57 protein-coding genes and 4 pseudogenes (1 of these 61 running past the window's edge) are annotated in these 56,597 nt (G+C 51.8%); 18 read left to right on the forward strand and 43 right to left on the reverse strand.

Going from position 1 to position 56,597, the window contains the following annotated elements; all coding sequences use genetic code 11:
* Positions 1–298 precede the first annotated feature (298 nt).
* Positions 299–904 carry a LuxR C-terminal-related transcriptional regulator gene (locus tag V2S86_RS24455; protein WP_330764507.1) on the reverse strand — a complete coding sequence of 202 codons (606 nt, stop codon included), beginning with the start codon at positions 902–904 and terminating at the stop codon, positions 299–301.
* Between the two features lie 244 nt (positions 905–1,148).
* Here V2S86_RS24455 and V2S86_RS24460 point away from each other — a divergent pair, with 244 nt between their 5' ends.
* From V2S86_RS24460 to V2S86_RS24490, 7 genes are all read left to right on the forward strand, one after another.
* Entirely contained in the window at positions 1,149–1,775 is a 627-nt protein-coding gene (locus V2S86_RS24460; RefSeq protein WP_330764508.1) for a response regulator, read from the forward strand.
* A gap of 8 nt (positions 1,776–1,783) precedes the next feature.
* Positions 1,784–5,395 (forward strand): response regulator, encoded by a 3,612-nt coding sequence (locus V2S86_RS24465; protein ID WP_330764509.1) that lies wholly within the window; start codon positions 1,784–1,786, stop codon positions 5,393–5,395.
* A 441-nt stretch (positions 5,396–5,836) separates the two neighbouring features.
* Positions 5,837–6,310, forward strand: coding sequence for a GlcG/HbpS family heme-binding protein (locus tag V2S86_RS24470; protein WP_330764510.1), 474 nt, complete (start codon positions 5,837–5,839; stop codon positions 6,308–6,310).
* An 88-nt stretch (positions 6,311–6,398) separates the two neighbouring features.
* Entirely contained in the window at positions 6,399–7,088 is a 690-nt protein-coding gene (locus tag V2S86_RS24475; RefSeq protein WP_330764511.1) for an outer membrane protein, read from the forward strand.
* A 370-nt stretch (positions 7,089–7,458) separates the two neighbouring features.
* Complete coding sequence (locus tag V2S86_RS24480; RefSeq protein ID WP_330764512.1) at positions 7,459–7,842, forward strand: DUF1090 domain-containing protein; 384 nt, start codon at positions 7,459–7,461, stop codon at positions 7,840–7,842.
* Between the two features lie 40 nt (positions 7,843–7,882).
* Positions 7,883–8,296 (forward strand): hydroxyisourate hydrolase, encoded by a 414-nt coding sequence (gene uraH / locus V2S86_RS24485; RefSeq protein ID WP_330764513.1) that lies wholly within the window; start codon positions 7,883–7,885, stop codon positions 8,294–8,296.
* Positions 8,297–8,391: 95 nt separating this feature from the next.
* Positions 8,392–9,381: a hypothetical protein gene (locus tag V2S86_RS24490; RefSeq protein WP_330764514.1), complete on the forward strand. Its 990-nt coding sequence runs from the start codon at positions 8,392–8,394 to the stop codon at positions 9,379–9,381.
* Between the two features lie 82 nt (positions 9,382–9,463).
* Here the strand turns inward: V2S86_RS24490 and V2S86_RS24495 are convergent.
* Positions 9,464–10,038, reverse strand: a pseudogene (locus tag V2S86_RS24495) (transposase); the annotation flags it as partial.
* An 81-nt stretch (positions 10,039–10,119) separates the two neighbouring features.
* Here V2S86_RS24495 and V2S86_RS24500 point away from each other — a divergent pair.
* Entirely contained in the window at positions 10,120–10,293 is a 174-nt protein-coding gene (locus V2S86_RS24500) for a hypothetical protein (RefSeq protein WP_330764515.1), read from the forward strand.
* A 334-nt stretch (positions 10,294–10,627) separates the two neighbouring features.
* Entirely contained in the window at positions 10,628–11,017 is a 390-nt protein-coding gene (locus V2S86_RS24505; RefSeq protein ID WP_330764516.1) for a DUF1090 domain-containing protein, read from the forward strand.
* A 224-nt stretch (positions 11,018–11,241) separates the two neighbouring features.
* On the opposite strand, the pseudogene V2S86_RS24510 reads toward V2S86_RS24505, so the two are convergent.
* A pseudogene (locus V2S86_RS24510) lies at positions 11,242–11,415 on the reverse strand (ATP-binding protein); the annotation flags it as partial.
* 376 nt (positions 11,416–11,791) lie between these two features.
* On the opposite strand from V2S86_RS24510, the gene V2S86_RS24515 reads away from it, so the two are divergent.
* Positions 11,792–12,562 (forward strand): hypothetical protein, encoded by a 771-nt coding sequence (locus V2S86_RS24515; RefSeq protein WP_330764517.1) that lies wholly within the window; start codon positions 11,792–11,794, stop codon positions 12,560–12,562.
* A gap of 121 nt (positions 12,563–12,683) precedes the next feature.
* Positions 12,684–13,703 carry a hypothetical protein gene (locus tag V2S86_RS24520; protein WP_330764518.1) on the forward strand — a complete coding sequence of 340 codons (1,020 nt, stop codon included), beginning with the start codon at positions 12,684–12,686 and terminating at the stop codon, positions 13,701–13,703.
* Positions 13,704–13,891: 188 nt separating this feature from the next.
* Here V2S86_RS24520 and V2S86_RS24525 read toward each other — a convergent pair whose 3' ends face one another.
* From V2S86_RS24525 to V2S86_RS24550, 6 genes are all read right to left on the reverse strand, one after another.
* Positions 13,892–14,701, reverse strand: a complete 810-nt coding sequence (locus tag V2S86_RS24525) for a hypothetical protein (protein WP_330764519.1) — start codon at positions 14,699–14,701, stop codon at positions 13,892–13,894.
* Between the two features lie 3 nt (positions 14,702–14,704).
* Positions 14,705–16,153, reverse strand: coding sequence for a radical SAM protein (locus tag V2S86_RS24530; RefSeq protein WP_330764520.1), 1,449 nt, complete (start codon positions 16,151–16,153; stop codon positions 14,705–14,707).
* Positions 16,153–17,430 (reverse strand): glycosyltransferase, encoded by a 1,278-nt coding sequence (locus V2S86_RS24535; RefSeq protein WP_330764521.1) that lies wholly within the window; start codon positions 17,428–17,430, stop codon positions 16,153–16,155. Before V2S86_RS24535 ends, V2S86_RS24530 begins: the two co-directional genes overlap by 1 nt.
* Before the next feature lie 76 nt (positions 17,431–17,506).
* Entirely contained in the window at positions 17,507–18,883 is a 1,377-nt protein-coding gene (locus tag V2S86_RS24540) for a glycosyl transferase family 2 (RefSeq protein WP_330764522.1), read from the reverse strand.
* Positions 18,884–19,027: 144 nt separating this feature from the next.
* Entirely contained in the window at positions 19,028–19,873 is an 846-nt protein-coding gene (locus tag V2S86_RS24545; RefSeq protein WP_330764523.1) for a helix-turn-helix domain-containing protein, read from the reverse strand.
* A gap of 220 nt (positions 19,874–20,093) precedes the next feature.
* Positions 20,094–20,480 carry a putative holin gene (locus tag V2S86_RS24550; RefSeq protein ID WP_330764524.1) on the reverse strand — a complete coding sequence of 129 codons (387 nt, stop codon included), beginning with the start codon at positions 20,478–20,480 and terminating at the stop codon, positions 20,094–20,096.
* Positions 20,481–21,296: 816 nt separating this feature from the next.
* Here V2S86_RS24550 and V2S86_RS24555 point away from each other — a divergent pair.
* Complete coding sequence (locus tag V2S86_RS24555; RefSeq protein WP_442996192.1) at positions 21,297–21,413, forward strand: integrase core domain-containing protein; 117 nt, start codon at positions 21,297–21,299, stop codon at positions 21,411–21,413.
* Between the two features lie 352 nt (positions 21,414–21,765).
* On the opposite strand, the gene lysC is transcribed toward V2S86_RS24555, so the two are convergent.
* The 3 genes from lysC to V2S86_RS24565 are packed head-to-tail and all read right to left on the reverse strand — an operon-like array spanning position 21,766 to position 22,737.
* A complete protein-coding gene (lysC, locus tag V2S86_RS25515; RefSeq protein WP_442996303.1) occupies positions 21,766–22,059 on the reverse strand; it encodes an Rz1-like lysis system protein LysC in 294 nt (97 codons plus the stop codon).
* Positions 21,947–22,306 carry a hypothetical protein gene (locus V2S86_RS24560; protein WP_330764525.1) on the reverse strand — a complete coding sequence of 120 codons (360 nt, stop codon included), beginning with the start codon at positions 22,304–22,306 and terminating at the stop codon, positions 21,947–21,949. The genes lysC and V2S86_RS24560 overlap by 113 nt, the downstream gene beginning before the upstream one ends.
* Positions 22,303–22,737, reverse strand: a complete 435-nt coding sequence (locus V2S86_RS24565; RefSeq protein ID WP_330764526.1) for a lysozyme — start codon at positions 22,735–22,737, stop codon at positions 22,303–22,305. The genes V2S86_RS24560 and V2S86_RS24565 overlap by 4 nt, the downstream gene beginning before the upstream one ends.
* 440 nt (positions 22,738–23,177) lie before the next feature.
* On the opposite strand from V2S86_RS24565, the pseudogene V2S86_RS24570 reads away from it, so the two are divergent.
* From V2S86_RS24570 to V2S86_RS24580, 3 genes and pseudogenes are all read left to right on the forward strand, one after another.
* Positions 23,178–24,007, forward strand: a pseudogene (locus V2S86_RS24570) (hypothetical protein).
* A pseudogene (locus V2S86_RS24575) lies at positions 24,007–24,781 on the forward strand (site-specific integrase). Before V2S86_RS24570 ends, V2S86_RS24575 begins: the two co-directional pseudogenes overlap by 1 nt.
* 223 nt (positions 24,782–25,004) lie before the next feature.
* Positions 25,005–25,385: a hypothetical protein gene (locus tag V2S86_RS24580; protein WP_330764527.1), complete on the forward strand. Its 381-nt coding sequence runs from the start codon at positions 25,005–25,007 to the stop codon at positions 25,383–25,385.
* 55 nt (positions 25,386–25,440) lie between these two features.
* Here V2S86_RS24580 and V2S86_RS24585 read toward each other — a convergent pair whose 3' ends face one another.
* The 5 genes from V2S86_RS24585 to V2S86_RS24605 are packed head-to-tail and all read right to left on the reverse strand — an operon-like array spanning position 25,441 to position 30,245.
* A complete protein-coding gene (locus V2S86_RS24585; protein WP_330764528.1) occupies positions 25,441–26,952 on the reverse strand; it encodes a conjugal transfer protein TraG N-terminal domain-containing protein in 1,512 nt (503 codons plus the stop codon).
* A complete protein-coding gene (locus V2S86_RS24590) occupies positions 26,949–27,320 on the reverse strand; it encodes a hypothetical protein (protein ID WP_330764529.1) in 372 nt (123 codons plus the stop codon). The genes V2S86_RS24585 and V2S86_RS24590 overlap by 4 nt, the downstream gene beginning before the upstream one ends.
* Before the next feature lie 16 nt (positions 27,321–27,336).
* Positions 27,337–28,821 carry an integrating conjugative element protein gene (locus V2S86_RS24595; protein ID WP_330764530.1) on the reverse strand — a complete coding sequence of 495 codons (1,485 nt, stop codon included), beginning with the start codon at positions 28,819–28,821 and terminating at the stop codon, positions 27,337–27,339.
* A 10-nt stretch (positions 28,822–28,831) separates the two neighbouring features.
* Entirely contained in the window at positions 28,832–29,815 is a 984-nt protein-coding gene (locus tag V2S86_RS24600) for a TIGR03756 family integrating conjugative element protein (RefSeq protein WP_442996180.1), read from the reverse strand.
* A 25-nt stretch (positions 29,816–29,840) separates the two neighbouring features.
* Positions 29,841–30,245 carry a TIGR03757 family integrating conjugative element protein gene (locus V2S86_RS24605; protein ID WP_330764532.1) on the reverse strand — a complete coding sequence of 135 codons (405 nt, stop codon included), beginning with the start codon at positions 30,243–30,245 and terminating at the stop codon, positions 29,841–29,843.
* 977 nt (positions 30,246–31,222) lie between these two features.
* Between V2S86_RS24605 and V2S86_RS24610 the strand changes: the two genes are divergently transcribed.
* Positions 31,223–31,750 carry a hypothetical protein gene (locus V2S86_RS24610; protein WP_330764533.1) on the forward strand — a complete coding sequence of 176 codons (528 nt, stop codon included), beginning with the start codon at positions 31,223–31,225 and terminating at the stop codon, positions 31,748–31,750.
* Complete coding sequence (locus V2S86_RS24615; protein WP_330764534.1) at positions 31,747–32,088, forward strand: hypothetical protein; 342 nt, start codon at positions 31,747–31,749, stop codon at positions 32,086–32,088. The genes V2S86_RS24610 and V2S86_RS24615 overlap by 4 nt, the downstream gene beginning before the upstream one ends.
* Positions 32,089–32,434: 346 nt before the next feature.
* Here V2S86_RS24615 and V2S86_RS24620 read toward each other — a convergent pair whose 3' ends face one another.
* From V2S86_RS24620 to V2S86_RS24670, 11 genes are all read right to left on the reverse strand, one after another.
* Positions 32,435–32,839, reverse strand: a complete 405-nt coding sequence (locus V2S86_RS24620; RefSeq protein ID WP_330764535.1) for an acetyltransferase — start codon at positions 32,837–32,839, stop codon at positions 32,435–32,437.
* Positions 32,836–35,700 (reverse strand): conjugative transfer ATPase, encoded by a 2,865-nt coding sequence (locus V2S86_RS24625; RefSeq protein WP_330764536.1) that lies wholly within the window; start codon positions 35,698–35,700, stop codon positions 32,836–32,838. Before V2S86_RS24625 ends, V2S86_RS24620 begins: the two co-directional genes overlap by 4 nt.
* Entirely contained in the window at positions 35,700–36,125 is a 426-nt protein-coding gene (locus tag V2S86_RS24630) for a TIGR03751 family conjugal transfer lipoprotein (protein ID WP_012146869.1), read from the reverse strand. Before V2S86_RS24630 ends, V2S86_RS24625 begins: the two co-directional genes overlap by 1 nt.
* A gap of 155 nt (positions 36,126–36,280) precedes the next feature.
* A complete protein-coding gene (locus V2S86_RS24635; protein ID WP_330764537.1) occupies positions 36,281–37,777 on the reverse strand; it encodes a TIGR03752 family integrating conjugative element protein in 1,497 nt (498 codons plus the stop codon).
* Positions 37,770–38,681, reverse strand: coding sequence for a TIGR03749 family integrating conjugative element protein (locus tag V2S86_RS24640; protein WP_330764538.1), 912 nt, complete (start codon positions 38,679–38,681; stop codon positions 37,770–37,772). Before V2S86_RS24640 ends, V2S86_RS24635 begins: the two co-directional genes overlap by 8 nt.
* A complete protein-coding gene (locus tag V2S86_RS24645) occupies positions 38,678–39,349 on the reverse strand; it encodes a PFL_4703 family integrating conjugative element protein (RefSeq protein ID WP_197833577.1) in 672 nt (223 codons plus the stop codon). The genes V2S86_RS24640 and V2S86_RS24645 overlap by 4 nt, the downstream gene beginning before the upstream one ends.
* On the reverse strand, positions 39,346–39,711 hold the full coding sequence (locus tag V2S86_RS24650) for a TIGR03750 family conjugal transfer protein (protein ID WP_330764539.1): 366 nt from the start codon (positions 39,709–39,711) through the stop codon (positions 39,346–39,348). The genes V2S86_RS24645 and V2S86_RS24650 overlap by 4 nt, the downstream gene beginning before the upstream one ends.
* An 11-nt stretch (positions 39,712–39,722) precedes the next feature.
* Positions 39,723–40,088 (reverse strand): TIGR03745 family integrating conjugative element membrane protein, encoded by a 366-nt coding sequence (locus tag V2S86_RS24655; protein ID WP_142105900.1) that lies wholly within the window; start codon positions 40,086–40,088, stop codon positions 39,723–39,725.
* Between the two features lie 55 nt (positions 40,089–40,143).
* Positions 40,144–40,386: a TIGR03758 family integrating conjugative element protein gene (locus V2S86_RS24660; protein WP_012004797.1), complete on the reverse strand. Its 243-nt coding sequence runs from the start codon at positions 40,384–40,386 to the stop codon at positions 40,144–40,146.
* The gene (locus V2S86_RS24665) at positions 40,386–40,715 is read right to left on the reverse strand and encodes an integrative conjugative element protein, RAQPRD family (protein WP_330764540.1); all 330 of its coding nucleotides are present in this window, start codon (positions 40,713–40,715) and stop codon (positions 40,386–40,388) included. The genes V2S86_RS24660 and V2S86_RS24665 overlap by 1 nt, the downstream gene beginning before the upstream one ends.
* 287 nt (positions 40,716–41,002) lie before the next feature.
* Positions 41,003–41,422: an Exc2 family lipoprotein gene (locus V2S86_RS24670; RefSeq protein WP_330764541.1), complete on the reverse strand. Its 420-nt coding sequence runs from the start codon at positions 41,420–41,422 to the stop codon at positions 41,003–41,005.
* A gap of 158 nt (positions 41,423–41,580) precedes the next feature.
* Between V2S86_RS24670 and V2S86_RS24675 the strand changes: the two genes are divergently transcribed.
* The gene (locus V2S86_RS24675) at positions 41,581–42,753 is read left to right on the forward strand and encodes a colicin-like pore-forming protein (RefSeq protein WP_330764542.1); all 1,173 of its coding nucleotides are present in this window, start codon (positions 41,581–41,583) and stop codon (positions 42,751–42,753) included.
* A 39-nt stretch (positions 42,754–42,792) separates the two neighbouring features.
* Here the strand turns inward: V2S86_RS24675 and cui are convergent, their stop codons facing one another.
* From cui to V2S86_RS24750, 15 genes are all read right to left on the reverse strand, one after another.
* On the reverse strand, positions 42,793–43,308 hold the full coding sequence (gene cui, locus V2S86_RS24680; RefSeq protein ID WP_330764543.1) for a colicin immunity protein Cui: 516 nt from the start codon (positions 43,306–43,308) through the stop codon (positions 42,793–42,795).
* A gap of 315 nt (positions 43,309–43,623) precedes the next feature.
* Complete coding sequence (locus V2S86_RS24685; protein WP_330764544.1) at positions 43,624–44,382, reverse strand: TIGR03747 family integrating conjugative element membrane protein; 759 nt, start codon at positions 44,380–44,382, stop codon at positions 43,624–43,626.
* The gene (gene traD / locus V2S86_RS24690; protein WP_330764545.1) at positions 44,363–46,477 is read right to left on the reverse strand and encodes a type IV conjugative transfer system coupling protein TraD; all 2,115 of its coding nucleotides are present in this window, start codon (positions 46,475–46,477) and stop codon (positions 44,363–44,365) included. The genes V2S86_RS24685 and traD overlap by 20 nt, the downstream gene beginning before the upstream one ends.
* Positions 46,474–47,070 (reverse strand): restriction endonuclease, encoded by a 597-nt coding sequence (locus V2S86_RS24695; RefSeq protein WP_330764546.1) that lies wholly within the window; start codon positions 47,068–47,070, stop codon positions 46,474–46,476. Before V2S86_RS24695 ends, traD begins: the two co-directional genes overlap by 4 nt.
* Positions 47,067–47,591 (reverse strand): integrating conjugative element protein, encoded by a 525-nt coding sequence (locus V2S86_RS24700; RefSeq protein ID WP_330764547.1) that lies wholly within the window; start codon positions 47,589–47,591, stop codon positions 47,067–47,069. The genes V2S86_RS24695 and V2S86_RS24700 overlap by 4 nt, the downstream gene beginning before the upstream one ends.
* Before the next feature lie 2 nt (positions 47,592–47,593).
* A complete protein-coding gene (locus tag V2S86_RS24705; RefSeq protein ID WP_330764548.1) occupies positions 47,594–48,280 on the reverse strand; it encodes a transglycosylase SLT domain-containing protein in 687 nt (228 codons plus the stop codon).
* Positions 48,259–48,969 carry a TIGR03759 family integrating conjugative element protein gene (locus V2S86_RS24710; protein WP_330764549.1) on the reverse strand — a complete coding sequence of 237 codons (711 nt, stop codon included), beginning with the start codon at positions 48,967–48,969 and terminating at the stop codon, positions 48,259–48,261. Before V2S86_RS24710 ends, V2S86_RS24705 begins: the two co-directional genes overlap by 22 nt.
* Positions 48,970–48,979: 10 nt before the next feature.
* Positions 48,980–49,723 (reverse strand): hypothetical protein, encoded by a 744-nt coding sequence (locus V2S86_RS24715; protein WP_330764550.1) that lies wholly within the window; start codon positions 49,721–49,723, stop codon positions 48,980–48,982.
* Positions 49,720–50,364, reverse strand: a complete 645-nt coding sequence (gene pilL2, locus V2S86_RS24720; protein ID WP_330764551.1) for a PFGI-1 class ICE element type IV pilus protein PilL2 — start codon at positions 50,362–50,364, stop codon at positions 49,720–49,722. Before pilL2 ends, V2S86_RS24715 begins: the two co-directional genes overlap by 4 nt.
* Before the next feature lie 152 nt (positions 50,365–50,516).
* Positions 50,517–51,590 (reverse strand): toll/interleukin-1 receptor domain-containing protein, encoded by a 1,074-nt coding sequence (locus V2S86_RS24725; protein WP_330764552.1) that lies wholly within the window; start codon positions 51,588–51,590, stop codon positions 50,517–50,519.
* A gap of 142 nt (positions 51,591–51,732) precedes the next feature.
* The gene (locus V2S86_RS24730; RefSeq protein ID WP_330764553.1) at positions 51,733–52,239 is read right to left on the reverse strand and encodes a single-stranded DNA-binding protein; all 507 of its coding nucleotides are present in this window, start codon (positions 52,237–52,239) and stop codon (positions 51,733–51,735) included.
* 71 nt (positions 52,240–52,310) lie between these two features.
* Positions 52,311–52,778 carry an STY4534 family ICE replication protein gene (locus V2S86_RS24735; protein ID WP_290016671.1) on the reverse strand — a complete coding sequence of 156 codons (468 nt, stop codon included), beginning with the start codon at positions 52,776–52,778 and terminating at the stop codon, positions 52,311–52,313.
* Between the two features lie 713 nt (positions 52,779–53,491).
* Positions 53,492–55,531: a DNA topoisomerase III gene (locus V2S86_RS24740; protein ID WP_330764554.1), complete on the reverse strand. Its 2,040-nt coding sequence runs from the start codon at positions 55,529–55,531 to the stop codon at positions 53,492–53,494.
* A gap of 13 nt (positions 55,532–55,544) precedes the next feature.
* Complete coding sequence (locus V2S86_RS24745) at positions 55,545–56,120, reverse strand: hypothetical protein (RefSeq protein ID WP_330764555.1); 576 nt, start codon at positions 56,118–56,120, stop codon at positions 55,545–55,547.
* A protein-coding gene (locus tag V2S86_RS24750; RefSeq protein ID WP_330764556.1) for a PFL_4669 family integrating conjugative element protein crosses the window boundary here: on the reverse strand, positions 56,117–56,597 show its 3' portion. 281 nt of this gene lie beyond the right edge of the window; the window shows 481 of its 762 coding nt (coding positions 282–762); its start codon lies beyond the right edge, outside the window; the stop codon is at positions 56,117–56,119. The genes V2S86_RS24745 and V2S86_RS24750 overlap by 4 nt, the downstream gene beginning before the upstream one ends.

Below are 56,597 nucleotides of genomic sequence, written 5' to 3' on the forward strand. Positions count from 1 at the left end.
CGAGTACAAGCTGGGCAGCTTCGAGGCGAAACTCGGGGCTAAAATTGCGTCTGTTACGACCGGTCATAATGTCACCTGTTTTGACTGTGAGGTGATGATATCACCTCTATTTAGGTGGCCAAATTCAGTGTGCCACTACACAATCAGAGATAGGCGAAGGGGGTTATTGAGCGCTTAACCGCCAACGTTGTAGTTTGCAAAATCAATAAATATGTAAGCAGGTTTAATCTCTACCTTGATAAATATAATAATCAATGGCTTTTAACCGGCCTTTCACTTTTGGGCTGTCACATTATTTTCATTTTTTCGTTATAATCTCATTAATACTACGCACACCGGCTCGTCGCAGGCCATTGTGTTTATGGCGACTCACGTCACGATAGGTAATACCCATATCAGTGGCGATATCCAGTGGGCGCTTACCGCTAAGCAATGCACCTAACACCGCTCTCTCCTGAGGCAGGTATATTCCGGCGTCATCGCCCTTCATCGTGCTATGTGGCATATGCATGTTGTAAAACAGGAGATTGTCCAACACCTCCAGATCGGCATTTTTTCCGATTACCGCAGTGTACCCTGCCGCCAGAAAGGTATTCCGTAAGACTCCCGAGTTTTTATCGATGAGCAGAATACACCGTCCTCTGGTATAGTCAGGCAGGTTTAGCAATCGGGGGAACTCACTCTGCAGCGCCCCAATACCGCACAACAACATGTCCGCCCGCCCCAGGGCAAGCAGCTTCATCAACTTCGGGAAAGAATGCGCGACACCTGTTATATGCCAATTGCTATGGCGCTCGCATAGCAGCGTTAATCCCAGAGTGGAATATTGGCAGCTATCAAAGATAAGCACTTTTTTCTCTTCAATTTTCATTCCCGGGCTCGATGCTGATGTTATTTCCTTCATTTTATCCATCCTGACACTATATAAAACCTCACTCATACCAATTCGATATTTATATTATGCATGGGAAAATAAAAATAAATATCAGCAAAAAAAACAGTTAGCGTAGTCAAAAGACGATGCAGATGTAATTTAAGGACTACAAAATAATTAATTGCAGTCATTCGGGACAGTAATTACACTTGGTGAAATTTCAGGGAAGTTTTCCCGTTGTGTTTAACCCTAAAGCAAGGAGCGGAGCCTCAGCATGAACAAAGTCTTGATTGTAGATGACCACCCGGTAGCCCGGTTGGCCATCAAAATGCTGCTGGAAAAGGACCAACTGAGCGTGGTCGGCGAAACCGACGACGGCTTAGAGGCGCTGCGGCTCACCAAGCAACTGATGCCAGACCTGGTTATCGTTGACATCGATATCCCCTCTCTTAACGGCATCGAGGTAGTGCAGCGCTTGCGCCGAAATGGCTTCACCGGCGGGGTGCTGGTGCTAACGGGTAAAGACGACGACCATTACGTCAAACGCTGCGCCGCGGCAGGGGCGGACGGTTTTATCAGCAAGCGCAATAATCTGACCGAGCTACATGACGCCGTGCGCGCCATCAAAGGCGGCTACGGCTACTTTCCGCTGAACAGGGCACGCATCGAAGCGGCCGGGGCTTTGCCGGGGGACGATATGGGGAGGATCGCCTCCCTTTCCGCTAAGGAACTGCAGGTACTACACTTTTTAGCCAAGGGGATCAAAGTCATCGACATTGGCCTGCAGATGCAGATCAGCGATAAAACCGTCAGTACCTATAAACGGCGGCTGATGCAAAAACTCGAGCTACAGAACATGCTTGAGTTATACGATTTTACCCAACGCAACAATTTGGATTGAGTACTTTTATGCGCACAGTGTTGCTCTGTTGTTTTCTGCTGTTGTGTTTGCTGGCAGGAGGGAGCAGGGCGGAGGCGCCGCAAAATATGCGGTTATTTAGCCGAGAAACCATTCTCCCAGTTAAATTTACGCTAAGTGATGAAGAGTGGCGATGGTTGGGGCAAAAGCAGGAAGTCAAGATCGCAACCTATGCGCCGGCAAACCCGCCCTACAGCCTGGTACCTGAATCGGGGACATTTGAAGGAATTTCGGCAGATTATGCGCTACTTGTATTGCGTTACCTCGGTTTACGCTTCCAGGTTTTGCATTACCCCAGCCGGGCGCTTGCCATTGAGGGTATCAAGTCGGGCGCGGTAGATATATTATTGGACGACGATGGCGGAATTTTGACGCCCCTCCCTGGGATAATCAACAGCGTTCCTTATATGCCGGACCATCCTGCCCTCATTTCCCGCGAAACGGCCATGTCCAAACCGTTGCCGGTGATCCCAGACGCGCATATTGCGCTGGTGCGCGGGTATCTCAGCGATGAATGGGTAGCAAACTATTACCCCAATGCAAAAATTACCCGCTATGCTTCCCCCCAAAGCGCTTTGTCTTCCGTCGCCTTTGGCGAAAACGATTATTTTATCGGTAACCTGACCACCGCCAGCTTTTTAATCGAACGCAATTACGCCACCACCCTGTCCGTCGCGGATATTTTCCCGAAAGAAGAAACGGGGCCACGGTTTGCCTTCCGTACGCAGGATGCGGTGTTGCAACGCTCGGTGAATACCGTGTTGAAGGCCATTTCCCCAATCCAACATAATGTCATCTTCCGTCATTGGAGCCAGGGGCCAAACCTGTGGTTATTTCAATCCCGCCTGCCGTTAACTGACAGAGAACAACGTTGGTTGTCTCAGCATAATGAGTTGCGCGTGGTAATTAATCCGCTGTATGCGCCATTCACCTTGTTCAATACGCAAAAACAGTTTCATGGTATCGCCGCGGATATCCTGCGCCTTATCCATCTACGTACCGGCTTGAATTTTAAAACGGTTGAAGCCGATAACGTCACCAGCATGTTCGACATGGTGCAACAGCATCAGGGCGATTTTATTGCCGCCATGAGCTACAGCGAACGCAGAGACAAGCAGCTGTTGTTTACCCGCCCCTATGTTTTACCGCCCTTCGTGTTGGTGGTACGGGACACGCCCACTGCACCAAGCGCATTGACAGAAAACCTTTCGGTGGCGGTTACGCCCGATAATTCATTGAGATCCTGGCTGAAAGAACAATACCCTTCACTGACCTTGATCGATGCCAAAAACGCCAGTGTCGCGATGCAGATGGTCAAAGAAGGAAAAGCAGATGGCGCGGTGAATAACCTGATTGGCGCTCGCTACCTGATTGACCGCTATTTCCGCGGGGAACTCAAGGTGGCGACCCGACTGGGGGATAAGCCCGCCCGAATCGGTTTTGCCATTGGGCGCGACCAGCCTGAGTTATACAGCATACTCAACAAGGCCCTGGCCGATATCCCGCCGCGTGATATCTCCATGATAGCGAATAAATGGCAGGGAACGCCGGATGTCAAACTGGATACCTGGGTGGTCTATCGCTCGGAGTTCTATTGGCTGGCCAGTATTTTCGCCGTATTGGTCATTACCTCGTTAATTTGGAATTATTATCTGCACCGCGAGATTCGCCTGCGTAGAGAGGCACAGACCAAACTGCAGGAGCAGGCGACATTCCGTGAAACGCTCTTCAATGGAACCCCGGTACCGGTATATGTGATAGATACCAATGGTGTTCTTATTAATTATAACTCGTCCTGGCTAACGTTTTTCACATCGGAAAGTTTAACCTTGAGCCGGCAGCCCCTGAATACTCCTCAGCATCCTTTAGCAAACCTATTTCAGGATTTACAGCCGTTATTGCTCGGAGGGGAGAATCAAACGTTACCACCACGCCAATACCGGGTCTCCAACGGCAACGAAGAACGGGTTATTGTCCATCAGGCGGTAACCTACCGAGATCATACTGGCGCTATAACCGGGTTAATAGGCAGCTGGCAAGACATCACAGAACATGAAAAACTGCTGGACGCGTTATCCATAGCTCGTGAGCGCGCCGAACAAGCCAGCAGAACCAAGAGCACTTTCCTTGCCACTATGAGCCACGAAATACGCACGCCTATCAGCGCGATTATTGGCCTACTGGAGCTGGTAGTCACAACACCGGAGCCGCAACGCGGAGAAACGGAAAAAGACTCCATTCGCGTAGCCTATGAATCATCCCTGTCGCTGATGGGGTTAGTGGGGGATATCCTTGATCTGGCTAAAATCGAATCCGGTAAATTAGAACTGTCGCCGGATTGGGTGCAGCCAGGCATGCTGGCTCTGCCGGTAGTCCAGGTGTTCGAAGGTCTAGCCAGACAAAAGGGCCTGATCCTCGATTATTATGTCGAATCTCTGCACCCTGATGAAATTTATCTGGACCCAATGCGGTTGCGGCAAATATTGTCGAACCTGGTCAGCAATGCCATAAAATTCACCGAGCAGGGTTCAGTGCATGTGCGGTTGCAGTGCCAGCCAGAAAGCGCTAAACATGCCGTGCTGATATTGTCCGTTACCGATACCGGCATTGGCATCGCAGAAAATGAACAGGCAGATATGTTTATCCCCTATGTTCAATCCGAAGCTAGCAAGCATCAGCATGGCACCGGCCTGGGGCTGGCAATTTGCTCGCAGCTGGTTTCCATGATGCATGGCACCATCAGCCTGCATAGCCAACTTGGCCGCGGCACACGAATAACCGTATGTATCCCCGTACCTCACCGGCAACATCGGCCGACCATAGAAAATGTGCCGCACGAATGCGTAAGTACGGACCAACCGCTGCGTATTCTGGCTGTTGACGATCATCCAGCCAACAGGCTCTTGCTCACGCGTCAACTTACCCGATTGGGGCACCAGGTGATCGAGGCTGAAAACGGGGAGCAAGCCCTACACTATTGGCAGGAGCAAGATATCGATCTGGTCATCACCGATTGCAGCATGCCGGTTATGGATGGGCTGGCGCTGACTCAACAGTTGCGGAAGAGACAAAAAAGGCCATTAACCATTTTAGGGCTGACCGCCAATGCGCAGCCTGAAGAACGGGTTCGTTGTTTGGTCGCCGGCATGGATGACTGCTTATTCAAACCGTTGCGTTTATCGCAGCTTGAACAGTTATTACGGCGAGTGCCGCGACAACGCCCGACCCCGAACGGCGCTAACAGAACCACCCTCGCTGAGTTAGTCAACCTTTCGGAGTTAAGCGTTCTGGCTCAGCAAGATACCGATTTATTGTTCACGTTGCTGCGCGCTACCCGTGAAGAAAATACGCTCGATATGCAGCAATGCCGGCGTCTGCTGGAAGACGAGAATTGGCAGGCCCTCACGCGATGTCTGCATCGCCTCGCCGGTGCGGCACAAATTATCGGCGCAACGGAAGCGGAAACTCACTGCCGTGGGCTGGAGAAATATTGCGAGAATACGCCATCGCCGGATAACGCTCAGGTTGCTCAACGGTTGCAGCAGGCGCTGGCGACCCTTGATGAACTCAACCAGGCGATTGATCGGTTTCTCGCGGAATAACCTTGGCACCATATTAGGCGCGTTAGTTTTCATCAATAAATATAACGCTACAGGTTGAATTCTCGGCAGGATATCGGCTCGTGGTATCCTGCCTCTCCCTTCAGATACCGCGTGGCATTTTCAAACGGGCAGCTTACCGCCCCATTCGAGTAGGCCTTTTACTCGATCGTTACATAAATAAATGACGACAACACTATCATCCTTTCCTTACAAAATTTTCAGCCAGTAATGATATTTGCCCATTGTTGTTAATGGATATAATTCAGCATTATCGATGTGGCATAAAAATTAAATCACTTAAGGGCATCCCATGTTGAAATATATTATCTACGATCTTCCATTAAGCGTTTTGCTTACCGCCATGATGATGTTTTCTCTGATCTTGGTGGGTGGAATGTCATATTTTATTTTTTCAGGTTTTTGACATCAAGGCGATTTAATATGAAAAACCGTATCATTCTTTGCATTTTACTCTCGGGCATGGCCACCACCGCCGGCGCCAAATCACTGTCGCAGTCGTCTATTTCCCTTGACCAAGCGACGAGCCTGGCCAGCGCGGCAATCAAATCCTGCAGCGCCAAGGGTTATAACGTCAGTGTCAGCGTGGTGGATAACGCCGGCTTAACCCGTGCGGTGCAACGCATGGATAACGCCGGGCCGCATACCCTGGAGGCCAGCTATAAAAAAGCTTACACCGCGGCCTCCAGCGGGCTGATGACCAGCCAACTGCTGGAAACCTCGCAAAAATACCCGGCGGCCAGCAACCTGTCGGATATTCCGGGCTTCCTGCTGCTGGCCGGCGGTGTGCCGGTAAAAGAAAACGATAAAGTGATCGGCGCTATCGGCATTGGCGGCGCACCCAATGGCAATATCGATGAAGCCTGCGCGCTGAATGCCATTAAACAGGTTCTCTAAAGAACCCTCAATTGAAATGCTTAAGCTCCATATTCAATCAATGGATTATGGATAACTGTTGACTCCACGCTCTTTAAAGGACATGACCATGAAACGTCTGCCACACGCATTTTTGATTCCGCTGATTTCTCTGAGCGCCTCTGCCGCATTCGCCGCCGAAGCGCCGAAAAGCGGTTACTACGGTGCTCTGAATTTAATTGAAACACGTCAGCAGGCCCGCAATATGGACCTGAGCGAGCGCCCGGGCATTGGTACGTTCGTGGCCGGCGCGGAAAAGCAAAACTTCCTCAACGGATCTGTAGCGGCGGGTTATCAGTACGGTAACGGCTGGCGAACTGAAGGTGAATACGTATTCAAAAAACACAATGAATACACCAGTGGTTCATCGACCTTCGCCACAAGCTTCAACCATATGAAAACCGATTCGCAGCGCATGATGCTCAACGTTTACCGTGACTTCATGCTGACCGACAAGCTGGCGGTGTACGCCACGGCCGGCGCCGGTATTGCCAAAATTAACGTAGGCGGCTGGCAGGGCAACGACACCCGCTCATTTGCCGACAGCACGCAAACCAACTTCACCTACTCCGTCGGCGCCGGTGTTTCTTATGAGGTGCTGGAAAATCTGGCGCTGTACGCCAGCTACCGTTACGTCGACATGGGCAATGTAGAAAGCGGGCGCAATACCTTCGTCAACGCTCGCGGCCTGCAGGATGAAAACCTGCGCGCCCGTCTGGTAAACAATGAATATCTGGTCGGTATTCGCTATACCCTGTAAGCGGAAATAACGGCGGTGTTCAGATACCTTTGCGGGGCCAAAGAATTTCCGGTCATAAATGTTAAACCGACAAATAAAATAGTCAGTAGACATGGGACATATTTCTTTTTTATTCCTGGCGTTACTCTTGCTTTCGTTAAGTTGCTTTAGTTTTTATCGACATGTCACCTTGAACAGAAGGAGAAAGCTGTTCCTCAGCAAATATTCATTGCACAAGGCAGCAAGAAAAAGAGCCTATTAATCTTATCGACCCCAAATCCTTATACTGTGTCTATCCTCAGGCGTCTGTCTCTCCCAGGCGCCTTTTATTCATACCACAAACTTTTCTTTCACTTACCACAGTGAAAAATTTCTAAGGTATAACCGATAAATGAAAATCTCCCGACTGCCCCTGCTTATCCCTCTAATTGTTCCCTTTTTATCCTTGCAGGCTAGCGCATCGCCGACCGGCTGCGAGGCAAAAAAGAGCGCCATTCACAGCCAGCTTGAACAGGCAAGAACGCATGGCAATGGCCCGCAGGTGGCCGGCCTAGAAAAAGCGCTCGCCGAAGTGAACCAACATTGCACTGAGAGCGGCCTGCTGAATGAACAGCAAAAAAAAGTCAGGGAAAAAGAGCATAAAGTCGCCCAGCGGCAACTGGAACTGGACGAGGCGAACGCCACCGGGCGGCAGGATAAAATACTCAAGAGACAGGAAAAGCTTAATGAAGCCAACGCGGAGTTGACAGAAGCACGCCGTGCATTAGGCCACTAGCAAAATCCTTTTCCGCATAACGTTTGATGAGAGATTAACGATGAAAATCTGTAACCTGGCGCTGTGTTTACTGTTGGGCACCTTAGCCCTATCCGCTACGGCGGAGGAGGTGAAAAACCCGCTTAGCGTGCACGTTTTGAACCTGCAAACCGGCCAGCCCTCACAGGGGATGACCGTGACCCTGGATAGAAAAGAAGGGGACCATTGGGTCCGACTGTCTTCCCTACCGACCGATGCCCAAGGGCGCATTGCCAGCCTTTATCCCACCGCGGAGCAGCTTAAAAAAGGTGACTATAAAATCACTTTCGAAACGGGAGCATATTTTTCTCAACGACAACAAAGTACATTTTATCCGAAGATACCGGTGATCATTCACTTTGAGAAAACCGATACGCACTATCATGTGCCCCTGCTGGTCAGCCAATACGGTTTCTCTACCTATCGCGGAAGTTAACGGATAGCCTTCGAGCCGCCCAGTGGGGCGGTGCCGGCTGCCACCGTTGCCGCCTAAGGCGGCTTCCTACATGCTACCCTACAGAGGAAACGCGTATGAAAAACAATGCGATTGTCAACACCCTGATTGCCACCGCCATTTTTACCGCCTCGCCGGCCCTGCTGGCCAAAACGTCAGAGAACTTCGTGTACACCAGCTCTGGCGAGCTTGAGGCCGCGTCGGGCGTCCTAGCGCGCCAGGATATTGGCGGCGCGCAGATCATCTACAGCTGGCGTTCCCTCGAACCCGCCAAGGGGGAATATGATTTCTCGCAGATTGAACGCGACCTGGCTCGTCTTGAGGGCTCCGGGAAAAAACTGTTCATTCAGATTCAGGACCGTTTCTTCGAAGCCCATGCCCGTTACGTTCCCGACTACCTGCTCAAAGAGCTTCGCTATGGAGGTGGCTTGGCGCCGCAGTTCGATAACCCGGGGGAAGGGAAGCCCGTAGGCTCTGGCTGGGTCGCACGGCAATGGGATCCCGCCGTGCGCGAACGCTATCAGGCGCTGTTGGCGGCGCTGGCGGCACGCTTCGACGGCCGCATCTACGGGGTGAATCTGCCGGAAACCGCCATCGACATCAACGAGAAAAAACCGCCTATTGGTTTTTCCTGCGATACGTATTTCGCCGGTGAAATGGCGAACCTGGTCTTTGCACGCCAGGCATTCCGTAAATCGCATGTGGTGCAGTATGTTAATTTTTGGCCCTGCGAATGGAACAACAACCACAACTACATGGGGCGCTTATTCGCCTTCGCCAGCGCAAATAACATTGGTCTGGGTGGGCCGGATATTGTCCCCAACCATAAGGCGCAGATGAAGAACGCCTATCCCTTCTTCCATCAATACGGCAATAAACTGCCGCTCATCGCCATGGCCGTGCAAGAACCCACCCTAACCTACACAAATCCTGAGTCGGGCCGCCCATTCAGCAAGGTTGAGTTCGTGCAGTTTGCGGAAAACTACCTCAACGCCGATATCATTTTCTGGAGTACGCAGTCCCCCTGGCTGACCGGTGAAAAGAGCGTAAAAACCGCCGCAGACTAGCGCAGCATAACCGGCGCCGGTTATACAAACTTCTCCAATGCCAATTTGTAATCCAAGTCTTACAGCCATTGACGCATTTGATTTTATTAAGTGCTTCCAGCGTCGCCGGATTGCGCACCGGCAGACGTTGCTTTCCCTTACGGCGAAAATTCAGTTTCAGCAGGCAGTAAATTCGGTGAACGCGTTTATGGTTCCACCTATTGCCCTGCCTGCGCAACAACTGGAACAGCTTCTTAAAGCCATATCGTGGATAGCGCTCCGCCAGTTCAGTCAGCGCCTGGATCACCGGCTCATCGCGACGGGTATCGGGCTGGTAAAAATAGACCGTCCTGCTCAGCGATAATGTCCTGCATACCTGGCGTACGCTCATCGAAAACATCTCTTTCACTAGCTGACGAACTCAGGCTTTATCGCTGGTTTTATAGCTTTTTTTCAATGACGTCTTTTAACGCGCGATTTTCCAGACTCAGGTCGGCAAACATCTGTTTGAGACGGCGGTTTTCGTCCTCAAGATCCTTCATCTTTTTGATATAAGAGGCTTCCATGCCACCATACTTCGCTTTCCAGTTATAGTATGAAGCCTCAGATATTCCCGCTTCGCTGGCAGACATCTTTGACGGTACGTCCGGCTTCAACAGACTTCAGAGCAGTGATGATCTGGTGCTCGGTAAATCAGGCTTTACGCATGGTGATCTACTCAGGGACATAATCAGTATTTCGGAAGATCTCTAAAAGTGAATGGTTCGGTTAAGCGGGATACTTACAGTCTATGCAGGCTATCGCTACGTCGATATGGGCAACGTGGAGAGCGGGCGCAATACTTTTGTGAACGCACGCGGTCTGCAAGATGAAAACCTGCGAGCACGTCTGGTGAATAACGAGTATTTGTTCGGTGCGCGTTATATCTTCTAAATAAAGTAGCATGAGGGGGATTGCCCCTATTGCTTTAACGCTTTCTGTTAAACAATTAGCTGGTGAATTTTAATGCCTGTCTGGAAATCTCCATTTTATTTTTTCTGACGTTGCTGTGTGTTTTTTCTTTCATTCAACATCTCAAAATGGTTAATAGGAGGCAATTTTTCGCGAGACGATTCGATCGCCGCAGAATCACGAGAAAATCTCTGCATTAAGCATTGTAAATTAAAATCCTTATGCTGTGTCTATCATCGAGCGCCTGTGTGCATATACCAGGCGCTTTCTTCGCCGCTCCAGAGAGCGTTATATTCAAAAATAAGAGGGCCGGTTTATGAGATTAAAACGAACCTTATTGGTTGGGATAATCACGATGCCAATGTGGATCTCTTCCGCTTTTGCCGACATGGCAGGATGCAGCGAAAAAAAAATGGCAATCCGCATGCAGATTGAAGACGCCCGCATTCATGGCAATACCCACCGTATTTCCGGGTTAGAAAAAGCGTTAGCGGAAGTGGATGAACACTGCGATGAGCACGAGTTAGTACAGCAAAGACGGCAAAAAGTCGAAGAGAAAGTCTATAAGGTAGAGCAGCGACAACGCAAGTACGATGCTGCGAAACTCAGTGGGCAAGCCGATAAAATACACAAAAAATTTCAGAAGCTGGATGAGGCTAAAGAGGAGTTGGCAGAGGCCAAGACCGCGATGCAACTCGCAGGGTGAGGGATAAAAATACCTTCGCCAATATACCTGTAAATTTTACGTTTGCATCTTTCCCCCTGTTATTTCATACTGTCCGCGTTATATTAACGGTATGTTCTGTAGCAGTGTTCGGCTCCGGTATTGATGGGCGTCATTATCGGTGCCCCCTATTACTTCATTCGGTTTTTGAATTCATCCGTAATCAGCCATAACGCACGATTCAGTTTTATATCGCCATCGAGCCCCACTTTATGGTCGGTACCCGGCTGGAAGCTGAAGTCGAACTGCTCCAACGTCTTCACCCTGGGGAGGCGGGCTTGCTTCAATTGGGACTCCATCCCTCGTTGATGGCGACTGCTCCATTCCTGTTGCAGCACGCTGCACAGGAACTCGCGATAGTTGAGTTCTTCTGTCACCGCTTACCCCACACCTGCTACCCCCAGATGCTCCATTTTCAGACGGCTCCGCAAGTATCCAGTTAATGCATCAAAGCTCTCAGAGGCTGGTGTTCTACCATACTCACCTGTTGCCACTGCGGTGCGTAGTGTTCCGGAACGGACTACCACCGCGGCAGCTCAGGCGGTGTGTGACCACAAGCAGCTCATGATACCGTCGAAAAAATGGGGAATTATGTGAAGAAAACCGAACGCGAAAACTCCTGTTTATGTCATTTTTAGAAACTGCTGATTCTTTTAATACCATTTATTTTTAATAGCCAATTAGCATAGTATATAAGTGCTATAGAAGATGGTTATTATCAAAATACAAAAAACTATTAATCAGGAGTATGCTCTCATGATAAAAGAGAAAATTAAAAAGAATGAACTATCAGCAAAGATAATTGCCGAGGCAATGCAAGTATTAAAAATAAATATTGATAATTACAAAATCAATGAGTGGCCTTGGTTTAATCAATGGGCAAAAAAAGAACACTGGGGGAAATACATCAATACAATCCTAATATCTTCCCAAGGAATTGAATGTATTGATGAATTTAAATATTTAGAAGAGCTTTTTGATTTTGTTGAATCAGAGGTGAACAACTACCTCTCTGATGATAATAAGGGTGGTGAAATTATTTTACAGGATATAAATAGCAGACTATCTAGAATTGAAGAGGCTATTTTTAATGGCGACAAGGCACCTTATAAATATTACCCTTGGTTTTCTCGATGGTTAAATCTACATCTTTTAATTAATGGAGTTTTATCCTCCAAGGAGGATGACTATTTCTTGGAGGATTTATATTATTCAATATCTGAATATATCGATTTGGTGGTGCAATCTGCGGGAGATGCACGGGCAAACAAAATAAATATAAAGCTAACAGGCTCAATGAATGATAGAGCTTTCATTTATGATGAGTATAAAGCCTTTCCATTATCCATTGAGGTTGATAGTGGAAGTGACGAAGAAAAAGAATTGCGTAACGCTTTAGAAGTTACTCGAGAAAAAGCGGTTAATGAGTATCTGTACTCATTAAATATTTCTGATGCTTCAGAGTATCTTTCCATCCTAAAGAAAAATTCAATGGTATATAATCCATTGTTAACCCCAACCAAATAATCTATTGACATAGTGCTTTTTAAAGTTATTTCTTTAAGGTTTTTTCAGGAGGGTAATTAGGCGAATAACTTAATCTTTCCAGGCAGGTATCAATAATTTGAATTTAGAAAGGATACACATCATGATAAATGAGAAAGTGAATGTTCACCAATTGTTTTCAAATCTTGCTCAGGGGTTGGTTGGCTCAGTTCCTATTGCAGGTTCCGTTCTAAAACCATTAACAGGATTATTATTTAATTGGTTGGACGGCAGCCCTGATCCATGGGTTGAATTCGAGGGTAAAATCAACAGGTTAATCAGCAGGAAAATTAACGCCCAGGAAGCAATGTTAATACGAAATAACCTGAATGGATTCGATGCGCAATTAAATTCATTTTTTAAGGAATACGATAATAGCCATAGCCGCGGGAGATTAAATAACGAAATAGACGGGTTCAGAATTAGAATTGGTGCATTAGCTGATAGATTAAGCGGTTTTTCACCCCATATTATGAATCCCGGTTCCTTTTCTACCACAGTTCCTTATTTTGAACATTATTTCTTGCTTTGCGTTTCAGTTTATGCCATTGGTGAAAAACTTGAAGTTAAGTCTTATGATTTTAGGCAACGCCGAAAAGATTTATATCAGATGACATCACGTTATTTATATAACGCATGTTACAACATTTCAGATGAAAGACAAAAAAACATTGTATATAAAAACTTCAACACAGGTTCAAATAAGAGAATTGGGAACGGTGTGTATGACGAACTTCAAGGGAAAAGAATAACAGAAGGATTGTTTGGATGGCCAAGCTCTGTAACTCAGCCACTCTTACCTGCATTAAAAAAAGCAGCGGGAGTATCAGCCGTAGCGCAAACAATGCGTTACCCAATTATAAACATTGCATCTGTCATTGATAGTGATAATGTTCCTGGAATTACTGGAGATAGTATTAGTTATATTTACGAATTAGTGATGAGTGATATATTTGTGCTTTTTTTGAATGACTGGAACACATACGCATTAAGAAACATCCGAAATCGTGACGTTATCCACAATGATATTAGGATATTAGCTTCGCAATCAAGCTCAGTATACGAGAATGTTTTAACCCCCCCAGTGAAGAATATATTTCACATCAGTGGCGGGAGAGGTTAATATTAATAGCTTTCTATTAAGAACTCATCTCTTATAATATAATAAAAAAACCACCTGCATAGCGGGTGGTTTTTTATTATTAACCTCATTCAAGTAAAAACATTAGTGATATCACTTGAATTCTATCGCTCGGATAGCTATTTCCCGGCAATGATTCTCTGCTGCCTCGCCGGTTAGCCAAGACAGCATCATGACGATCGGCTCTGTGCGACGGACAGATAATCGGTATAAATCTGCGGTGAACCGGAAAATGACGCTAGTTGCTTCCACTCTTCATACATTTGCTTGGTGTCGCGATGCGCTTTGGCGAAGGTTGCCGCTTCGGCGGTGGCGATATCGGGCTCCGGATAGAACACGTCCAGCGCCGCCAGGCTGACGATTTCCATCATCACCGCGTACTGGTCGAGCCGATTGCCGCGCTCTCCCTTCAGCAAGTGAAACTTCCAGCCCGGATAATCCTCAATGCGATGGTGATTTTCGGCGATAAAGCGTTCGAATTGCGCCGGAGTCACGCCTTCGCGCAGCGCCAGATTGTGGATGCCGATAATGCGCGCCTCGGGCGGTGCGCCCGGTCGTTCCCAGTAGCGCGGGCCGGGCGGCACGTCGCTTTTTCTGTTCTCAGCCAGCAGGCGATAATCGCTGAACAGCGTCGGCAGCAGGCTGTAGGTGCCCAGTTTTCGCCACTCGGCGAGGATTTCCTGCGCGGCGGCATGCCGCCGCCAGAATTCGTGCGCGTGCGCCGTTCGCTGCCCGGTGGCGGTGACGTAACGATCGCGCTGCTCGGCGCTGTCAATCTCGTACAGCATCAGGTATTGACCGACGCGTTCGCCGCGTAGGCCGCGCAGCAACGTCCAGCGCCAGCCGGGATAACAGGGGATATGCACGCCTTGTTCGCGCACGAAGGTTTCAAACTGTTGTGGCGTGACGCCGGCTTCGGTATCGATGCCGATGTAATAGAAGCTGAATACCGGTTTGGGATCGGAGACAGTCGTCGTCATCTTTCACTCCTGATTGGCGAATGCGGCGGAAAATTGGGTATTGATAATGGCTTCGACCAGCGTGACGCCGATGGGCGTGAGCGTAACGCACGGGCCATCGACGGTGACCAGCGCTTTATCCACCAGGGTTTTCAACGTGCGGCGGATGACCGGGTTAGCAAACAGGCTGTTGCCGTCAAAGCGCCGTTTAAACACCCGATCGTCCACCGGCAGCAAGGTGGAGAGCGCCATTTTGAAGGCGTTCACTTCACGCTGGATCGGGGAGAAACCGCGGCTTTCCTCGATGGGCAGGCGGTCTTGGTTGAGCGCCTCCTTGTACTTCTTGTAACCGGTGATGTTGATGGCTTCGGATCGCGTCGATTTGGAGCTGCCGCCCAAACCGATAGCCACTTCCGGATACTGCTTATCGAGATCGGTGATGAGCGCTTTCCACTTTTCCGGCTGTTGGTCATTGCGGTGAAAGTACATGGTGGGGTGTTCGGTATAGCCGCCATTCAGGTAGTTCTCGACCAGCTCGCGCATTTGGTACTGTTTGCCCAGGCCAGGGAAGCGCAGGTTGTTGATGCTGATCAGCCCCTTTTTCTGCCACAGGCTTTCGCGCTCGCCCGAGACGCCGGTGCGATTTTTAATAAACTCATCCATGTGCAGCTTGGTGCAGACGACGTGCGACAGATTCAGCTCGAGGGTTTTTTCCATGTCGTATTTCACGTCGTCCACGCTTTGGCCCAGCATGCCGTAAATGAGATCCACGCTGACCCAATCAATGCCGAGCGCGCGCGCATGATGAATGGTCTCCACGCACTCTTCGGCCGAGTGCATGCGCCCGCAGGCGGTGATGATGTCGTCATTGAAGGATTGGGTGCCGAAACTGATTTTGCTGAAGCCGAGCTCTTTCAGCAGCGCCAGATAGGCTTTGTTCAGGGTGCCGGGCTCCCCTTCGAAGCGCAGGGTGGCGTTGGCGAAGTTAAAGTGGCTGAAGTAGAAGGCCATCATGCGGCGCAGTTCCGGCTCCGGCAGCAAGGACGGCGTGCCGCCAAAGACGTTGAATTCGCCGATTTCCACTTCGGCCAGGCTGGGCACGCGCGCCAGCCACATTTGCGCCTCCTTGATGTTGAAATCGACCAAATCGCGGAATACCGCCTGAGAGGCGGGCGCCTTGGGATTGAGGATCACCGTGGGGTACTGACAAAAATGGCAACGATAGCGGCAGGTCGGGATATAGGCCCAGAGGTGGATTTTGCCCGCCTGGCGAATGTCGCCCTCCATATCGGCAAAAAACGCGGCCAGCGGGTAGTCGACGAGATCGCCGGGGAACACGTGACAGCCGAACGGATCCTTATGGACGTACTCCAGAAAGGCCCGGTTTTCCGGTTGCGCCAGGAACGCGTTCACCCGCGGCGTGGGATAGTTTTCATCGATATCCAGCAATGAGTGCAAGGCTTCGTCGTTCATCAGAATACCCCTCCGTTGCCGAAATAGTTGTGGGCTTCGCCGGACTCGCGGTCTTCACAGAAGTAATAAACAAAGCGGGTGAAATCCTCGTCTTTGATCGTATCGAAGCAGGCCGGCAATGCGGGCGGGAAGCTGATATCGTCACCGACGGCGCGCCGCATGGCGGCAAACAGCGCATCGCGAAATTCGAGGTAGAGCCGATAGGCGGGGGTTTTGTAGGCATGGATCGGTTTGAAATCGATGATGCGCATCTCGTGTTTCAGCTCGTGAATGCGGCGGTAGAGGCTGTCGGCCAGCGGGCCGGAGAAGAAATCGCGCACTTCGCTGTTTTCCAACAGCAGATACGGATTGAGCAGCACCGGCAGTAAGATATTCTTTGGCGTGTAGTCCTTGACCGAGTAGTCCCAGGCCAGTTTCGCCTCCGCCGGCGTGGCGTCCGCCAGCGCGGTTTTTTGCCGCTCAACGTCCGGCCGGACGTCCTTCATGATAATGATGCCGTCCTTGCCGTAGGCGATACCGTTGATCACCTCATCGAGAATGGTGTCCACCCGGCGGCTGTTGATCTCAACGTAAGCATGGCGAGCGTAAACCGGCTTGCCGCCGTAGGCGATGACCTTAATGCCGAAGTCCCAGTCGTCGGACAGGTGTTCGACAAAGCGGCCATGGTTGAGCTGGTAGAAGATTTCGATGCCGCCTACCGCGTCATACAGGCTGCGCTCTACCCCGAACCCTTTGCCGTCGGGGAAACCGCCGAACAAGGAGAACGAAAATTCGCGCAGACGCAGCGTTTTTTGGATCTCGCGGAACAGATTGGGGCGTTGCTCAAACTCTGCGGGAGAGTAGTAATAGTTGCAGGTGCCCAGGTCGCCTTGTTGCTCGATCATGGTATTCACCAGCTCGTAAAGCCAAAATGCATCCACGGTGCAATCGGCATCGGCGGAAACGATATAGTGCTTGCGTTTATTTCCCAGCCGGCTGTCGCGGGCTTTAGAACGTAGCGACGCATAGTCCATGCCGCGTTTTCTGGCCGAGGAGACACCCTGCACCGTTTCGGCGATAACATGAATGGCCATAGCCGGATGCCTTTCACTAAACGCGTTTATTTTAGCGACGGAATCATCGGTGGAGTTGTTATCAACGACAATCAGTTCGTAAGTGTCGTGGGTGATTAATTCATTCTTGGTGTGCTGATTGAACAGCGAAAGTAAAACCGCCTCAATACGGTCGCTTTCATTATAAACGGGCAGTACGACAGACACAAAAACAGTATCATGCATAGATCCTCCAAGGGCTAATGAAAGTCCACAGTTAGAAATGGCTTGTCTGAAAATGAAATGTCACGTTATTCGATGATTAGCTGATATTTAAGAACTCCATGACGTTGTTGGATAAAATCCGCTTGCCCAGCGCGTAATTCTTTTCCGCCACGCGCTTCATCTTCTCCTTGTTATTAATGAACCGGTAGACTTCCTGGATGAATTCGTCGTTCGGCGGCCCATCCTGTAACTCGGAGATCGGCATGACAGGCGCTTCAAACCCATGCCGGCCGTAGACTTCGTGATAATATTCGTAGCGAGTGGTGATATAGCAACGGCGGCAACTGATCGCTTCGCCGATAGGATTGCCATAGCTATCATAATCATACGAGGTGAGAAAAGAGACCAGGTCGCAAGAGTGATAGAGGTCCTCTATGCAAAACGCATCGTTTTCCGAGCGCATATCGACATGGGGAAGCATGCCGACGAATTTGACATAGGGGAGAACATTCAGTTCCTGCGCCAATTTGGCGAGTTGCAGATAACATGACGGATTTTCATATTCATTGCCGGCGATCGCCAAATAGGCGCGTCGAGTGTTGTGGTCGCGGATAAATAAAGCGTTAAGCCGGCTGATCAGCACAATATCGCGGTCCAATCTTTTCTGAGGGATTATGCGGGTGGTTCTGGCAATGAGAAGATCATTATCGCGAATATTCATCTGCTTTCTTATATTCGTTCTTTCGTGACTGTCCGAGAAGTCATAGGTATTTTTCTTTACCTCGACATGGACATCATGATTGCACCAGGCCTCCAGCTTTTGCTTCAGATCGTGATTGAGCGTGACATAGGTAATGTATTTTGAAGGGATAGGTTTGATGGCGTGAGAATAAGGCGGCGGGCCGTATTTGAGCGCCTTTTTCTCGCTGTTCCACATCAGGTCATGATCGCGCCAGATGACGAAACGCGTCAGTCGATAACGTCGGCCATAATCTTCGATCGCCAGATACAGCGCTTTGGTATAGATGATGTTTTCCGGCAGCGTGCCGTTTTCCACCACCACATGGCTGACTGCGAGCGCTTCCCATTGGGCGATGAGGCGATCCGCCAGCTGCCGCGCCGTCAACGCGATGGTATACAACAAAGCGGTTTTTTCTTGCTCGTCAATGGGCGTTTTCTGGCCGATCAACGCCGCGTGCGCGTAGTCGAGAAAGGCGGGATGGTAATCTGGAATCGACGTGATGTCGTCCAGGCGGACCAGCGTAAAGACATCGCGGTAGATGTCATGCTCATGCTGATAGGGTTTATTAAAGTTTCCCTTATCAATCTTGATGTCGTATCCCAGATCAAGATAAGAGCGAAATCCACAGGCTTGCAGTCGTTTGGCAATCTTCATTGCTTCCACCGTGATCCCCGAGACCGAGACGGCATCGAACGAAATGAACATTGCATTCTTCTCTTGCCTTTCGTGCATAAAACTAACTCCTTATAAATTGGTATATCATCAGTCAGTTACGAGGAAAAATAAAATAAGATTGTTGTCTTTTACTCAAAAACATTAAAAAACAACTTACTTAGTGCGCGGCTTATAATGATTTATAATGTAATAGCCGTTTTTTTAATGTTTACCAGACAATTCCGTTATGATCTCTTTTAAATCGCACTTATTTAATTTCAAGTTTTCATTAACATACAAATAACTATAAAACCCTCCACCGTTAATTTGTGATTGATGAGACTTAATTTCATTGCATAGTTCAAAATCAGGCCAGTTGATGTCAGGGATTATAGTTATCCCTTGACCTGATTTTACCAAGTCAGCTCTAATATTATTGCTATCAACGCAAAAAACCTCCCCATGAAATCCATTTTTTTTTAACTCGTTATATATCCTCATAAAAAAAACAGTTCTTGAAAAACATGAGCACTGTATGAAATTTAAAGACTTAATATCATCACACTTGTTGTTTGATAGTATTGTCGGTGATAAATCATTAGTTATTTCAAACATATTTTCTTTAGTGTTTATTCTTTTTAATGAAAATATAATATCTGAAAATAAAACAAATTCATTAATATTATTTTCGCATTCAACAGCCATGAAATTAATTGAAGCATTTCCCCTTAGCTTTTCATTCATTCTGATCATTAGCTCTTCTATGTATGGAAATAATGCACCATAAACAACTGCATTAATTCTGTATTTTTTATTATGCATGGCCATTACTTTATCTAAACTATAGTGCAAATCCACAACCTTGTGGTAAAGCTTATACCCCTCCATTGATGGAGTTATCTTCCCATTAATTCTACAAAATAGATCAACACCTAGCTCACCTTCCAGCTCTCTTATTTTCTTGCTTAAAGGAGATGGTGTAATAAATAATTTTTCTGCAGCTCTGGAAATAGATCCCTCTTCCATGACCTTAATGAAATAAAGTAACTTCTTTGAACTAAATGACATATTCAACCCTCCGTGCTTTATCTTAAAAACAGCCAAGCCACCACATAAAAAATAGAACAAACAAAAAAAAATTGATGTAGTGCTATTATTTTATCTAAGTAGGGGAAGGATGACTTTAAACGAGTAATCACCTACCCCTCTCGTACAAAGAAAAACTCCTCATGTAAGAAAATTAGCTTTTAAATCATTCTTGTTAACGGCAAGGAATGTAAAGAACATGCTATTTTTTCCAAAGTTTAACGCGAATAAATGAAAGTGTTTTTATTGGATTTCTACTTAATCTTATCAATAAACCTGTTGCTATTGATGAAGCGGCAACAGCACCTACTGAATCAGGTACAACTACTTCCATTGGGAAGGAAAGGTCAATTATACTAGCCATGAACTCATGGCCAAAAATGCCAAAGGAGAATGAGGACAAGAACAAAGAAATATTTTTTGCACAAGAAAATTCGTTATCTTTAGGTAAGTTAAAAATAAAAATAACAGAACCAGTTAGAGCGCCTAATAATATTTCAAAATCAATAAACCCAAAAAAATCAACATAATCACCAACTCTATTTAGCAGCATAAAACTAGCATCATGAATCATATTCTCAGTATCCATATGCATTCTTGTCTCCCTACCTTTTCGCAAAGAATTTATGACATAGAAATATTTATTAAATTAGACTGCAATTAATAAACCAATGGAAATTAACCACATGCCATATAATAGTACATTATATTTATATACACATCATCATTTCATGTCATTTTTTGACAAACCACTACTATTAATTAAATCAATGATTGTCTTTGCCCTGAAGCATACTTAGCTGGGTACGTTCGTGTCGAAAATATGCCGCAAGCTGGGTATTTCCGACTTGGCGCAAAAGTATGGTGATATTTCTCCTTTAGAACTGAAGCACATGCGGTTGCTCGAGGAGAACAATCCTTTGCCTGAAGAAGTTGGTTGCCGATCTGACCCTCGACAAGGCCATGCTGCAGGACGTACTAGCAAAACAGAACTGACGCTGACACGCCTGCGCTAGTTGCAGATCCACTACGGTGCCGGTGAAAGACAGTTTTTTTGCGCTGCAGGTTAGCCGCAGTTCGTTCCGGTTCCGCTCTGTTACTGCCGACGACAGTACGCTGCCCCTTCGAATCACCGAAACCCGATTTGGGGCATGGATTTTTTTATGATGCGTTGTTTGACGGTCGTCGGCTCCGTCTGCTAGACGGTCATTGATCTCTACACGCGTGAGTGTCTGGGGAGCTGCGTGGGTCAGAATCAGCGGCCTGTAGAAGTTGCCGAGAGGCTGGAAAGAATTGTACAAACGTCGTCTCTGGATTGACTTCTCACGGGCAGATAATGCCACAGTGAGTCGTTCAACGACAGGCTGTGGCAGGAGTGCCTGAACTGGAAGATGCCCGGTGAAAAATCGAGGCCTGGCGCATACCCTATAATAAGGGGCATCCTCATTCTGCGCTGGGCTGGACGACACCATCCGAATTCGCCGATAAATCTGCCGGTTGCCAGAATATGCAGTCAGAATGAAGCCGGTTATTCCTGATTATGAATGGATCACATACGGGGTCAGGGTCAAAACCGATTATGGCTGGATCATATTCGGGGTCAAGGTCAGCCGGCTGCTATAGTTCTGTAAATCCGGTGTTGAGAAGAGGGTTTGTCCCATAGAAATGGTGGACCTACTCATTCCCTCGATTATGAAAAAACTTGAAGGATTAACGATAGTAAAGCATCTTGTGGAAGCCTTCGGACAGCATAACGAATGGCATCCTAATAGTGTCGCTGGGGCATATCTGCAACATCAGACCAATAACGGGATCAAAGATAAAAGATATATGAAAATAAATGAGCTAATCTACTTCCGGGAATGATTATAGAATCATTCAATTAGCCAATGCTGCGTTCTCCATTGAATAAGTGTAGCGACCTGGTTAGCACAAAGCGACAACACTGTTCGCAATGCGAGCGAATAGCTACTAATATCGCCCCAAGTATCTCCCTCTAAAATGGGGATGTCGCAGGGTTTGAATACTGACTCAGGAGGAAAAAGAGTGACCAATTCAGGGGGAGGGATTCGCGGCGCGCAAGATGTTAAGAATAGCGACAGTAGCATTGCGAGTAGCACATTCATCTTTCTTGATAGCATCTTGAAGCTCCTTCTGATATATCGCATTTTGCTGATGTAAAAACTTTTCTTTTTCTTGTTGATAAGCCATAATTTTTCGATTACGGATCTCATCCTCCCGCAAGATGGAAATTAATTCTCGCTGTTGAGCCAGGGAATTATCTTGCTCTATTTTTAAATTTAATATCTGAAAATAATTTTCTCGGTAATATAACGCAACCTTTCCAACTAAAAATATGCTCACCAATAATAGGGTCAAACCTATTGCTCGCCAATAAACAAGGAACCACATCATGATAGAAATAGCTCACGCTCAGCCAAGCGGCGGTTGAGCAATCCCGGAAAAAGCTTGCCTGCAGCGAACTTCCAGCGTAGGAATTCATCTGCAGCTGAAACATAATCCATTTGGTTTAGCTTTTTCAGCAAGGTCGATTTAACAAAATTTCCATGACCAATATTAAATGCAAGTGAAAGTAGTGCGTCGAACTGATTCTGAGTTAGTGGTACATTTACGTGATTTTTAATAGTTAATGAGAAAATATGAAGATCTTTCATTAGATATTCATTGGCAAGTTCTTCAGTGATTAAGTCTCCTGGTTTTACGTCAGTAGTATGACCATATCCAATAGTCCATGGTTTCCCGCCAGTAGCGGGATCCGGATAGGCTTGTAGAGATAACCCTTCGAATCTTTTAATCAGCATAAGGCTGGTAAAGCCAACTTCCATTTTCTTCCTCGGTTTTTTGGCTAGGTGCGTTATGATTACATCTTTTATTGTTACATGATTTAATAGTGATAATAATACCAATGAATGAGAAAATAAAAACCTACTGAGATAACTGGGTTTATTATACTGAATGTTATCTAGAATAGCGCCATGCATTTTTTAACATATTTCATGCAAATATTGTTAATAAGCAATACCGGTGGCACCGAAGCCGCGCCAGCGAAGTACTGTAGCGGATCAAACAGCGCAATAATGCACTGTTTGCGCACTGGAAGTTCATGAACAGAAAGGGATGAATAATAGGAGCCGTATGAGGTGAGTGCTTCACGTACGGTTCTGTGAGCGGTTTAGTGCTTCCGGAGTTCTCTCCGGCGATGTCTGCGCAGTCGCCGGCGTCGGGATTTCTCATTTATAAAACCACACAGAGAGGTACAGGTGTTATGGGAAGCATGAAAGACCTGATGATGGATATTGAAACTGAACGATTTGATGAATGGCTTGCGGAAAATTACCCGAATGTTATCCCCGACTCTGAAGAATGAGAGCATGCCGCGAACTTGTACTACTGGGAGCAGGAGTCGCTTGCCGATCAGGCTCAGTGGGATCATGAACACGGGCTGTTTGTGGCTTCCCTGAACAATGTTCGTCAGCGTTACCTGCACGCAAATCAGGAGCTAAAGAAGTTATATGCCCTGCTCGATAAAGAACAGCCTGAACTGGTGTACAGGATGTCGTTCGTCCATGCCGTGACGGTCATGGAGGCGTACCTGATGTACTGCGCCAGGGCCCTGCTGGAACATGACTGGCCTCTCAGACGGTTTCTTGATGAGTTCTACCTGAAATCCGCGCCACGGGTAAGTAATTAAGTAATAAAGAGAAACTCGCGGCGCGCACAATGGATATTGACCTGTTCAGGCCAGCGGCTCGGAATTATGTTTCCCGAATGACATTTCATAACGTTGAAACCATTGAGCGCTATTTCGGCGCCGTGCTGCACATCCCACCCGTCTGGCCGGTTAAGCCTCTGGGCATCATCGCAGACTGGCGAAACGACCTGGTGTACCGTAACGGCGTGGATGAACAGGATGTGCCAAGAACGATATCCGCGCAGCAGCTACAGAATGCCCTGCAGAGCGTCTCTGACCTTATAGAGGCGGCACACCAGTCCCTGCGCCTGGAAGTGGCCTATTTCGGTAACTTGCGTAATGAGGAAAACCGGGAAATTATAGCGTCAGCACTGAACATACCTCCAGCCGGAGAGGCCTCATGATGACCGGGCTCGTTACCCTGGGACAGCATCCAGGAACTGCAGCTCAACTGCCTGTATCCATCGACTACCCGGCTGCGCTGGCGCTGCGCCAGATGGCACTGGTACAGGACGAACTGCCGAAGTACCTGCTGGCTCCGGAGGTGAGCGCCCTGCTCCACTATGTGCCGGATCTACACCGCAAGATGTTGCTGGCTACGCTGTGGAATACCGGCGCCCGGATTAACGAAGCGCTGGCGCTGACAAGGGGGGGTTTCGCTGGCACCGCCCTACCCGTTCGCGCAGTTGGCCACGCTCAAGCAGCGGGCAGAGAAGGGCGCGCGAACCGCAGGCCGGCTCCCAGCCGGCAGCTCGGCACACCGCCTGGTGCCGCTATCTGATCCGCAGTACGTCGCGCAATTGCAGACCATGGTGGCCACGCTGAAAATTCCACTGGAACGCCGGGATTCCAAAACCGGTCGCATGGAGAAAGTACGTCTGTGGACGATCACTGACAGAACGGTGCGCAGCTGGCTGGCCGAGGCCGTGGAAGCGGCAGCGCAGGATGGTGTGACGTTCTCGGTCCCTATCACCCCGCACACCTTCCGTCACAGCTACGCGATGCACATGCTGTATGCCGGCATTCCGCTCAAGGTGCTGCAGTCGCTGATGGGGCTCAAGGCGCTCAGCTCCACGGAGGTCTATACGAAGGTGTTTGCGCTGGATGTGGCGGCACGGCACCGGGTGCAATTCTCAATGCCGGAAGCGGACGCAGTGGCGATGCTTAAAGGTCGGTAGAGAGCAGCCGATAGATAAAAACAGGCAAAATTGGGGATAAACTGAATATATTCCTGCAAAGTGTTTAAAGCTTTTCATCACAGTTGTGCCATCGACAAAACACCAATCGATAGTGATACTGGCCGTCAAGCAAAACTCCCCTCCTATAGAGCCTGGCAAATAGCCACTGGTTGTTATCTAGGCTATAGTGGCGGAAAGGCCTAACAAGATATAGGGTGACATTATGAGCCAAACTCGAAACCAGCAAGCCTATCAACGGGGCATTTGGGTAGCACGTATGTGGAAGCGTCTTAAAGGCACGATTTTGAGATGGGATACATTCTGTGTGTCTAAAGCTCGTAAGCACAAGCTTCCTGGCTGGATTGGGCATGTACCCATTGCTGTTGCGTTTCTAGGTTCAGCCGCCACAGCCCTGTTTGGTGGAATCATCATTGCAGGCAGCCTGCTTTTCATTTGGGCTATAGCTATCATTCTTCAGAATATAAACACCTCTAATGAGAATGTATTTGATGATAGGGGTTCTGGGCCATCAATCAGGCATGGTAATGACGGTTACGGCTACTACACTAGTTCTGATGACCTCACTTCAGAGCGATTAGACTGAGCAAAAACAAGAGTTAGGGGGAGCATTTTTGCAGCTTCCCCCGTACCCATAGATATTATAATTTTACCGATTTTTTAAGCGTATTAACTGCATCACCACCAGTCTCTTGAGCTTTAGAAACGCCAGTTCTTAGTGCGCTACCGACGGCTTGACCGACACTAATCCCTGCCCATGATAATGCCCCAAGCCACATTGCTGGCAACACCAAGAACATACACCCCATCACCAGATTCATGATCAAGTCGTCAGAACTGTTCTGAAAACCAGCCACGTTCCATCGACTATGCGTGTCCGAGCCGTAAAGCGCTTCCAGTAGCCAGCTGTCCAGCCAGCGCGCCAACTCCCACCAGAACGTCAGAAAATTCAGCGCAAACACCACGAACGTCATGGTGATCACCGTCTTATACTCGTAGGCCGCAAAGGCCAGGATAAGTGGCACCATGATATACACCGCCATCAACAGTACTGCCTGCACCATCGGCAGCGCCTGACGCATCGCATCAAATGCCGGATACGCCGCCAAGCTCCCCAGTGCGGTCCCGCCCATCGAGGCAATACGGTTAACCGAGTTGTCCAGGGTGAAGTCAGCGTTGCCGCCATAGCCGGCATACGCCCGTCCGCCCTGGGAGACCGTCAGGTTATCCGGGCTGACCAGACGACGCACCACCGCTTCTTTATAGTCCGCGTCAGATTGTCCCATCATCTTCAGCGCAGCGGACATCCGCAGCATCACGCCCGGGTCGACCTGCTTCACTACCCTGGCCTCCAGGCCCGTATCGCCGGCTGACCACCACTCGCTGCAGGTCGGGTACCCACCCCGTCCGGTGTTTGGCCGACCGCTGTCCCGCCCTTCATTCCACGGGAAACTGGCGCGCGGCGTTTTCGACTGCAGATTGTTGTAGTAGCCGCCATTCAGGAAGGTTTTCGACCCCAGCCACTCGATATCACGCAACGTGGTTTTGTCGGTCGTTTGCCCCTGGTCGCGGTTCTGCCAGGTATACAGCGCCAGCGCGTAGCAGTCGTTGGTGAAGTCCTGCAGCTCCTTTGCCAGTGCTGGGTTGTTGACCCGACTGTGCTGGACCTCAAAACGGACCTGCCGTAGATCCGGCCGGCACGGAATGGTGGCCACTGCCGCCGACGTGATCCCCTTCGATAGCTTATGCACCACCAACCACCACACCGGCACCTTCGCCGTCTGGCCGTTCATGCTCGACATGATGTTGGCGTAACCCGTTTCATCCGGTTTTTTGGGTGTCCAGGTACCGCAGGTCGCTGCCCGGCTGCTGTCATATTTGATGGTGTCCAGACTGACATTCATTAGCGGCAGGCAGCAGGCAAGCATCACAAAAAACGCGCCGTAGAGCAGGTTCTCGATGCGCGGCAGGGACAACATCCCTTTGTTGCCCTCATCCTCACCTTCCTCCCGGACCTTCAGCCAGATGGCCGCCACCTTGAACAGCAAGGGCAGCACAAACAGCCCCGTACTGACCAGCAGCTCCCACAGGCCGTTGTTAATCAGCCAGCCGAGCAGCGTCAGGAAATACTCCAGATAGCTGTTGGTCATCATAACGTCAGCCCTCCGCCAAAGAGGCTGTATTCACATGCCAGGGCAAATACCGCGCACGCGATGGCCATGCGCTTGAGGGGCTGCCGGTATTCCGGTTTGCAGCCCGGCGCGTGCCAGATTTTCCAGAATCCCCAGGTCAGCACGGCGTAAAGCGCCAGACGCCAGCTCAGCCAGCCATAACGAGTGCTGTGCACCCAGTCACGCAGCGCGGCACTCTCTCCTGGGTGATTGACACCCCAGTGGGCCATGCCCAGCGCCACTACCATCGCAATCACAAGCATGCCCAGCATCTGCAGGACACGCTTTGCCCGGTGACCGAGCCGGCCGCCCCTGCGGGGCGACATACCTTTATTCTCTGTTCCAGTCATTGATGCCTCCCCACGATTACTGGTCGGTTTCCGGTACGGCCAGTTGGTTGAACTTGGTGTCCGGGCTGTCAACCGATTGACGCTGCGGGTTGGTTTCCGCTCGGTTGTTCTCACGATCGATGATGGTCAGCACCGCGTTGCGGGAAATCTCGCGCTTCATTTCCATTTCATTCTTCAGCGCAGTGATCTCGCGATCCAGCGCCTCGATACGCCGATCGCCCTCTTCCATCGCCACTTTCTGTGCGGAGGCATTGGGCTCGGACATCCCGGTAGTGATCATGCGACGCATAATGAAGGCGGTTTCAATGGTGTCCGCCATCGCCAGTTCGCTGGCCAGACGGCCGACCAGAGCAGCATTATCCGGGTCACGCTGCAGCGCCTTGATAACCCCGGCGGTCACCGCCAGGCTGCCCGTTTTGAGCTTGGCCAGGTTGGCCGTGGTGGGTTTCTCTGCTCCGTTGACCAGTTTGGCCAACTGCTCGTTATTTGCTTTTGTCGCCTCTTCCAGCATCGGGGCAAAACCGGTGCCGGCCACGGTACTGCCAGGCTGTTCGCTCCCTTCCCCACTGGTACATTGAGACGCATCCTTACAGGTACGCAGTGAGGTATCGCCCAGCACCTTCACTACTGCTGCTGCCGCTTCTTCGCTACTGGCATATTTGGCACAGGCGCCGCCAGTGCAGTTGCTGCCAGACACGCTGGAGGTACTGGTGACGGGCAGCGCATTCATCATGTTGTAGCCGGCGGCCGCCAGGTCGTGCGTCGGTTTGATGGCCGGCTGACCGGAGCCACCTCGCTTCTGACCGCCGATCCAGGTCTGCCCCGATTGCCCGGTCACCTTCTCCGTCGCGTTCATTGAACGCACCGCATCCGCGTCCCCGTTATTGACCAGACTCTTGGCTTCCTCCATCGCTGCCGCCTGGCTCCAGCCGCCGGTATCCGCCATGTCCATCATGCGCTTCGAGAGGTTCTGACAGTTCAGTTGCGCTTTATCGAACGCGACGCCGCCCTGTAGCACCCCGTTGGTCAGCATTTCATACAGTCCCGGGTTGGCACGCTGGATAGCCATCGCCGGCAGGCTGGCCACCGCGCCGGTGGCGCCCTGGATAACGCTGCCCATCAGGTTCTTGAAGCCGTCGGTGACACCATTAAGCTGATTACCGATCGTCGTTTTCAGATCGAAGTTGCCGCACATCAAATCCGAGCTCCAGCCCAGGTTCATGCCCAGGCGTTGCATGTTGCCGCGTGTCGCCGGCTGTGAGATCACCGAGCCACCGCCCAGGGAATAAAACAGCTTGTCCGAGACCGCGCCGCTGGCGCTCTTCCCGTAACCGATATTGCTGTCATTCACCTGGGGCAACGAAATGCCAAACAAAGTACCGTTATCATCATTGTCGTCAGCGTGCGCGTTCATGCCGACCAGCATCAGACTGCTGACAACCCACAGAGACAGCAGGCTGCGCCGGCCTCGGAAAGTGCGTTTATTCATCGTGTTATTCATCGTTCATGCCTCAAAAGTCCGTGCTGGAGAGGAAACGCTGCCCGCGGCGCTGGCAGCAGCTGTAGGGTTGCCACAGGGCAAAGGCAGCGTTCGCATCCGCTGCCGGCGGATGGTCGCCGTCCGGGAACACGGCGCAAGACTGGCTGAGCTGCGGCGCCAGACGTTGCCACTTGTGGTTGTTGGTACCGGTGTTCTCCGTCACAGCGCCTGGAGGCCAGTACCCCTCAGAGCGCTGGCCCATCAGGGGTTGATAGACGTGGGGCTGGCCAGAACGGGTGATGATGTCCGCCACTCGCTGCGCCACCAGGGCACCGGCCTTGTCGTCATCGACCTGGGTCACAAACCCCGAGCGGGGATAGACATTGCCCCACATATTCGCGGCCGCCTGACTGCCAACCTCACGCATCCCCGGCACCAATGCCTCCGGGTAGAGGGATTCGGGAATACCGGTACGCCATGCCAGGCTGTCCAGCGTGCTGAGGAAATACGGCACAAAGGGGGTCGCCGCGCTGCGGCACGAATAGCCAGCAATGCTGCCGCCAATCAGGGACGTTGCCGGATGACCAATGGCGTCGGCATACTTGAAGTGGAGGTTGGTTTTACGTTCCCCGGGGGTTTTCAGCTCGTTATTGCCGCCGCCGGCAGACACGCCACTCAGTGCGCTGGTGATACTGCTTTCCAGCCCGCCGGCAGCCTGACTTACCATCGACATTTCACTCCAGGGATTACTCCCCTGCGTGTTGTACGTCGACACCACGGCTTCCGGGATAAAGTGGGTGACTTTGACGGAGGTCCGCACCTTGCAGCCAAACGGCGTGCACAACAGCCAATAACAAATTCCGCTGACGCGCCAGCTGATGCAGGCCTGCGATACCGCACTCGCGACAATCTGCGCGCTGTTGAGCGCAGCGTTCGCTGCCGGCACGCTGGCCGCGGACAACATAATGGCCACACTGAGGGATTTAAGGGTAAGGCGGGGTTGTTCCGGGGGCATCACATTCAAAGGGGTTCGCTGCATATCACTGCCCCCCTTGTGACTGGGCGCGCAGTGCCATTGCCTGGGCTACGTCAGCCGTGCCATACACCACATCCGTATCGTCAAACACGACGGCTGGCACTTTTGTAACGCCGATTTCCCAGGCACGCACCACCGCACGGTAGACCGTGGCCAGTTCCTGTTCATGGGCCTGCCATTGCGGTGACTGCAGCACGGTTTTAGCCTGGCGCTCTGCTTCATCCGGGTTCAACGACAGCTCTCCAAACGTCTGCGCCTGCAGCTGTTCAGGGCCGTCAAGATAAATAACGGAGACCGAGGCATCAACGTTACTCGGGGGATGGTGGGAATCGGTATAGAGTACCGTGCCGGCAAGCACCGACGCCGGCATCAGCAGAGGGAACAACGTCAGCAACGTGCTGATTTTCATGGCCTGCACTCCTGCGTGGATTGAATCCGTTCAGAGTGCTATGGGTAGTTCAGAAAGGCAGCAAAGAAGTCTTTATTGGATTGTGATAATTTTAGTCATTGGTGCTTCTGAAAGATGTAATCAAATCGGTAACTTTATCCGTAAACCCCTGATCACCTCACCTCTATCAAGAAGAGTTCCCCATAGCGCTAAACTAATGGCCGAACGGGGCGGCTTCCAGGGACGGTTATAGGCTTTGGACGAAAACTTGCCATTTTGTACTGACTCTAAACGTTGTCCGGTTCTTTTCATCAGCATATCTGCCGCTTGCTGGCCTAATACCGGATACTTTTATTTGTAATCGCTGGCTGACATTGCCCCAGGCAGGCCAAGTGAAATGTCTGGGCAACAAGGAGTTCATTGACTAACTCTCAGGTGAGATCTGATACCTCGACGGGATACTCAACCAACTCAGGTAATTTGTTCAGTTCGGCAATAATGATTCGTATTTTTGCGTCTTCTTTGTTTTCACATCTCTTTGTCGGTAAAAGAAGATGCACACCTGATAATGTTTTTACATCACGGCGCTGTGTACACCGCCAGTGAGGGTTAAGAGGAATGTCTTGGCTTGGAAAGCCCTCGGATCGTTTTTTGGAACTTGTCTCGTAAAAAGAGTATTCCGAAGCTAAGGAGGTGCGACTGGACAGAATAACCGGAACGTCCAATCTTGTAGGGTCTTAAACATGGAACGACAAAAGAGCCGCTGACGTGGCCTCACCCTGAAATTCCAATATATCTATCAATAGGTTATCACATTAATTCAGATAATCTGCTTATAAGTTCAAGTTTGAGAAACAATTACTTCGTATTGCGCTACACTTTGAATCAGATCTTTGCATTCAGTTTATTCCTAAATGATGGTTCTACCAAATTCAAGTGTTAATCAGCTGAAAAGTAAAAACCCTGTACTTTCTTCATAACCTTTTGAGGTCAAAATAATGAGTGAAACAGTAAAGGTGAATGACCCAGGTGGCTCCGCAACAATGACATTTGAGATTATTAACCCAACAATATCAGTTACACGTGATGTATGGGGTTATAGCCATGATTCTGATGCTATATCACAAAGTCCTGGGCCAGTTTGTTCCGCATTGGCTGGGATTCAGACATTGGCAACAGATGGTACATTGAATTGGTATTTCACCGGTAACTTTGATATATGGTGTACCTGGTTATACTCTGATACCTATCATACAAATGCCAGATTTGGAATTAAAATTCATGTTCCTTTCCAGGAGTTTGGTATTGGTACTGCTCCTTACTGGTTTATTATGTGTGATAACAACCCCGGATCTGAAAATATAGACTGGGTAGAAGTTGATCCGAAAAGCAGTGCGTATCGATGGAATGAAGATTTAATAGGTCTTTATATAACCGCAGCCCCTATTTGTTCACACAGCTCTATAATAATATCAGCGATAATAAATCCTTATATTGATCCAAATATTGTTAGGAGTGAAAAATGACATCAGTTGTAATAGGTTTTGATGGAACGAGCTGGATGGTTACAGCTGAGGGCACGCTTGTTAACTATAGTTTTGCCGGGGCGGACGCTGCAACTCAGTCAGCTAATGTACAACAACTGGCAAATATGATGATGGCAGGGGAAACACAACTTTCTGACAATATCATTCAGTTATTTTCATATATCCCCATTGATCAAACTGGCGCTGATGTTATAGAAAGTTTATTTGGAGGAACGAACCAACTTTTTTTAAATGAATTTGCTGTTTATGCGAATGTAGAAGGGTCTATTCTTGATGTGATTGTAGAAGCTGGGGAAGCATTACTGGCATTTCTTTAGTTATGAATCGAGGTTTTTATGACCGGCGAACTCGTAACGGTAGTGCTATGCGCGGTAAGATAAAAGCACGAAGACAGCCGCGAAAGCGGCTTTTTGTGGGCGCTGGACAGAATGCGTTGTATGTCCAACAGAGTGAGGAAGGCGGTCAGCAATACCCCGTTACCGCCGTCGCACCTCTATGCTGATGCCGCCAACTTGCAGCCTCCAGGACAACCACAGGTTACTTTGTGTCCTTCAAGGGAGATCTCGACACCTGCAATATTGGCCAGCGTGCTGCCTTCAATTATCATGCCGATTACCTTACAGACCGGCCAGAAGGCCGGTCAAAGAGTAATAGCACTTCAAACTAATTAACCCGAAATCGCTCGCACAAATCGCTCAGATGGAGCAACAGATACACTACATCCGCCGCATCCGGTACGGTGACATACCAGCGCGGGTGATCGTACTCTTCCGGCAGGGGCCATAGCGTACTGCCAGTCACCGTGATCAGCACATCGATGCAACGCCCCAGCCGGCCCTCAAGATGCAACGCCACGCTGGTACGGCTCCCGATGCGATGCGGGTGGGCGGTCAGTGTGACCGGTCCCCACAGCCGATCGCGGATAGCCGCACAGAACATCTCAAGCGCCAGCGCATCCGTTTCGCTTAAGGTGGCCACGCCCTGCGGAGGGAGGGTAAACAACGACGGTTCACGACAGACCTGGCCGTGCGGTCGTACAACAGGTTCCGGGTATTTCAGGGTCATCATGCAGCCCGAGCCTCCCCGTTCGCCGCCAGGCCTCGCAGGCGGTCAAGCTTTTGCGCCACCTTGCGGGCCGCCTCGAGCTCACTGCAACCAAACTCCTGCATCAGTGCGCGGCGCTCGGCCTTCTCTTCTTTCTCGGTCATCCCCAGCGCCAGATACAGGCTTGGCGGTACCGCACGGAACAGCGCCTCGAGTTTTTTCGACAGCACTACGCCTTCGGTATAGCAACCGGACAGCTTGCTGGCCGACAGCAGCACCGCTTTTTGCTCCTCGGTCAGCGCCTTGAAACGGGCAATATCGTTGACCTCCTCCGGCGGCATCGTCAGACAGACCCACCACTCCGCCATATTCAGCATCTTCTCGGCAATGTCCGGGAAGTCTTTTAAGTTCTGCGTCGCCAGCCACAGCCAGGCACCGAGCTTACGCCACATCTTGACGATTTTGGTCATGTACGGCGCCAGCAGCGGGTTCACCGTCACGATATGCGCTTCATCCACCGCAAACACGATGTCCCGCTCCGAGTACTGGTCTCGTTCGGCAATGTTGTTGATGGTGTTGGTCAGGCTCACCATCGTCAGCGCCATCTGCGCCTCATACCCCTCACGCGCCAGATGCCCCAGGTCAATCAGGGTGACATCCGCTTCTGGCCACAGGCTACCCTCGCGGTTAAACAGCTCCGCCTCGAAGCTGCCGACCTGGGTAAACATCCCGAGCGACTCGGCCATTTCAGCCGCCTTGGCCCGACGCTGCTCATTACGAATATCACTCCCTTCGTCTTTCGAGAGGGTGTACAGCGCCTTCTGCAGATCTGCCGGCAACATCTGCCGCCCTTCGTCATAAGTCTGACGCGCCGCCATCAACAGGGCTTCACGGATCATCGCCCGGTCAGCACGCTTCAACTCGTGCTCTTCCTTCGCATCACCGCCAGTGATCATCATGCGCGCCGAGATTTCCATTTCACCCAGGTAATCGCGCTTGTCGTCATCGTCGTCGTCATCGGCATCGATGTCCGGCAGGTCATTTTCATCCAGGGCCAGCGTCGTTGATGCGTCTTCGACCAGCTTGTGCGCATAGGAGAACGGCGGCAGCGAGACGCCACTGCCTGGCTTGATGCTCACCTTGTTGACGCTGAGCCCCTGGCTCTCAAAGTAATCGGCCAGCAACCCAAACGAGTTGCCCGCTTCCGCGATAAACAACCGCGGCCGGTGTATCGCCATCAACTGGGATAAGGTCGCACACAGCGTCGCCGATTTCCCCGCCCCGGTCGGGCCAAAATACAGCATGTGTGCATTCTGGCTACGGTCATGCTTGTTAAGCGGGTCAACCGTCAGCGTATCCCCGCCGCGGTTGAAGAAACTCATGCCGGGGTTACCGGTCCCGGTCTCACGGCCGGTCACCGGCAGCAGTCCCGCCAGGTGCTGTACCCAGGTCAGGCGGGTATACCAGTGTTTCTTGTCGGTCTCCGGGTTAAAACACATCGGTAACGCCCGCAGGTAGGTATTGAGCGGCGCCACATCAAACTCCGGCCGTACCGGCTGCAGGCCGGCGCCCAGCAGCACGTTGGTCAGATCGACACGTTTGTGGTTGAGTGTGGTCAGGTCGCCGGCACGCAGCAGGAACGTAATGCCGGCACGGTACAGCTTGTGGCGATTCCCCAGATACTCTTTCACCTGCGCCACATCCTGACGCACGCGGCCGGACTCGGTATTCTCGCCGACGGCGTTTTTCGACAGCTTGTTAAAATCATTCTCCAGCGTGTCCTGAGGCTGTACCACGATGGTCATGCACAGCATCGTTCCCTCCGGGAACAAATCCATCAGCGCATTGATTTTCTTCTCGCCGCGTTTCATTTCACCGGTGATGGTACCCGGCTCCGGTGGGCGGCGTAGCTTCTCCACGGGAATGGCACAATGCGCCTGGTTATCGAACCACCACACTCCCTGGTCCGGATCGGACACGGGCGGGGTGAACAGGAGGGTCTCGGCAAAATCATTCTGCACAGGCATGGCGCCTTCCGGCGTGTCACGACTGTCAAAATAGGCGGCGTCACGGTACAGGGTCTCTTTTTCCACCCATTCTGGGCTCGGATTAAAATGACGCAGCAGCCAGTCGTGAACCTGACCGCCATTTTGCCGCACACACACCACGCCAGCCCCATTCAGCGCCCCCGTCACGCGCTCACAGGTCTGATTCAGCATGGCAACCGGTGGCATCGGATCATGATTGCCCTTGCCAATCCAGCGATACACAACCATGCGGGTACGGCGTTGCTGCCCGCGCCACGGCTGGTCGGTGATCAGCGTATCTTTGAACAGGCCTTCCGGACGGGCAATACCGCGCATATGACGTTCGGTTTCTTTCAGCCAGTCTTCTGTGAACGCGCTGCCCTGAGCATGGGGTTTGACGTAATTTCTCAGGCGGTCGATATACGCCTCGACGTTATTCTCGTCCTGGCAGAAGAACTGTGCGATCCAGGGGTTTTCGTCATGCTCGTCAAACGAATCCTGCAGTGCGTCTTCCACCGTGTCGCGCATTTGCTCCAGGCGATCGTCCGTGCGTCCTTCGGTCGCTACCGGCGTGATGTCAAAAACAGCCCCGACGGACACACCGTCATCGAGCAAAATACACTGTTCGCGGTCGAGAAATTCCACCCAGGGCAGGTAATCAACGATGGACGGGTTGGCGTGATACACCTGCTGCTCATCCTTTACCGTCATCTTGCCGGGCCGCCGTAACGGCTCACGCCCGTCTACGGACAACGGCACGCCATCCTCGGTCGCAGTCAATGTATCCTGGGCAACCGCCTCCGGTACCGACGACTTCTTGCGCGTCAGGCGCTTTTTATCAAACAGGGAAAATCGCATCAGTAGGCCTCCGTCCGTTCACCCGGCATCGCATACTGCACCTGGCTGTAGAACGGGAACACGGTGCTGTACCCCGGCACCGGTGCGTTGCCGTCCGCCAGGTGCGGAAACACATACATCACCAGGTCAGGGTTCGGCAGCCGCGGGAACTGCTGGCTGATTTCGCTTTCCTGCGTGCGGCTGTAGCTGCGATCGTCCGCCGCTGTCGCCTGACTTTCGCTGTCGGTGAGCGGCCGGCGCAGACTGTCTCGGGCCGCCACCGCATTACGTGCCGAACCGCCACCGTCATCACCCTGCCACAATTCCAGCATCGAGCTGTCGCCCGGTGGCAGCATTTCCTCTTTCGACGTCGAACAGCCGGCCAATGCCATGATGCTGACCATGACAGCGGTGGCCAGGACTCGGTTAAATAGGTTTTTCCGCATGATTATCATTCTCTTATAAGCAAACACAGCAGAAGCAGCACACTCAGCCAAAACGCGCTGCAGAACAGTAAAATGAACGCCCAGCCCTGCGGGCGACTCATCCTTTCGCATTGACGCCACAGCCACAGCATGCCCTTTCTCCTCTGAATGACGCGTTAATCCAGTCCGCCGGTGCTGCCGTCTTCGCCTGGCAGGCTGAAGTCGTAACGCACCTTGCGCCCTTTGGTCTCAAAATCGATCGCCAGCTGGCGGGTAATGTGTACGGCCAGTTTCTGGCCCGGAGGGACGTAGACGGCGTCGAACATCATGCCGTAGCGCTCGCGTACCCAATCGGCGGTCTCTTTCATTCCGCCGGACAGGGCTTTGCCCAGCACCGCCTGGCCGGCATTACCGGTCATGGTGGCGCTGATGCCATTGACATTGTTTTGCGTGGTGTATTGCCCCTGGCTGATCCCCTCACCGGCAGCGCTGGCGGCCGACAACGCGGCAATGGTCGGCAGGTAGGTCGAGGCATTGGATTTACGCTCCCCGCCGATGCACGGAATGCCGTTGTCATCGGAGATCCAGCCGATACCGGCGGTGGTGCTGACGTCTTTGCCACTGTTGCCGCTATTGTTATTGCTGTTTGCCTTCATATTGGTGTCAGGATGCGGCAAGGTGCGTACCGTACCGTCCGCAAACACGAACGTAATGCTGTTGACTTGGCCACGCACGCACGACAACGTCCAGTCGCCACTGGCGGTCCCAGAGACAATCGCCCCTTCCACGTCCGGCAGCTCGATGCCGTTCGCCGTCAGGTTGTCTTTGCCAATCATGAGTTTGAACGGATAGGGGTCGGTCACCGTGCCGTTGATCGGTACCCGGCCCAGCAGCGCCGTCATCGCGCGGCTACCGACCAGCGTGGAGTTCTCAGGCAGGGTAAACACCGGCTCAGCGCCTTCTTCCTCGCCTTTTTCGTTGGTGTGCCCTTTCACCTGCTGTTCATATTTGGCTTTTTGACGCGTGATCGCGTTGTCAGACAGGAAGGAGGTCGGGAACTGCGGTCCCTCTTTGGCACTGTTCGGATTGCGCGGATCAGGTTCTTTCATGTCTTTCGGTCCGACCCACATCAACCCGTCCTGACCAGGCGCTGCGCTGCCCTCGCCGGCGCCCATGCCATCCAGCCCCAGACCGAGCGGGATATCACTGTCGCTCTTCGCCTTGTCTTTGTTCCCGGCCAACTGGTCAGTCAGCGTCTGGATTTTCCCCATCAGCGTCTGCTGCTCCTGCTGGAGCTGCTGCTGGCGTTGCTGCGCCTGTTTCTGGAAGCCGGCCACAGCCTCATTGACCTGGCCGGAGACATTGGTATTGCGTTTGCGCAGTGCTTCATTTTCTTTCAACACCTTGTCGATGTTGCTTTGCAGCTCGGCCTGTTGGGTCCGGGTAGTGCGCAGGGTACCGACCAGGGTACGCAGTGTGTCTTCCGGGGTGTCCCCTTCAACGCCCAGGGCGCGCAACTCCTCCGGTGACATGTTGGCCAGCACGTTATGCGTCTGCTGAGTTTTTTCCGTCGTTTTATTGCTGCTGCAGGCTTTTAGCCCAACAACCACGGCCGCAGCCAGCACGCCGACCACAATCACTTTCGGCAGCATGTTAGATTTCACATCAGCCATGGTTTGCCCCCTTCTTCGCTGCCTTCACCGCTTTGCGAATCACTGACGGCTCCGCGACAAACGCCCCGTCCGGGCGACCGGCGGTGACCAGGTACAGCGTGGTGGTGTCCTCCGGGGTACCCACCGGCCCCAGATAACGGTGCTGGAAGGTGGCCGTCACGAACTGCCCCTGCAGTACCCGCGGATCCAGGATGATTTTGCGACTGGCGGTGTTCTGCACTTTTAGCGCCACAACGTTGCGACTGCCAATACCCCAGCCGCCCAGCGGCGTGATGGCCACCGGCTCTGACGGGTACAGTGTGGTGATTCGTTTCGGCAGGTGCGGGTTGACCGGGTGAATGCCCGGCACCGCTTCAACGGTGCGTACCGGGCCGTACAGGCTCTGTGCCGCGTAGCGTGTCAGCACCACCGGCAGCGGCGCGTTGTATCTGACTTTTTTACGCTTCGCCTGGGTGCCGTCTTCCGCCCCAGGCGCTGCCGAAGGGCTCCCGGCTGACGAGGTCGCGGTATCATTACTGCTGCTGACCGACGACACATCACCGCTGTAGACAATACGCACCGGCTCGGCGGAGCCTTTGTCCGATGCCGTCACATCGAGGAGAATAACCTCCCCGTTCTCTACGTCCTGCAGTTGCAGACGCGTTGGCGGAAATGCGGCATCGGCTTTCAGGTAAACCGCGCCGCCACTGCTTTGCACCCTCAGCTTGCCGTTCAGTGCCGGCGGGAAGCCGACGCGGACATTTTTATCGGCAAACAGCACCCGCTCCTTGCCGACGGCCAGCGGGATTTGTAACGGGATACGCTCCCATTTCATCAGCTCTTCCGCCTGGGCAACCGGTACCGTGAACGTTGCCGCCAGGGGAAGCACACTCAGGGAAAGCGCCAGAACACGTGCTTTCATCATTGGAATACTCCTTTCTTCTCGGGTGCGGGTTCCGCCGGCGCCGCAGCCAGACGTTGTGGCATGCTGTCGTAACAATCCAGGGCCAGACCGAACTCATTACGTTCCGGATCCCCTTCTGCGCGCACCACTTTCAGCGGGTAGCGTGTCAGTGCGCGCTTCACCGGTTCGCCGGCAAAAGACTCATCCGCCACCAGGTCAAGGCGCACCACCCAGTTATCACGGCCTTTCACCGTCACCGGACTCGGGTTATAACGGCCGTTGTAACCATGCTCGGGGATTTCGAACACCACGCGCGTCCTGCCGGCGAGTTCACCGCTTTCGCTGCGCTTTTTGGCGTCCGCCTTCAGGAAGCGTGCGCAGGAGTCCGTCAGATAAGGGGACAGCGCGGCAATCTTGGCCGGGAAATCCGCCTCACCGTTCTTTGGCCAGGCATTGAGCTGCTGGAAAATGTAGAAACCAAAACTGTAAACCGTGGAGGGGGGAACCTCCCACCAGGCGCGGGTAGAGCCGCTGCGCAGGTCAGGGGGATTATGGATAGTCAGGTTATCCGGTGCCCGCATCCAGCCGATGCTGACCACCAGGAGAAAAACAACCAGCACACCGCAGGCAATGCGCAACGTGAGAATGTGCTGGTCGCGGTTTTTAACCGCATGTCTAAAACGGCTCATTTGGACCTCTTAACAACGCGGCTGCGACGCAACGACCAGCCCTGTTTGTCGATAATCAGGGTGGGATTTCCCCACCCCATGCGACGTTTACGTGCCTCGAGGCGCTGCCAGATATAATTCTCCGGTTTACCGCGCTTGAGGCGCGTCAGCCGGCTGCCACCAAACCAGATAACGAGGAGAGGGGTCACCAGCATGCCGGTGGGTATCACGACCCAACCGGCAAGCGGAAAAAACGGCAACGACACGAGCAGACCCAGTCCCACACCGGCCAACGCCGCCAGTCCCATCTCCGGGGTGGTAAAGCCCCGGAAGACAACAGGCTCAGCGTTAAGACGGTCAGGCAAAAATCGGATAGTCTGCATAGCGAACGACCTTAGAACAGGATTTCAGCGGACTTGCCGACCAGCCAGATAACCGCCACGACCAGCACGATACCGACCACGATAATGGCGCCGAATTTACCCCAGTTGGTTTTCCCTTCACGAACCTCATGAAATGTAGAGACCGCCGACTGGGCCACCACGATAAATGCCACCGCGGCCAACACCAGGCCGACCAGCACAATGCCGTCCTGCAGATAGCCTTTCAGCGTATCCATCAGGCCACCGCCACCGCCGGAAGACGGAGGCTCAACGCTCGGCAGGGCAGCATGCGCCGGTTGACTGGCGGCATAGGCCAGGGAAGTCGCCACCGCGACACGCGCAGATAAATGACGGAAAAGACGAACTACAGCATTCATAAAACATTCCTTTTTGCAGTGTGAAATTAACAACATGTAAAACTATCCAGCGTCTTCAGCTGGCAAACATCCAGGTAACAACGACCAGCAGCAGCACGAGCCTGACGGCAAACTGCACCATCGCCGCGTTGCGGATCTTTTGGTTGCTCCACCCTTTCCAGATATCGGTCAGCGCCCAGGCCGCCCAGACAAACAGCGTCGCCAGCAACCCGCCGATGCAGATCAGCGACAGGATGTTGGCTTCAACACCTCCGCTGGCCGCATTGAAGGCCTGTTGCTGTGCACCGGTCATCGCCATCAGGGACGCTCCCGGCGGTAATTACCGGCCACCGCGCTGCCATCACGCGGTTGCGCGCGCGAGGGCTCGAGGTAGCGGTCAATACCGGCATTGATGGTTTTCAGATCGGACGTGGCACGGGCATAGTCAAAGAAGAAACGGCCACGCTCGGACGGATCGGCCTGAACGGCGGCAACGCGCGCGCGTTCAAGCGCCGCCTGCACCTGAACCAGCATGCGCTGGGCAGATGCTAGCTCGTCTTTTTCAGCAGCCTGGGCAGGCAGTACGGTCAGCAGAGTCAGCCCCAGTAAACAGCCGGCGCCAAGACCACGAACAACGGAGATAGGCATACACAAGCACTCCTTAACGATTTAGGGTGCTGTCAGGGTGCGGGATACAGAGGGTCAGGTCAGCGGATAACTCTTTATGGGATTTTGATAATTTTAAACCAGTGGAAAGGAACGCAGCCAGACAGTATGCAAGAGTCTGGCTGATGTACTGTAAAACAAGAGGAAGAGGAGTTAGGGTATATATTTTTGATAATTAGCCACTTTCTTAAACACATCATGGTCACCTTTACCGTAGACCCAAGTAAGATGCCACCATAATATGGTTGGCTGAAAGCTATACGCTGAGATCAGTTTCGTCCTTCGTAGCCATCCAGGTAAGTACTGGAAGCCGCTTCAGACATGGCTTTTCGCCATTTTAGGGATCGCGACGTGCGGTCATAAGCTTTCCCTGCGAACATACTGATGTTTTGAAATGAATTAAAAAACTCGTCGCTGGAGAAGTAATTAACCCGCTGCTTAACATCTTCTTTTGTCAGGCCCTTTTCCCTGTCTTTTTTCCCCTCTTCCCAAAATTGATCAAAGAATGGAGTAGCGAATTTTACTGATTGCTGCTTTCTCGTCGCGAAGTTAGGGTCAAATCCATCATCGGACGTATAAATAAAATGCTTGGCATGCCGCTCCGGACTACTCATAGAAGAACTACATCCCGCAATAAGTACCAATGATAACGCAATTGTTGTTCCATTCCAGACAGTACGCAGGCTCATGAGCCCTCCTTTGTATAACAGTAAACATATCATTCAGTTAAGTACTAAAAGTAGCACACATTACCCCTATTGACGATATGTGTATTTGGGCGTAGCATCAAAATACTGTGTTTATATACAGTATTTAATTTCTTAACCAATACAAAAGGAAGCAAAAAATGGGTGGTTTCAACTACGGTAATCAAGGCGATGGTACAAGCTGGAGTTCTGAAAGCGGAGACGGTTCTGGTGGTTCTCACGGCACCGGAGGTGGGAAAAATGATGGAAATGGTAGCAATTCAGCAAGTTGGTCAACAATGAACCCTGGAGATAAGATCAAAACACCATGGGGAACACTGATTATTAATGGCCAAGGTCAAGCAACCATGAATGGGCTCGTGATGACGGAAAGGAACTCATCATGGGTAGATTATTCAGGAGGTTCAATGCGTATTCTAGATTCATTATTAAGAGATAAACCTCCTGCGGGAAGAAATACCAGTAACTCTCCGAACCAAGGACCACACCAGGCTTCTCCAGGGCATCCAAACGTAGCTGATGGGGGTCAACTAGAGGGAGATAATAAAGATAAACATAAATATTACTCACGGGTGGGAAGTGCCACATATTCGGTGCTGGTTGATAAAAATGGGAACGTCAGTTACGTGTCTTTCGAATCAGGGAAAGAAAGCGGCAATATGTCATCCCGTAATTACGACAAAAATAAAGCCGGTGATCAGGTGCGGGAATATGTAAAAGACGAGAAGGATTTCCTCATGGATGCCAGTGGCATTATCGCTGATGCCGGAGAAAAAATCAGCAATCATATTGGAGGTCAATTTAAGAGCTATGCTGATGAAATTGTGAATAACATCCGAAATTTTCAAGGGCGCTCGATTCGAAGTTATAGGGATGCACTGGCTTCATTTAATAATGTCATGTCTAATCCTTCGATGAAAGTTAACCAAGGAGACAAAGAAGCGATTATTAACGCAATGAGAAGTGTTAATGCTCAGGATATGGCAAATAGGCTTGGCCATTTTGGCAAATTCTTCAAAGCAGCCGATATTGTCATGAAGATCGAAAAAATCCGGGAAAAGAGCATTGACGGCTATAAAACCGGCAACTGGGCACCCTTGATGTATGAGGTTGAATCCATGGTATTGAGTGGCCTGGCTGGAGCAGTCGCACTGGGGTTCGTCACCAGTGTACTTTCTGCTTTTGCACTACCAGTGACTGTAGCTGTGGCCTTAGCGGTAGCGTTCTCTATCGCAATCGCATACGGCGCATCCTTTATTGATGCCGGTCTTGTTGCACGTTTTAACAATGAGGTTGTCAGACAAGCCCATTAACTCTAATTATACCTCGCCAACCTTGAATAAGGTTGGCGATTAATTATTTTTAACCACAGAGAAAGACTTTATCAAAAGCAATAAGAACAACATAGAAAAACAATAAACACCAATAAAAGAAACCAAATAATAAGATAAAAGCAAAAAATCACTTGATGAAACAAACCTCAACAACCGATTCCCTTCTGTTACATCCAAGTCATAAAAAACCATAAAGTATATGTAAATAAAAGCTATCAATGAGAAAGGGACAAACTTCATAATAATGAAAGCAGGCGTAATCACACCTTGTTTTAACTTAACAAGATTTCCGTATTTAAGAACAAAATAAACCGAAAATAGAATTGCAAAGCCAACATACAGCCCCAGAGGTTTACTTAACAAAATATTGTTTGAAGATATATTCGATTTTATAGAGTGCGTTAGATTAAAAATATCATAAAAAATAGGATTTCCTGGTGAAGCCTTGAAAAAAACAAATATAAAAATCAATGGGATAAGGCCAACCAGTCCTATTTTTGCGAACTTCTTCCATACAAATAGATCGTCCCTCATGATAACTCCTTAATGATCATCGACTAAAGTATTATTGCTTATCCCTACGCCAGTGTCCAACTGTCTATTTTACACACAACACACCTGGTTCGCTTTGCTTCACTTTTTTGGGAATAGACTGACGCAAAGAAAGGTACATAAAACTTAAGCGCTCATCGATGCGATTCAAGGCATTTGCGAAAAATGTAAAGTCACGGCTATCTTGATAGCAAGCTAAACACTGACGCGCCGTAAAGAGTCATTTCAGGGCTTGTCTGCTGACGGCAGCGCACAAAAACCAGTTTTGTACACCGCCGTCCAGCTCGGGTTTCAGACCTACAAATATTTCTTAAACGACGCTGTCGTCACTGTCACCGCAATACCGAGCAGGATAGCTGCCGGCAACAGCAGCAGGTTGGGATACACCGCAGTCGGCCAGGACAGATACAGCATGCAGGGAATATAGATAGCCGGCTTCACCATACGTTTTGCATGATGGTAGACAAAGCTGCTTTCATAGCCGGCGCCATAACGACGGATATCACGCCGCCCCAGGCCTTCTGTCAGCGCAACCAGGACCACCAGGATAAACAGCGGGATGGACAGCACCAGAATGGTCACCCGCACCAGGGTGATGACGGTGACATATACCGTCGCCACCAGGTACTCTTTGAGCGTACCGGCCAGCCAGCCACTCCAACTATTCAGCTCTCGGGCCACCGCATTCTGGCTGTGTACCTGCGCGTCATAGGCACGTTGGATCCAGTCCAAAAAACCGCTGTCCACAAAGGTCCACTGGTACGCCTGGCCAATCCACCGCGTGACGGTGACTGACGGCTCAGACAACATCAGACTGCGGGTAAACTCCGATGACAAATACCCCATTTCGGTATGCATCACCGCTTCACTGTGCGACGCACCAAGTTCTGGCCAGAAGAATGCCATCCCGACATACTCAATCACCAGGCTCACTAACAACGAGGCGAAGAACATCCCGATCAGCATCCATGGCCAGCCCCACAGTACATTGTAAAACACCCCATGCTTGCGAGGTTGTACGGGCTGCTGAGGCTGATTATTCACCGCTTGTGACATTCAGCCCCCTTTTTATGACTGCATCAGGCATTACCGTGCTGGCTGACCACCAGGATTCACTGGTCCGGTAATTGCGTTGCATCTCCTCGGCAATCTTCTGCAGGTTGGGTGGCATCAAGGCATCATCGCCGTCGCCACTCGGTAAAGGCATCCTGATTTTCCATAATTGCCCACCTTCCAGCAGCGCGAACGCCTGCCCCTTCGGCAGATTAATCACATCCGCCGGCATCAACAGCGGCGTTTTTACCGTACCGACGCGATCCTGAGTACTGGACGTGAAGTCCTGCCCTTTCTCGACGTCTGCCGTATCGGCGTGCCCCGACACCAGAGTTTTGGTGTAGACATCGACCTCCGGGAGCTGTGTTGTCAGTAGCTGTGCGGTCCGGTTCTCTCGCACGCGCAGCATGATCAGGGTATTAAAGTTACCCGTCACCTGGGCAGCCTTGGCGGTACTGCCTATGCGAGCCTCGATGTCCGACTCGGTTTGCGTGTAAGCCGTCACCTGCATGCCGGCGCCACCGCCTTTGTTGATGAGAGGAATAAATTCGTCCCCCATCAGTTCGTTAAACTCATCGCAGTGCAGGTTGATCGGCAGTTTGCCGTCGGCACGGGTCGGCAACCCGCCATGCATGCCGTGTTTATAGATATGGCCAGCCACTGACACCAGATCAGCAAACATGCTGTTACCGACGGCAGAGGCGACCACACCGTCCGACAGCGCATCCAGCCCGACGTAAACGATACCGCGCTTGCGGATGACCTGTTCCCAGTCAAATATCGGCCGGGGGTCGTTCATGTCCATGTAGTTCGGTGCCAGCAGCTCTGCGGTCTTGCCGGTGGTGAGTTTTTCCAGCAGAGGCAGCAGGGAGGCGACAATTTTATCGAAATAGGTGCGGTCATAGCGCACGGCTGAGCGCAGTCCATCCAGGATAGGATCATACAGCTGCTTGCCGGCTTCCGAGCTCAGGGCCATTTCTACCGCGAATATTTTGACCGCGTTCGGCTGTCCCTGCATGTTGCGCGGCACATCCTCCTTCGTCAGCACCTTGAGGTTGTTATCTATCTGCTGCTGCAGTGCCGGCATGCGCTCCTCAATGACCTTTTTTGCATAGGTCTCATACAGTTCGCTGATGTTGTTCACATAACGGGTGATGAGGGTGTAGTCCGGTCGCTGCCCCAACGCGACCAGGGCACGCGCGACGATGTTGACGAATCGCCAGGCAAACTCGCGGAATGCCGCACTGTTGCCCTCCCCACTCAACTGCCCGGAGATACGGCCAGCGACTTCCGACACGCGCTCAAAACGCCCGACGGCGTTATAGCGGGCCGAGATATCCGGCCAACCCAGATGGAAGATGAACAGCTCATCACCGCGGCCGGCACGGTGGGCTTCAGCCCAGACACGCCGCAGCAAGTCCGCATCGCCTTTCGGATCAAACACGATGGTGATGTCACCGCGGCGAATATCCTGGGTGATCAGCAACTCGGCGAGACGCGTTTTGCCTACTCGGGTGGTGCCCAGCACCAGGCTGTGCCCTACACGCTCGCCCAACGCCATCGAGACATCGAGCTCGTCGGGTTCGATGCCGTGGATCGCCGGATTGCCACCAACTGGCGGCAGAGGCCTGACTGGATTGAGTGCGGAGTCCTTGCGGAGCAACTGAGACAACCACGGCAAGGTATATTCGGTTTTAAGCTCCAGACGGCGCGCCATCTGGTACATTTTTGGCGGCTGAACATACTTCTCAACCTCTGGACGACGGGTATCCATCAGGCGCTGGGTGTGCTTTTGCTGCCAGCGAAAACCCCGCCCCAGGAACAACCGTTGCCGACTGACTGGGATCTGTGCGCTGGTCATGACATAGCGCGGCAGCCGGCGCAGATTACGGCGGTAACGGATCACCCGCAGGCCCTGACGTGCCCGTACCGCAGACAGCACCACAAATCCGCCGGCAGTGACATAACTCACTGATGGTGCCAATGCCACCGACCAGGGAGCGGCAAAACAAATAGCGGCCGCAGCGCCGGCCACAATCGCTGTATTCAATTCGACTGCCGGGCGCAGCAACGCTTCCATAACGTGGCGATTACTCATGGTCGATTGATTCCTTTTTCGTACCAACAGGGTTTACCGGCCAATAAATCCAGCAGGCGCTGGCCACTGACCAGGTGAACGTGGGTATGGTTTTGCAGCAATGCCCAGCTGAGGTGGCCAGTACGACCGGTATGAATAAAAAAGCCCTCGCACCGAGATTTCAACAGCAGCGCACCAAAGTCTTGGATGTGTGAGGGAGTGATAGTTCGGCCATCGTGTTTGGCCTGGATGAAGTATTCTTTGCCATCAATGATGACCTGACCGTCCAGGCCGCCATCGCCGCTGTAGGATGCGTTGCGTTTGATCGGATGTCCCTGGCGTTCACAGGCCAGCAACAACAGCTCTTCAAATACGTAGGGATTGATTTTGCGCAGGTAAGTCAGGCGCTGCGCGTCACCGGCCAATTGGGGTAAACGCTCAAGCACCCGAGCAGCCGTCGCCTGATAACGGCGGTGGCGGCGACGGCTGGCTGTCTCCCGTCCACGGCAGTTGAGTCCCGCAATAACAGCAACAAACAGCCCAATCAGCACCGCCGCCAGCACAGGATTCACCATCAACGCAGCGACTATGACGATGTGCTGTGCCGACATCATGGTGAGACCTGTTGTGACAACCCGGTATCGGTGATCAACACCGGGTAATGCGCCAACTGCAGACGACGCGCCAGTTCACTGCCGGATGCGGGCGCCATCGGCACGCCCGGCGCCAGCTCACGCAGCGCCTGCAGTGCAGGCAGGTTGCTGACGTTAACGACGAGACCTGCGGCGTGCCGGAATTTGAGGTTTTCAGCGTTCGCCTTCAACCAGATATGGCTGTCATCGTCATCACCCACAATGAACAGCGCACCAATCCCGGGTAACTGCAGAGATCTGTCAGCCACATCACCGGGCGTCAGTTCTGGCGTTGCCACAGGCAACACTGCCGCCTCGGCATCAGAGGACGATGCTAGCACCGGCGGCACGACAGGAGATGATTGCGCCGCCTCCTGGCGGTTGATACCTTCAAAATACGGCGAAGCATCTTCACCACCGACATCGGCGATCACATTCAGGTTGGCCAGCGCCGCGGTGGTCATCAGACTCAGGCCGAACAGCAAGAAATTCACTTTTTTCATGATTATTGGTTCCGTGGTTCAATCCAGGTCAGCGCCGCCGTTTGCGCCGATAACGCTGTCGGCATGGTGCTGGCCAACCGGGTCCGGCCGGACGCCCTGCCGTTTAGACGTGCCAGCTTGCCGCTCACGATGGATTTATACCGGGCAGCGGGCACCCCGCCGGCAGGATGGTGATAACACCCGGCGGCAACCAGCCAGCTACCGGGGTTGCGGTCATAGCACTCCCGCAGGATGGCCGCGGCGGCGTTGAGGTTGGTGTACGGTTCAAACGCCGCCCAGGTCGACGTAAAGTGATGGCCGTTCCAGCCCAGATTGACCTGGGCAATTCCGACATCAATACGTTTTCTGGGATGTGTTTTCAAAAAACGCTGTAAGGCTTCCCAGGCCTGCAGTCGGCTGGCATAGCGATACCCTTTACCGGCAACATTGATGGTCCAGGGCCAGGGGCGCTCCACATCCGGGGCCGGACCGGCGCCGCGGGTCACCGAGACGATGTTTTTCGGCGCCATCGATGTCTCGGCCAACGCCACCGAATACAGGGACTCCGGAGGAACCCCGTGACGCAGCGCCACCTCCCGATAGCCAGAAGGTACCTGCTGGGTGGCAGCATGAACCGCTCCCGCGCCCACAGAGGTGAGGAAGGCAAACAGGGGAAATAGCCCCTGGGTCAGAACGCGGCGAGTGTCCATCCGTTTTCCCCTTGTTGCAGCACCACCGGCATCAGGCCGTTGCCGAACTTCATCCAGCGGCCACCGTCATGATTCAGCGTGATTTGACGTGCGCGTACCTTGTCGATGGGAATGTGATGCGCTCGGGCCCAGTCACGCAGCAGGCTGTCATTACCCTTGCTGTCGACCAGGTAAATGTCGACCGGCCGGTTATCTGCCAGCACCGCCGCCAGTCGAGCATCACACTGACCGCAGTCCTTCGCTTTCACGAACAGCGCCAGTCGCCCGCCGGTGTCATGCGCGATACCCGCAGCATTCCCCATGTTGACCGGCAACACACCGAGGCGCTGCCAGGCCGCATCCACCTCACGTTGGAACTTGAGTTCTTTCTCGGTGCGGACAAACTCCTGCTTCACCCACTGCTCGGCGTACTTTTTACGTTCGGCGTCGCTCTGAGCTTCAATGCCAAGAGCGGTTAATGGATCAAGCCCGGGGGATTGGGTCCCGCGGGGCCCCCCCATCAACTGCTGGTATCGCTGGTACTCTTCCCCACTGATGCCCCACTGCTTGCCCTGTTCAGCCGTCTTGTTGTCCTGGCTCTGCTGAAGCTGGCTCAGGGTAGACTGGCTGTTCTCGATGGCCGTCTGCTGCGCCGCCTGTGATAACGGGCTCAGTAGCATCAACGCGACCATGTGGTGTTTCAGTTTCATCACGCTCTCCTTATTGGGCGCTGACGGTCTGCAGACGGCCGTTCACACGAAACGTCGCCTGCCCGTAGCCGGCACTGACCAGGGTCCAGCCAGCGACTGACTCCCCTTCCCCGATTAACCGCACCTGCGACAAATCACTGAACCCCTGCGGCGCCACAGCCGCCAAGGCTGACGTCCCACGCTGCTCCACCCCGGTCAGCACGAATGGTGCTTTGCTCACCACACGGCGTACCGCATTACGCGGGGAGGATTTAATCGGCGTAGGTTTGTGCTTTGGGGTGATTTTGGCTGTCGCTGAAGGGGCTGCGGGTACGGACGTTGATGGCGCCACAGTCGATGCCGGCTTTTCAGTTGCTGACTTTTTCACGGACTCGATGCTGTCTTTCAGCACATTCAACTCAACCTGTTGAGCCTGCAGCTGTTGCTCAAGTTTTTCCGGTAACCCATTGGTTAGCGTCAGCGCCCCAATCTGTCGCGTGATCGAGGCCTGGCGTTCAGCCAAGCTTTTGAGCTGTTTTGCGTGCGTCTGCACCACATCGGCCATAGAGTTCATGCCATCCTGCGGTGCCAGTGCTTTCTGTGCCCGCTCAAGCTGGACAATACGCTGGTCGACATGGTTGATAGCCCCTGTACCGACGAGGCCAGTAACCAAGATGACAACGACGCCGGCCGTTGCCCCCCAGAAGGTCTTGCTGCGCAGCAACCCTTTTTTAGCCGGTGTCATCGGCACCATTTCTTCATTATGCTCTGTCATTTTTTCAACCACCCACCGGTTGCCGGCACCGCGTTAACGGCTTGAGGTGCAATGACAGTTGCAGCAGGACGTGCTGAAACCGGTGCTAAAACCGCCTTGCCCGACGCCACCGTCACCGGCGGCAGCTGCGTAGCCGGCAACTGATACCCGTCACGCAGGCTGTGGCAGACAACACGTTGCACGTCGTCTACCTCGAGCTGCCACGCGGGACCGGCCAACACTTGCAGGGCAGTACGCAAACGCATCGGCCCCAGTTGGTACTGCACCGCCGGCAACGCCTGGCGGTACAGCACGCCGTTTGCCGGTCCGGTCGCGCATAGGGAATAGCCCGACTGGCGCAGCGCATAGCGCAACGCATCAGCAACCGTCGGTTTTACTGACGCCGGAATACGGATATCGATGATTTGCGAGAGCGGATCACGCTGAACGGCCGCCGGGTCAGTGCTGACCAATAAATAACGGTCGTAGCGCACCACCTCCGGCACCAGCCCGTAGGCATCCGGGCTGACCGACTGAACATTGCGGTTGACGGTGACAGACGACGTAACAGGGGAAATATCACGCTGCTGCAGAGGCTGTTGAGTAACGCACCCGGTCAGCATGAGTGCTGCCAGGGAAGAGACGAGAATTGTTTTTTTCATCCGGAAGGTTTCCTGTTCAGTGACAATTGACAGGAGTCACTGTGCGGTTACCGCCCGGGACGCTCAATTAACAACTCTTTATTGCAAACGAAAAAATAACTTGTCCTTTGAACTGACTGGTGAGGTCCCTAACCCCACCAAGAAACAATCAATCAACGGATAACCCCTACTTTCCTTAGAGTAGTAAGCAACTCTAAGAATGTATTCAGTCTAAAATCACCTTGATTATAAATAACTCTCAATCCCGCTTTTTTACCAAGATTAGAGGACGCCCTATCTAAGGCAAAATCCAACTCCATATAATTATAACCATCACCACCGCGAGACGAGAAACCGACATCCACCTTTGATAGTCGCGATGATACTTTGAACCCCTCCGTTTCTAACTCCACAGCGCTTTTAAAATAGACCTTAAACCATCCCTTCACTGGCTCATTATTCTCATACATATTCAAGAACAACTCAGAAATTAAAGGCTCATACACAATCAACATATATGGATCTATCTTAATGGATAGTGATTTTCGCGCTCCAGGAGAATGACCGTGCGAAACGGCGTATAAACCATGAGCATGGAGATCACCTTCATAGCTGTGCGCAGTCTGTACATTCAATCTTTGGAGTTTTCCCTCAAGCCTCTCTATCGCGTCTTCAAATATATTATTTTCATCCTGTGTTGTCACACTACCTACTAGTGCAGAGAGATTAAAATGCACATAGTCAACTAACTCTAGCGCTTCATTATTTTTACCAACGATACCATCATCAAACTGGGAAATTCGTTCAAAGTCAACATTAGAGAAAGAAGCATCAAAACTACATGCAAACTCTTTATTTAGTACACTAATTATATTATTCATCCCTTCTGACGATGAGACATTGAAACCTTGCAACAAGTTAAGTGGCGGTTTGAGTGCGCCGACATCAACACCCTTAATGCCCACTGGAATAACACGCACTCCTTTTGAATATGCAAACCCCGACTCAAAATATATCCAACTAGATGATATTGATTTTGGAGAAACAAAAACAAACATTATTTTTGCTTTATGCAAATTTTCTTCAATCTTATGAACCCAGTTATTACCGAACGGAATACTTTCACCATCACTGGATTGAAAAATATTAACAGTTCCAGATGTGCGACCAGTTATCATTCCCTTTAACTCAGAAATATACTCTCGATCAATAGATGAGTGACTAAAGAAAATGGTTGGCTTATCCATACGCTCTCCAATTATAAAAATGTCTATAGACAGAGGGGTACTTTACTACCAATAAAAAAATAGCACCACTGCTCTATCTATAATAAACCCTACCGGAGCAGGGTTTATTGTTCTCAGTTAACAACTCTGAAAAAAGTACTCTTCAGAAAGGTATATCATCGTCAAAATCCATCGGCGCTGCATTCCCACCCGATTGAGCTGGCTGGGGTTGCTGAGCCGGCGTACCGCTGTGCGAAGGTTGCGGTTGCTGAGGTTTCCCCCAACTGCCCTGGCCTGATTGTCCTGCGTTGGCTGGTTGCGAACGCCCACCCAACATCTGCAGAGTGCCGCCTATGTTGACGACGATTTCAGTGGTGTACTTTTCGACACCGGCCTGATCGGTCCATTTGCGTGTCTGCAGGGAGCCTTCAATGTAAACCTGCGAGCCCTTACGCAAATATTCACCGGCAATTTCGGCAAGCTTACCGAACAGCACGACACGGTGCCATTCAGTTTTTTCTTTCTGCTCACCGGTCGCCTTATCGCGCCAACTCTCTGAGGTCGCCAGGGTAATGTTAGCAACCGCACCACCATTTGGCATGTAACGGACTTCCGGATCCTGGCCGAGATGACCGACAAGTATGACTTTGTTTACGCCGCGAGACGCCATAATCGAATCCTCATAGGGAATAGAATTAGAATGGGAAAACGCCCCGATAAATCGAGGCGTAGAGGGCGTTATCAGAAAGAGTTTTCCGCATATTGTTGCTGTGCGGAACCTTGCTGAGGCGGCGTAGAGTCGGATTTCTCAGCCTGGAAGACCTTCTCCTGACCGATCTTGATCCAATCGACCTTGATAAGGCGGGCTTTGAGGCTGACGCGCTGTTCACCCGCATGTTCGCCGCTGTTGAGCGTGAAGATATCCGTTTTTAGATTGCTAAGCACAAAACCAATCAGGACCTTCTTGTCTTCATCAACCGACTTTTGACAGCGATTGATCAGGCTGCTGGCTTCTTTACCGGCTACCGTCACATCGAAACGCGTATAACTGGCGTTATCGGTAGGACCGGAGAGTCCATTGACGACACAGCTGATAAAGGTGCCATTCGGGCCATTGACTTGACGAATGTTACTGAGGTACCCCATGCCTTTGATAGTCAGGTTGAAGTATTCAGTTTTGGTGGATGCTTGCTGAGATTGGCTAGACATGATGTTTTCTCCAGGCGTGTAGATTCGGTGACGGAGAAATACACCTTCCCTAACGGGAAAAGTATTTCCCGTCGGGAGCCAGGTATGGGTATACGCCATTGCCTGACAGTCTGATCAGATTGAATAAGCCTTAATCGTTACGCAAAGTCGCGTTCACTATCAACGATATCTACTCTCAAAGGCGGGCAGATGTACCACACAGTAAACTGTGTACTCCCTTTCAGGCTAAGGAAGTGTTCTTTTGTTACCACCCGAAGGCGATCCTCACAGGTAACGGGATCATTAGTGGCTGTCAATTAACAGCAGGGTCACCCGAAAGCGCTCATCACAGACCCACTGAGCATTAGTGGTTGTCCGAAGACAACAAGTAAGCCTGTTCATTTTTAATTCAGGTGCTGCTGCTGTCAACCTGGAATATCAATTTTGTGAATTGAGAAAACAAAAACGGCACAGTCAAAGACTGCGCCGCGGAGTTTGCACCATAACTGGTAGTAGATCTCATCTGACTTCGAGGAGGGGTAGTAGTCTCCTGGCGCGTTTTTCACGAAGTCGCATGCGCTTAATCAATCAACCTGAGTGTGGAGGCCATTGATACGGGCTGAAGCAGAATTGTCCATGCATTAAACTTTCCTGCCATCCGCAGCCACGGGGTGCTCTGCATCAAAGCCCGCCCACATTAGCAAAACTTTCTGTGATAAACATCAGACAATCTCTTACTCCGAGACGATTGCTTTATTTTTAGCCGGTGATTTTGCTTTATAGCGCTTAGCCTTACGCCCACTTTTTGCATCGATGTTAATGATGCCCTGGCAAGTGGGGTAATTACTGCAGCCCCAGAAGGCGCCACCACCTTTCTTCCCGGCACGCCGGCGCATCGTGCCGCTACAGGTCGGGCAAGGTGGGGAAGGTGGCGCGGTAAACTTCACGGCTTGCGCCTTTCCTTTCTCCACCAGATGCCCTGTCCACTGCGCCTGACGGCTCATGAATGTGTCGAGTGTCATCTGCCCCTGGGCAATCTCGTCCAGCGCCTGCTCCCACAACGCCGTCATCCCTGGATTGGTCAGTGCAGTCGGTAACGCATCAATCAGTTCGCCGGCGATCGGCGTGGAAAGTAGAAATTTGCCCTTCTTCTCCAGGTACCCACGTTTAAACAACGTCTCCAGGATACCGGCGCGCGTCGCTTCAGTACCCAGCCCTGCGTTCTCTTTCAACACTTTCTTCAGTTGCGGGTCACTGACGAACGCCGCTGCATTTTTCATGGCGGCGATCAGTGTCCCGTCGGTGAAATGTCCTGGGGGCTTCGTCTGCAGCGTTTTGAGTTCAGCGCCAGCTACCGCGACGGTTTCACCTTTTACCAGGGCAGGCAGCCGAACATCATCCGTGTCAGCCTGTTCCTCTTTCGCCTCGCTCGCGTCATGCTGGAACAGCACTTTCCATCCTGCTACCGCTTCAACCTTGCCGCGGGTGCGGAACAGTTGCCCGCCGATATTGAATGTCGCTTCCGTGACATCCACTTCATGTAACGGCAGGAACTGTGCCAGGTAATGCTGACGGATCAGCTGATAGACCTTGAGCTCGTCGGCAGACAGCTTGCTCAGGTCGAACGGCTGTTTGGTTGGGATAATCCCGTGGTGCGCCGTGATTTTTTTGTCGTTCCAGATACGAGATACGAATGTCCTGTCGAGCCTAGCCACGCTTTCACTCTGCGTTGGGTCCGTGCGGGTAACCGCGCTCAGCACATCGGCAACCTCTTCCCGCATCGATGTCGGCAGATAGCCGCAATCCGTCCGGGGATACGTGGTGGCCTTGTGCGTCTCATACAGTGACTGTGCGATACTCAAGACTTGGTTGGCGCTCATCCCCCACTTGCGGGAGCAAGCCTGCTGCAGGGTGCCCAGGTCAAATGCCAACGGCGCGGACTCTTTCTTGCGTTCGGTCCCCACCTCAAGCACAACGGCATGAGCCGTTTGCTGACACAGCTGCACGACGGCCTGCGCCACATTCTGTTGAATACAGCGCTTCTCTTCATCACAGTAGTTGGCGGCAGGCACCCAGTTTGCCGGGAAGTCGATCCCGCCTTTCTGCAGCGTGGCCCTGACTTGCCAGTATGGTTTTGAGATGAAGTTTGCAATGTCGCGGTCACGGTTCACGACCAGCGCCAGCGTGGGGGTCTGCACCCGCCCGATCGACAACACTTCGCCGTATCCCTGTTCGCGGGCTTTGAGCGTGTAAAGCCGGGTCAGATTCATTCCCGTCATCCAGTCAGCCCGTGATCGCGCCAGGCCAGCTTCATACAGGGGCGCGGTCTTCTCGCCAGGGAGTTTGTTCGCCAGGGCATGCCGAATACTGGCCTCGTCCAGCGCTGACAACCAGAGCCGCTGGACCGGGCCGGTAAAGTGGCAATGTTCCAGTAATTCCCGCGCGATCACTTCCCCCTCGCGGTCCGCATCGGTCGCAATCACCACAGAATCAACCTGCTTGAGCAGCCCGCGGATGACAGCGAACTGGTCGGCAGTGTCTTTTTTTACCGCCATTTTCCACTGGGTAGGGACGATAGGAAGCACGGACTCCCGCCAGGGACTGCCGAACTGCTCACCGTAGGTCTCCGGCTGGGCCTGTTCCAGCAGATGCCCTATAGCCCAGGTGACTATCACGCCGGCGCCCGCCAGGTAACCCGGCTTACGCTGCGTCGCCCCGAGAATGGCGCCGATATCTTTACCCTGGCTGGGTTTCTCGCACAGGTAGAGTTGCATCAGATACCCCCCGTCAGCCCAGCTGACCTTTAGCGACCTGCTGCAGCTGCGTCATCAAACGTCCGAGGTAAGCATCGGTCAGGTGCGACGCATCCGATGAGCTATACGTCACTTTCAGGAGACTGCTGGCGCCGGACTTGACCACTTCGAGCTCAAGGCGATCATTGCCTTTCCATTCCTGCCCCATCTTGTAATAACTGCCCTGGTTTGCTGACCAGACCGGGCGGGCTTCATCAATGGAGCTCGCGCTCCAGTCGCCGTGCTGATCACGCTGGCGCAGATTTTCCAGCTCTTCGGAAGAGATAAACTGATAATGGCTTTTCAGCCGCGCCGCCGCGGTATCAACGTCCACCGGGAGCGTATACGTATGACGCACATCTTGCCGGGGCCCGGAAATACCGGCCCGGGTCATCCAGGGCATGCCGCCGTCGCTGGAACCACCACTGCCACCGCTTGCCAGCGAATGAGCAGCGTCACTGATTTTTTGGTTCCATTCACCCAGCTCGGTGCCTGCACACCCCGTTAACAACAACGCGGTGCAGAGAACAGCCGGCATCAAAACAGACTTTACCTGTCGATTCATGCTCATGCTTTGGCTCCTTTTTTAGAAGAAGCGGAGGCTGTTAACACAGAAGTTTTATTGAGGGGCGGTGAAAAAGCGGAACGTGTCGCACCTGACATAATGTCTTCGTCAGGCATACCAAAACGGGTGATCGCATCCTTTCCTGCGGGGGTTTCGAGACGGATATCATTACGAGTCACATTGACGGGACGATAGTGTTGGACAACACCGTACACACTACGGATCCAGTGACCTCCACGATCTAATAATGTGTCACGTTGCGAACGAGATATGAGCCCGTAGTGCCAAGCCTGAAAGGCTTTCATCGCCAGTTGGTCATAACCAACCAGGAGGAAAACGCAGCGATAACCCACCGGGGTTCGGCTAAATACACCAATATTTAAAGGAGACACAGAAGCCACATCTGAAAGAGAAATTTGAGCAGGGATATTTGCCAGTGTTTTGTCCAGCTCGGCAACAGCCTGTTGAAGTAACAGCGTACCT

Source organism: Serratia sp. C2(1), from assembly GCF_036352655.1.
Taxonomy (GTDB): domain Bacteria; phylum Pseudomonadota; class Gammaproteobacteria; order Enterobacterales; family Enterobacteriaceae; genus Serratia; species Serratia inhibens.

Bases quoted from the DNA above. Each gene is read 5' to 3' on its own strand.
- V2S86_RS24600 (WP_442996180.1), bottom strand. From the start codon at position 29,815: ATGCCCCCGGAACAACCCCGCCTTACCCTTAAATCCCTCAGTGTGGCC.
- V2S86_RS24645 (WP_197833577.1), bottom strand. From the start codon at position 39,349: ATGAGCCGTTTTAGACATGCGGTTAAAAACCGCGACCAGCACATTCTC.
- V2S86_RS24655 (WP_142105900.1), bottom strand. From the start codon at position 40,088: ATGAATGCTGTAGTTCGTCTTTTCCGTCATTTATCTGCGCGTGTCGCG.
- V2S86_RS24565 (WP_330764526.1), bottom strand. From the start codon at position 22,737: ATGGAAGTTGGCTTTACCAGCCTTATGCTGATTAAAAGATTCGAAGGG.
- V2S86_RS24700 (WP_330764547.1), bottom strand. From the start codon at position 47,591: ATGAAAAAAGTGAATTTCTTGCTGTTCGGCCTGAGTCTGATGACCACC.
- V2S86_RS24595 (WP_330764530.1), bottom strand. From the start codon at position 28,821: ATGAATAACACGATGAATAAACGCACTTTCCGAGGCCGGCGCAGCCTG.
- V2S86_RS24730 (WP_330764553.1), bottom strand. From the start codon at position 52,239: ATGGCGTCTCGCGGCGTAAACAAAGTCATACTTGTCGGTCATCTCGGC.
- V2S86_RS24715 (WP_330764550.1), bottom strand. From the start codon at position 49,723: ATGACAGAGCATAATGAAGAAATGGTGCCGATGACACCGGCTAAAAAA.
- V2S86_RS24615 (WP_330764534.1), top strand. From the start codon at position 31,747: ATGACATCAGTTGTAATAGGTTTTGATGGAACGAGCTGGATGGTTACA.
- V2S86_RS24725 (WP_330764552.1), bottom strand. From the start codon at position 51,590: ATGGATAAGCCAACCATTTTCTTTAGTCACTCATCTATTGATCGAGAG.
- V2S86_RS24610 (WP_330764533.1), top strand. From the start codon at position 31,223: ATGAGTGAAACAGTAAAGGTGAATGACCCAGGTGGCTCCGCAACAATG.
- V2S86_RS24580 (WP_330764527.1), top strand. From the start codon at position 25,005: ATGAGCCAAACTCGAAACCAGCAAGCCTATCAACGGGGCATTTGGGTA.
- V2S86_RS24650 (WP_330764539.1), bottom strand. From the start codon at position 39,711: ATGCAGACTATCCGATTTTTGCCTGACCGTCTTAACGCTGAGCCTGTT.
- pilL2 (WP_330764551.1), bottom strand. From the start codon at position 50,364: ATGAAAAAAACAATTCTCGTCTCTTCCCTGGCAGCACTCATGCTGACC.
- V2S86_RS24530 (WP_330764520.1), bottom strand. From the start codon at position 16,153: ATGAACGACGAAGCCTTGCACTCATTGCTGGATATCGATGAAAACTAT.
- V2S86_RS24515 (WP_330764517.1), top strand. From the start codon at position 11,792: ATGATAAAAGAGAAAATTAAAAAGAATGAACTATCAGCAAAGATAATT.
- V2S86_RS24540 (WP_330764522.1), bottom strand. From the start codon at position 18,883: ATGCACGAAAGGCAAGAGAAGAATGCAATGTTCATTTCGTTCGATGCC.
- V2S86_RS24620 (WP_330764535.1), bottom strand. From the start codon at position 32,839: ATGATGACCCTGAAATACCCGGAACCTGTTGTACGACCGCACGGCCAG.
- V2S86_RS24640 (WP_330764538.1), bottom strand. From the start codon at position 38,681: ATGATGAAAGCACGTGTTCTGGCGCTTTCCCTGAGTGTGCTTCCCCTG.
- V2S86_RS24625 (WP_330764536.1), bottom strand. From the start codon at position 35,700: ATGCGATTTTCCCTGTTTGATAAAAAGCGCCTGACGCGCAAGAAGTCG.
- V2S86_RS24500 (WP_330764515.1), top strand. From the start codon at position 10,120: ATGGTTCGGTTAAGCGGGATACTTACAGTCTATGCAGGCTATCGCTAC.
- V2S86_RS24675 (WP_330764542.1), top strand. From the start codon at position 41,581: ATGGGTGGTTTCAACTACGGTAATCAAGGCGATGGTACAAGCTGGAGT.
- V2S86_RS24735 (WP_290016671.1), bottom strand. From the start codon at position 52,778: ATGTCTAGCCAATCTCAGCAAGCATCCACCAAAACTGAATACTTCAAC.
- V2S86_RS24520 (WP_330764518.1), top strand. From the start codon at position 12,684: ATGATAAATGAGAAAGTGAATGTTCACCAATTGTTTTCAAATCTTGCT.
- V2S86_RS24480 (WP_330764512.1), top strand. From the start codon at position 7,459: ATGAAAATCTCCCGACTGCCCCTGCTTATCCCTCTAATTGTTCCCTTT.
- V2S86_RS24585 (WP_330764528.1), bottom strand. From the start codon at position 26,952: ATGATGACCAACAGCTATCTGGAGTATTTCCTGACGCTGCTCGGCTGG.
- V2S86_RS24710 (WP_330764549.1), bottom strand. From the start codon at position 48,969: ATGAAACTGAAACACCACATGGTCGCGTTGATGCTACTGAGCCCGTTA.
- V2S86_RS24685 (WP_330764544.1), bottom strand. From the start codon at position 44,382: ATGTCACAAGCGGTGAATAATCAGCCTCAGCAGCCCGTACAACCTCGC.
- cui (WP_330764543.1), bottom strand. From the start codon at position 43,308: ATGAGGGACGATCTATTTGTATGGAAGAAGTTCGCAAAAATAGGACTG.
- V2S86_RS24590 (WP_330764529.1), bottom strand. From the start codon at position 27,320: ATGACTGGAACAGAGAATAAAGGTATGTCGCCCCGCAGGGGCGGCCGG.
- V2S86_RS24630 (WP_012146869.1), bottom strand. From the start codon at position 36,125: ATGCGGAAAAACCTATTTAACCGAGTCCTGGCCACCGCTGTCATGGTC.
- V2S86_RS24635 (WP_330764537.1), bottom strand. From the start codon at position 37,777: ATGGCTGATGTGAAATCTAACATGCTGCCGAAAGTGATTGTGGTCGGC.
- V2S86_RS24475 (WP_330764511.1), top strand. From the start codon at position 6,399: ATGAAACGTCTGCCACACGCATTTTTGATTCCGCTGATTTCTCTGAGC.
- V2S86_RS24460 (WP_330764508.1), top strand. From the start codon at position 1,149: ATGAACAAAGTCTTGATTGTAGATGACCACCCGGTAGCCCGGTTGGCC.
- V2S86_RS24745 (WP_330764555.1), bottom strand. From the start codon at position 56,120: ATGAGCATGAATCGACAGGTAAAGTCTGTTTTGATGCCGGCTGTTCTC.
- uraH (WP_330764513.1), top strand. From the start codon at position 7,883: ATGAAAATCTGTAACCTGGCGCTGTGTTTACTGTTGGGCACCTTAGCC.
- V2S86_RS24505 (WP_330764516.1), top strand. From the start codon at position 10,628: ATGAGATTAAAACGAACCTTATTGGTTGGGATAATCACGATGCCAATG.
- traD (WP_330764545.1), bottom strand. From the start codon at position 46,477: ATGAGTAATCGCCACGTTATGGAAGCGTTGCTGCGCCCGGCAGTCGAA.
- V2S86_RS24705 (WP_330764548.1), bottom strand. From the start codon at position 48,280: ATGGACACTCGCCGCGTTCTGACCCAGGGGCTATTTCCCCTGTTTGCC.
- V2S86_RS24670 (WP_330764541.1), bottom strand. From the start codon at position 41,422: ATGAGCCTGCGTACTGTCTGGAATGGAACAACAATTGCGTTATCATTG.
- V2S86_RS24665 (WP_330764540.1), bottom strand. From the start codon at position 40,715: ATGCCTATCTCCGTTGTTCGTGGTCTTGGCGCCGGCTGTTTACTGGGG.
- V2S86_RS24550 (WP_330764524.1), bottom strand. From the start codon at position 20,480: ATGGATACTGAGAATATGATTCATGATGCTAGTTTTATGCTGCTAAAT.
- V2S86_RS24740 (WP_330764554.1), bottom strand. From the start codon at position 55,531: ATGCAACTCTACCTGTGCGAGAAACCCAGCCAGGGTAAAGATATCGGC.
- V2S86_RS24605 (WP_330764532.1), bottom strand. From the start codon at position 30,245: ATGAAAATCAGCACGTTGCTGACGTTGTTCCCTCTGCTGATGCCGGCG.
- V2S86_RS24545 (WP_330764523.1), bottom strand. From the start codon at position 19,873: ATGTCATTTAGTTCAAAGAAGTTACTTTATTTCATTAAGGTCATGGAA.
- lysC (WP_442996303.1), bottom strand. From the start codon at position 22,059: ATGCGATATATCAGAAGGAGCTTCAAGATGCTATCAAGAAAGATGAAT.
- V2S86_RS24560 (WP_330764525.1), bottom strand. From the start codon at position 22,306: ATGATGTGGTTCCTTGTTTATTGGCGAGCAATAGGTTTGACCCTATTA.
- V2S86_RS24455 (WP_330764507.1), bottom strand. From the start codon at position 904: ATGAAGGAAATAACATCAGCATCGAGCCCGGGAATGAAAATTGAAGAG.
- V2S86_RS24660 (WP_012004797.1), bottom strand. From the start codon at position 40,386: ATGGCGATGACCGGTGCACAGCAACAGGCCTTCAATGCGGCCAGCGGA.
- V2S86_RS24465 (WP_330764509.1), top strand. From the start codon at position 1,784: ATGCGCACAGTGTTGCTCTGTTGTTTTCTGCTGTTGTGTTTGCTGGCA.
- V2S86_RS24490 (WP_330764514.1), top strand. From the start codon at position 8,392: ATGAAAAACAATGCGATTGTCAACACCCTGATTGCCACCGCCATTTTT.
- V2S86_RS24525 (WP_330764519.1), bottom strand. From the start codon at position 14,701: ATGACGACGACTGTCTCCGATCCCAAACCGGTATTCAGCTTCTATTAC.
- V2S86_RS24535 (WP_330764521.1), bottom strand. From the start codon at position 17,430: ATGCATGATACTGTTTTTGTGTCTGTCGTACTGCCCGTTTATAATGAA.
- V2S86_RS24695 (WP_330764546.1), bottom strand. From the start codon at position 47,070: ATGATGTCGGCACAGCACATCGTCATAGTCGCTGCGTTGATGGTGAAT.
- V2S86_RS24470 (WP_330764510.1), top strand. From the start codon at position 5,837: ATGAAAAACCGTATCATTCTTTGCATTTTACTCTCGGGCATGGCCACC.